Below are 57,671 nucleotides of genomic sequence, written 5' to 3'. Positions count from 1 at the left end.
AGCCTTTCTTAAATTTAGACAGATGTACCTTAACACTATTTCTATGGATTGTGTTGTCTCAGAACTCATTAATCATTACATTAAATATAGTTAAAACGTGCAATTTATAGGGAATAATGAGAAAATTATAACATTAGTTATTATAGGAGGTTTACTATATGAGTCAACAATTAACAAGAGAAGAGCAAGAACGTAAATATCCAAATGATACGTGGGATTTAACAACGATTTTTAAAAGTGATGAAGCTTTTGAAGAAGCATTAAAAGAGGTTGAAGGTTATCTAGGTAAAGAAGAGCAATTTAAAGGGCACTTAGCAGATAGTGCTGATACATTATATGATGCGCTTGCATTAGAAGATGAAATTGGTACTAAACTAGAGAAAGTATATGTCTATGCACATTTAAAACAAGACCAAGATACTTCAAACGATAAATATACAGGATTCGAGTCACGCGCACATCAACTTATAATTAAAATTAGTTCAGCATGGAGTTTCTTAGTACCAGAAATTCTTCAAATTGATGAAGATAAACTTCAATCATTTATCGAAACTAACGACAACTTAAAACGTTATGAATTTGATTTAAAACTTATCAATGAAAAACGACCACACATTTTAGATGCCGAGCAAGAGAAATTACTTACTGAGGCTCAAGATGCCCTATCTACACCAAGTAATGTGTACGGTATGTTTAGTAATGCAGATTTAGAATTTGAAGATGCAGTAGATAAAGATGGTGAAAAACATCCATTAACACAAGGAACTTTTATCAAATATTTAGAATCTGATGATCGCGAGTTACGTCAATCAGCATATAATAATTTATATAAAGCTTACGGTGCTTATAATAATACTCTAGGTTCAACATTAGCAGGGGAAGTTAAGAAGAATGTCTTTAATGCTCGAACACATAACTATAAAACAGCTCGTGAGCGTGCGTTAAGTAATAATCATATACCAGAAGAAGTTTATGATAATTTAGTAAAAACTGTGCATAAATATTTACCGTTATTGCACAGATACACGAAACTAAGAAAAGAATTATTAGACGTTGATGAGCTGAAAATGTACGATTTATATACGCCAATGGTTAAGGACGTTAAATTCGAAATACCTTATGAAGAAGCAAAAGAATGGATGTTAAAAGCGTTAGAACCTATGGGTGAAGAGTACCTTGATGTAGTAAAAGAAGGTTTGAATAATCGATGGGTCGACGTTTATGAAAATAAAGGCAAACGATCAGGCGGTTACTCATCTGGTGCACATTTAACTAACCCATTCATTTTATTAAATTGGTCAGATACTGTATCTGATTTATATACGCTAATTCACGAATTTGGTCATTCAGCACATAGTTATTTCAGTCGTAAACATCAACCATCTAATTCTAGTGATTATTCAATCTTTGTTGCTGAAGTTGCATCAACTTGTAATGAAGCATTACTAAGTGATTATATGGATAAACATTTAGACGATGAACGTCGTTTATTATTATTAAATCAGGAACTTGAAAGATTCAGAGCGACTTTATTCCGTCAGACTATGTTCGCAGAATTCGAACATAAAATTCATCAAATTGAAGAAGCAGGCGAACCATTAACTGCAACACGTATGAATGATGAATATGCTAAATTGAATAAACAATACTTTGGTGATGTTGTTGAAACAGATGACAATATTAGCAAAGAATGGTCAAGAATTCCTCATTTCTATATGAATTACTATGTATATCAATATGCTACCGGATATAGTGCAGCACAAAGTTTAAGTCATCAAATTTTAACTGAGGGTAAACCTGCAGTTGAAAGATATATTAATGAATTCTTGAAAAAAGGAAGTTCTAATTATCCAATTGAGATTCTGAAAAATGCCGGTGTGGATATGACTTCACCAGAACCTATTGAGCAAGCTTGTGAGGTCTTTGAACAAAAATTAGATGCTTTTGAAAAACTTATGAAAGCTTAGAATGACTGTATCCGTTTACAATATGTCAAGTTTGTGACAATTTTGAAATAAGGGATCTTTAATATTGAAATACCTATATTAGCGTGTTATATTATGAACATGAAATTAATCACATAACAAACATACCCCTTTGTTTGAAGTGAAAAATTTCTCCCATCCCCTTTGTTTAGCGTCGTGTAATCAGACACGGCGTTTTTTTATGCTCTTTTTTTTATAACTACCACTATCAATTAATTCCCCATTGTAGATAAATTTTATCATTGTACTTCGACGCCATTACTATACATTGCAATTGATTTATATAACAATAATAGAAACAGAGTCGTTCAACCTTAAATTGATGGGTACACAAAAATAAGCCATCCAATGCATGAATATAATCATCATTGAATGGCTATTGTTAGTTACCCTATATTCTAGGCATTTTTGATTGCCAAAAATCTCCTTCAGGATATTGAAGTTTTTCTACTTTTTGTTGTAACGCCAATTTCTTAAGTTCTTTTGTCATTAACTTTTCAGGCCACTCATATATGGTCAATAGTTCTTCCATAGTAACGAGTTGTTTCTTTTGAATATAATGCGCAATTTTAGGTGGAAGATTTTTTTCAATTGGCGTACCCATTAATTCATTAATAATATATGTGTAAATGTGATATGGATATAATCCTTCTACTTTCAGGCCTTCCTCATGAACATCTTCACTGAAAAATACGAGTGAAGGTGCTTGCTCAATTTCCATTTCTCGAGCAATGTGTAAATCTATTTTTAAACTTTCAGTTAATTTGCTTTTTTGTAAATCTTCTTTGAATTCATTGTAATCTAAACCTGCATTAATGATGCAGTCACAAATCATTTCTTCCGTAATAATATCCTTCTTAGGAATAATTTCATTTTGCATTAAATGGATGAAACGTTCCGCTCTTAAACGACCTTGTAATTCAGCCGCTTTATAAGCTAAGGCGATATTATCAAAATCAGATTTACTTTGTGCTTGGCACTTAGTAAGTACTTTCAATGAAGGGTTTAGAATATGTCTGATACGTATATATTGATTATATTCAATTCTTAATTTAGAAATAATCGCTGATAATTTAAAGCAATCTGTATTAAATGGATCAAAAAATGAATAAATTTCAATTTTATTTACAGGTGACAGATTAGCATCTTCACGACTTCTATTGTCTACAATTTTTAGTTCTTCAGCCATGTTTTACTCACCTTCAATTATATTTAGGAATTTACCATGTGGTTTGCGGTTAGACGTAAACGTTCATATAAATAGTCTCCAACACCAGCTGGAAACTGTGCTTCGGTTATTGCAGTATGCATATTTTCTAACCATGCATCTCTCTCATAAGTTGTAATTTTAAATTCCATATGTCTTTTTTTTAACATCGGATGCCCATGTTCTTTAGTATATAGGTTCGGTCCACCTAGAAATTGAGTGAGAAATTGCTTTTGTTTTCTACTCGTTTCGGCAAAATCCCCAGGGAACAAATGATTGATTCTGTCATCTTTCTCAACTAGAGCATAGAAATGATCAATCATATTATAAAGTGCTGTTTCACCTATAATATCGTATGGCGTTTTAGACATAATATCACCAATTTCCGTTAATATATTACTAATATAACATGAATTTTTACATTTAAAAGTAATTTGACTTTTTACAGCGACGTACTGCTACTTGTCAATTTGATTCTTATAGTCAAAGAAACGTTGAACTTTATTGTTAGGTACGGTGTGCTTAAGATTAAATTCTTCTAATAAACTATGAAATTTTTTCAAACCATTGTTATAGTCAGTAACTTCAAATTCTAACTCATAATCAACTTTGTCGAAATAATCACTTCGATCTAATACTAACAATTCATTTTTATAGTTCGTTTCTAAACGAGCTGTTCTTAATGCGCCTAATATAGTTAATTCATTGTCATTAATACCATATGATTCGACAATTTCTCGTATATCTTCTGGTAGTGAGTTATTGGATATTATATCACCTGTTTCAGGTATATATTTGACCATATGATTATATTCCATCAAACCTACGTCGGCTGGCACTTTTAAGGTCATTTCATATGTGTCGTTTTTAACTCGGATTCGTAATGCAGATTTATGATCTCGCAATATGAAGTTAGGAGTATCAATATAGTAGTTTATTTGAATAAAAGGTTCTTTATGTTCAAAAAAAGTATATTTAAATTTATCGTACACATCTTTACTTAGTAATTGTTTGAATTCTATTTCATTATTTGTCGCCATAATTTGCACCTCTAAATCCATTTATTTTAGTTCATTATGACTGAGTTATATAAATATTTAAAGTAATTATATATGAATAAAAGAGTAAATCTGAGTACATAAGTATAGTTTATAAATTGATTTGTCACAACATAATGAGTTTCGTTCAATAGTGTATAGACGAGTAAGAAGTGCATTTCAAACGTGTGTTATACAGTTAAATTATGTTAAACTAATAAAGAATAATAAGGAGGAACAAGCATGCGTATTTATGTAAATGAAATTAAAATTAAAGATGATGGCATTTATTGCTACTCAGAAGATCCAACTGATGGATTAGTAGAAGTAGGACAAATGCTTGTTGATAGTGATAATTACGGATTTGCCTACTTATTAGATGACGGACAATCATATGATTACTTGATTTTCGTTCAAGAAACATGGTCCATGTTGCATGAGAATAGAGGCAAGAAACTAATAGTAAACGATGACTTGGTTTTAGAACATTTTCAAGAGGAATTAGATTACATACTTGAGAATGTTGAAGGAAATAATAACTATGGTAAGGAGTTTGTTTCAGCTGTTGAAGAAACTTTTGACCTAAAGTGAAGCGGAGTGAAACAATATGAATCAATGGGATCAATTTTTAACACCATATAAACAAGCCGTTGATGAATTAAAGGTAAAATTAAAAGGTTTGCGTAAGCAATATGAAGTTGGAGAAGATGCTTCACCCATTGAATTCGTTACTGGTCGAGTAAAACCAATTACGAGTATTATTGATAAGGCGAATAAAAGGGGGATACCATTTGATAGACTACGTGAAGAGATGTACGACATTGCTGGTCTTAGAATGATGTGTCAATTTGTGGACGATATCGATGTGGTTGTTAATATGCTTAGACAACGACAAGATTTCAAAGTGATTGAGGAACGTGACTACATCAATAACACAAAACAAAGTGGTTATCGTTCATATCATGTGATTATTGAATATCCAATTGAAACATTAAACGGTCAGAAAGCCATTTTAGCGGAAATACAAATACGAACATTAGCAATGAATTTCTGGGCTACAATTGAGCATACATTAAGATATAAATATGACGGGGATTATCCAGCGGAAATTCAGCATCGTCTTGAGCGTGCAGCTGAAGCGGCATATCTTCTAGATGAAGAGATGTCTGAGATTAAAGATGAAATTCAAGAAGCACAGAAATATTATTCTCAAAAACGTGCAAAAAAACATGACTAATGAGGTGTGGGGATGCGTTATACTATCTTGTCTAAAGGTGATTCAAAATCCAATGCTTTAAAGCATAAAATGATAAATCATATGAAAGATTTCCACATGGTAGAAGATTCCGTTAATCCAGAAATTGTTATTTCTGTAGGTGGAGATGGAACTTTATTACAAGCCTTTCATCAATACAGCCACATGCTTTCTCAAGTGGCATTTGTAGGTGTACATACAGGACATTTAGGTTTTTATGCTGATTGGTTACCTCATGAAGTTGAGAAATTAATTATTGAAATTAATAACTCTGAATTTCAAGTCATTGAATATCCATTATTAGAAATTATTGTCAGATACAATGATAATGGTTATGAAACACGTTATTTAGCTTTAAATGAAGCAACAATGAAAACGGAAAATGGTTCAACACTTGTAGTTGATGTGGGCATTCGTGGTAAGCAATTTGAACGTTTTAGAGGTGACGGTTTATGTATATCAACTCCTTCAGGTTCAACTGCTTATAATAAGGCATTAGGTGGAGCACTAATACATCCCTCACTTGAAGCTATGCAGATTGCAGAAATAGCCTCTATCAATAATAGAGTATTTAGAACAGTGGGTTCACCACTTGTTTTGCCAAAGCATCATACATGTTTAATTACACCTGTTAATCATGATACCATTTTAACAACAATTGATCATGTTAGTTTAAAACATAAAAATGTCAATGGTATTCAGTTTAGAGTGGCTAATGAGAAAGTGCGTTTTGCTAGATTTAGACCTTTCCCATTTTGGAAAAGAGTACATGATTCATTCATTGAAAGTGAAGATGGACGATGAAATTTGAATACGTGATACAGCATAATGAAATGCTTAAGTCTTTTTTGCAGCGTCATCAATATTCTAAAAAGACAATTAGCGCCATTAAACATAATGGCGCTTTAATTATTAATAACAGTCATGCAACTGTCAGAAAAATGATGATGCCAGGTGATGAGTTAACTATTGCGTTACCTGATGAAACACCTAGCTCATATTTGATTCCATCACGTAATCCAATTGAAATATTGTATGAAGATGATTATTTAATTATTGTGTCAAAACCAAACTATTTAAATAGCACTCCGTCAAGAGAACATCCGCACGATAGTTTGATAGAACGTGTACTTTATTATTTAAATGTTGGTCAGTTAATCGATACATTGATCGTACCGCATATTGTTACACGTTTAGACCGTAACACTAGAGGGATTGTAATATTTACTAAGCATGGGCATATCCATCATTTAATGACGACGAGTGCAATAGATAAAAGGTATATGTGTGTATGTTATGGTCAAATGCTATTGAATGGTGTTATAGAAGAACCGATTGCTAGAGATAGCCAGAGTATTATTACTAGGAAAGTTGATGCTTCAGGAAAATACGCAAAGACTTCATATGAAACAGTAATGGCCAAACCTGAAGCGAGCTTATGTGAAATTAAATTACATACTGGAAGAACGCATCAAATACGCGTTCATTTTAATTATATAGGACATCCTCTTGTTGGTGATGATTTATATGAAGGAAGTCATCCTGAAATTCATACGCAATCTTTACAATGCTATAAAGTGACATTCATACATCCAATTTATAATAGAGAAATTGAGATAGAAATAGATTATAAATGGCTACAAAACATTTTTGCAGAATTATAATAAGATTTGGAGGTGTTGATGTTGTCATTAGAAACAGAAAATAATGACTATAATACTGACGAAGTGTATAACCAAAATTTGTTAGATGATCTATTAAAACAAGACGATATTGATCGTTTTAGAGAAGAATTTCTAGCAATGCACGAATATGAACAAAGTGAATATTTTGAAGACACTACGAATGAAAATAGACAAAAGATATTTGAATTTTTATCACCTCAAGAAGTAGGGGAATTCTTTGAACAATTAGAAATAGATGATGAAGCATATGAAGACCTTTTTGATACGATGAATGCACATTATGCTAGTAAAGTTTTAGAAGAGATGTCTTCGGATAATGCTGTAGATATATTAAATGAACTTTCGAAACCGAAAGTAGCTAGTTTGCTAACGTTAATGAACCGTGACGATGCTAATGAAATTAAGCATCTATTACATTATGAAGAAGATACAGCTGGCGGTATCATGACGACGGAATATATCTCATTAGATGCCAATACTCCAGTTAAAGAAGCATTAATGTTAGTAAAAGAACAAGCACCAGATGCCGAAACGATTTATGTTATTTTTGCCATTAATACCGATGGACAATTAGTTGGAGTATTATCTTTAAGAGATTTAATTGTAGCTGAAAATGATGCATATATAGAGGATATAATGAGTGAGCGGGTGATTAGCGTTAATGTAGCAGATGACCAAGAAGATGTAGCTCAAAAGATGAGAGACTATGACTTTATTGCAATGCCAGTAATAGATTATCAACAACATTTACTTGGTATTATTACAATTGATGATATTCTAGATGTTATGGATGAAGAGGCAAGTGAAGACTACTCTCGTTTAGCTGGGGTATCTGATATTGACTCAACAAATGATTCTGTTGTGAAGACTGCTACTAAACGATTACCGTGGCTTATCATTCTTACATTTTTAGGAATGATTACCGCTACTATATTAGGTGGTTTTGAGGCAACATTATCACAAGTTGCATTATTAGCTGCATTTATACCTATTATTAGTGGTATGTCCGGAAATTCTGGTACACAATCACTTGCGGTGTCTGTACGTAATATCTCTACTGGGGAAATTGATGAACAAAGTAAATTTAAGGTTGCATTGAGAGAAGCGGGAAGTGGCTTGCTTTCAGGATTAGTTTGTGCCACTGTTTTATTTATTATCATCGTTGTTATATATAGACAACCATTTTTAGCACTAATAGTTGGAGGCAGTCTTACTATTGCAATGACGGTTGGTACGTTAGTTGGTTCTATGATTCCGTTATTTATGAATAAACTGAATATTGATCCAGCCGTAGCCAGCGGACCATTTATTACAACAATTAATGATATTGTAAGTATGTTAATTTACTTTGGTTTAGCAACAACATTCATGTCATATTTAACATAGGGGGACAAAATGGAGTTCTTTTCACTAGTCATTGTAGTTCTAGCAGCATTTTTTACACCAATTATTATAAATAGACTGAACATCAATTTTTTACCAGTGGTTGTAGCCGAAATCATCATGGGTATTATTATTGGACAGTCTTTCTTAAATCTAGTACATAAAGATAGTATGCTTAATATATTATCAACGTTGGGCTTTATCTTTTTAATGTTTTTAAGTGGTTTAGAGATTGACTTTAGCACTTTTAAAAAAGATAAGAGAAATCGACAAGGTACGAACAAACATGAAAAAGATGTACCAAGCCATCTTAATTTAGCGCTAACCGTATTCGCATTTATTATGATTATATCAGTAATATTAGCTTACGCGTTCAAATGGTTAGGACTCGTAAATGATGTGTTATTAATGATAATTATCATATCAACGATATCACTAGGTGTCGTAGTGCCTACTTTAAAAGAAATGAATATAATGCGTACAACTATCGGTCAATTTATATTATTAGTAGCCGTATTGGCTGACCTAGTAACGATGGTACTGTTAACTATTTACGGTGGTATCAATGGTAGTGGTAATGGTTCAGTTTGGCTTTCAGCAATTTTACTTGTATTTACTGCTATTTTCTATATACTAGGCGTTGTATTTAAGCGTATGAAATTTTTACATCGCTTAATTGGTGGTACTACACAAATAGGTATAAGAGCAATCTTTGCATTAATTATTCTATTAGTTGCACTTGCAGAGGGTGTAGGTGCTGAATATATACTAGGCGCATTCTTAGCTGGTGTGGTTGTATCCTTACTGAAACCAGATGAAGAATTAGCGCATACACTCGATTCATTTGGATACGGGTTCTTTATACCAATCTTCTTTATTATGGTTGGAGTTGATTTAAATATTCCGTCATTAATTAAAGAACCATCATTATTATTAATTATTCCAGTGCTCATTCTAGCTTTTATTATTTCAAAATTAATTCCAGTTTTCTTTATTAGACGTTGGTTTGATAATAAGACAACGATAGCATCAGCATTTTTACTTACTTCAACATTATCATTAGTTATAGCATCTGCTAAAATTGCAGAGCAATTAAATACAATATCATCTGAAATGTCAGGCATTTTGATTTTAAGTGCAATCATCACGTGTGTGTTTGTACCGATTATTTTCAAGAAAGTGTTTCCAATTCCGGATGAGGCTAATCGTAAAATTGATATTGCATTAATTGGCAAGAATCAATTGACGATTCCAATTGTGCAAAACTTGTCACCACACTTATATAATGTGACATTATATTATCGCAAAGATTTAGGAGATAAGCGTAATTTATCTGACCATATAACTGTTGTAGAAATAGCGAATTATGAAGAACAACTCCTAGAAAGATTAGGGCTATTCAATCAAGACATCGTAGTTTGTTCTGCTAATGATGATAGTCTTAACCGTGATGTGGCAAAATTAGCCAAAGCACATGATGTTAAACGCGTAATTTGTCGACTTGAAAATAGTAACGAAGATGAAGAAATGAAAGGTGAAGGTATTGAAGTATTCAGTAATTTCATTAGTAATAAAATCTTCCTACAAGGCTTAATTGAAACACCAAATATGTTAAACATTTTAAGCAATGTTGAAACATCATTGTATGAAATTGAAATGTTAAATCATCAATATGAAAATATTCAACTACGTAATTTCCCATTTGGTGGAGATATTATCTTCGTTCGAATTATTCGTAATAATGAATCAATCGTGCCTCATGGTGATACACAACTTAGATACAAAGATAGACTTATCGTAACGGGTTCAAAAGAATACGTAGATGAATTAAAATCAGATCTAGAATTTTATTATTGATTTAGAAAAAATCAATAACAGGCGTCAGGGGTGGGACAGAATTCTTTTTAAATTCATGGTCCCACCCCAACTTGTTTATCTTGTAGAATTTCTTTATAAAAATCTTTCTTGCTAGGGCACCGCTCGAAAGGATGACTATAACTGAGAATACGCAATTTTTTGGCTCTCTCAGTTCAGTCAGCTTCTGCGAATTTGAAAAATAGCATCATTATATTATTTATGGACCAAGCTCTCATGTATGACCAGGTAATAATATTGCTTTATCATTATGAAGCAAAAATGGTAAAATGATAACGTTAGATTAGTCTACATTGTTTGTACAGTGAGATTAAGATATAAAAAACGATGATTAAGGAGTTATTTCGAATGATTAATCTTGAAAATAAAACCTTCGTAATTATGGGTATTGCTAATAAACGTAGTATCGGATTTGGTGTTGCAAAGGTATTAGATCAATTAGGGGCTAAACTTGTTTTCACATATCGTAAAGACCGTAGCCGCAAAGAATTAGAAAAATTATTAGAACAATTAAACCAAGAAGATCCAAAATTATATCAAATCGATGTTCAAAAAGATGAAGATGTAGTAAATGGTTTCGCTAAAATTGGCGAAGAAGTAGGCAATATTGATGGCGTTTATCACTCTATCGCATTTGCAAATATTGAAGACTTACGTGGACGTTTCTCTGAAACATCACGTGAAGGTTTCTTACTTGCGCAAGATATCAGTTCATATTCATTAACAATTGTTGCGCACGAAGCGAAGAAAATAATGCCAAACGGTGGTAGTATTGTTGCAACAACATACCTTGGTGGTGAATTTGCCGTTCAAAACTATAATGTAATGGGTGTAGCTAAAGCAAGTTTAGAAGCTAATGTTAAATATTTAGCTTATGATTTAGGCCCGGACAACATTCGAGTAAATGCTATTTCTGCTGGTCCAATTCGTACATTAAGTGCTAAAGGTGTTGGTGGTTTCAACACAATCCTTAAAGAAATTGAAGAACGTGCACCATTAAGACGAAACGTGGATCAAGAAGAAGTAGGTAAAACAGCTGCTTACTTATTGAGTGATTTCTCAAGTGGCGTAACTGGTGAGAATATCCATGTAGATAGTGGTTTCCACGCAATAAAATAATAAATTAATTCAATTACTTGGTGTGTATAGCACCAAGTTTTTTTGTTTACAAAAAGAAGTGAACTTGAATGCATTGTAAATTCAAGTTCACTCCTGAAACGTTTTTTAAATTTATATTAATCTAGTCTTTAACGTCGCTATTAGCTTTATCAATAATGCGTTGACGATATTTAAAGACATTGCTCGCAATAGTCTTAAGTACTGCATAGAGTGGTACGGCAATTAAAATAAGTGTGAAACCACCTAAATCTCCTGCGGCTAAAATAACAACAATTATTGTAAGTGGGTGAATACTTAAAGATTTACCCATAACATTTGGTGTAATCACATTACCCTCAAGTTGTTGAGCGATTAATGTAACAACACAAACCCAAATAAATGTAGTAGGACTATCTATGATACCGAGCACAGCTGCAGGTGCAAATGATAACCATGGTCCTAAGAAAGGTATTAGGTTAGCTACACCAGCAAATAGTACTAATAAAGGTGTATATGGTAAACCAATAATGGTATAACCAATATATAAAATGACACCTAAAATAACACTTACAGTCACTTGTCCTTGAATGTATGATTTTAATGTGAAGTTTAAATCTTTCATTAAGTCGACTACAAATACTTTACGTTCTCCCTTGAAAAATTTAGCAAGAGCAGGAATAAATTTTTCATGATCTTTTAACATGTAAATTAAGAAGAACGGTACCATGATAAGTAAGAAGACAGTTGAAATAAATGACGTTAAGTATGTAAATGAATTAGCCAAAATTCCAGTCATACTATCACCAATTGATTTTACAGCAGAATTAATTCTATCTGTTACATCGCTTGGAAGTTTATCCATTTGCGTAAGTGAGAAGTTAACAATTTGTTCAGCTTCTTTTTGCAGTGATGGTGTTGCTTTGATTAAACTATTCACGTTAGAGATAATAATTGGTGCTATAAATGCGACTACGATAGCAATAATAGCAATTAAACCAATAAAAATTGTAGTGATACTTGCCCAACGCGGGAAACCCCACTTTTCAAGAATACTTTGGAAAGGTAAGCAGATATAGAATAAAAATCCGCTAATCATAAATGGAAGAAATACAGAACCGATAATGGTTACAATAGGTGCAAAAACACTTTGTACTTCCATAAACAATTTAATTAGCACGAACAAGATAACTAGGGCAATTCCTGTTCGGAACCAAACTTTGTTAAGCATAAGCTTACGTCCTCCTATTTTCATTTGATCATTATTTAATTAGTATATATCAATTAAGACGCGTTAAAAAGGGAAATTTTGACTTCTAGAGAGATACACTGAGATTAATGAAGTTCATATTTAATATTGTAATTAATAAATATAGAGCTACATTTTGAAAAAAGTGTTATAACTATGTATAAATTACCAAATTTCGTGAGTATGAAACATTAGATTTTTATCAGAGATTTAAAAGTCATCATTATCTTGATACAATAAGTATATTCTATTTAGGGGGCGTCAATATTATGTCGAATTTCAAATCAGGCAAAATTAATAAATATATATTACATAGTAATATCTTAGAAAGAGATGTTACATTATCAGTATATTTGCCTGAAGATTACTCTGAATTATTTAAGTATCAAGTCATTATATGTTTTGACGGGCTAGATTTTTTAAGATTTGGAAGATTTCAACGTGAATATGAACGGTTGAGAAGAGAAGATGAAATTCAACGAGCCATTATAGTTGGATTTCATTATGAAGATGTTGATAAACGTAGAGAAGAATTTCATCCACAGGGTACTAGAAGTCATAAAACCGTACAAGCTATTGGTAAAGAATTGCTGCCATTTATTGATAAGACGTTTCCAACTTATAAAGTAGGTAATGCCAGAATTTTAATAGGAGATAGTCTTGCTGGTAGTATAGCACTTTTAACCGCATTGACTTACCCAACTATTTTCAGTCAAGTAGCAATGCTTAGCCCGCATTCAGATGAAACTGTAATAGATAAATTTAATAAGTGTATACAATATAGTGAATTGTCTATTTGGCACGCTATTGGTTTAGAAGAAGAAGATTTTGCTTTGCCAACAACTGGAGAACGTGCAAACTTTTTAACACCAAATAGAGATTTAGCAACAGTCATTAAAGACAAAGAGCTCACATATCATTATTTAGAATTTGAGGGTGGACATAACTGGAAATCTTGGAAACCGCTATTATCAGACATACTTAAATATTATTTAAGCGATGAAGTAATTACACAAGAGTCAAATGAAGTTTAATTACTTGTATTTTTAATTGTATCATCAATGCTAAGATTTAATTGAGATAATTAAATGTACAATACTACGAAATAAAATGTTTAGATAATGTAAACATTTTCAAAAAATTCTGCTAACTAATAACGTAATATATAGAATTTTGCTATAATAGTAATATGTTAAACAAAGGAGGAATTTCAATGAATATAGGATTAGCATTAATTCCGTCAAAATCATTTCAAGATGAAGTGAATGGTTATCGTAAACGTTATGATACTGAGTATGCACGTATCATGCCTCATATTACGATCAAATCACACTTTGAAATCAATGATGATGAATTAGATTCAGTAAAAGAAGAAGTTAAAAAAAGATTAGAAGGTTTTGGATCTGTAGATGTTCATGCTACAAAAGCTTCAAGCTTTAAACCAACTAACAATGTAATTTATTTTAAAGTTGCTAAAACTGATGAATTAGAACAACTTTTCAATTTATTTAATACTGAAGATTTTCATGGTGAAGCTGAGCATCCATTCGTGCCACACTTTACGATTGCTCAAGGTTTAACAAGCCAAGAATTCGAGGATATATTTGGTCAAGTAGAATTAGTAGGGGTAGACCTTAAAGAAAAAATTGAAGAACTATCATTATTACGCTATGACGAAGAAGAGGATAAATGGAAAGTGATTGATTCTTTCAAGTTAGCGTAAAATTAAATAATATGTAAAATAAAAATCTAGCTAATGTACAATGTATGATGTACATTAACTAGATTTTTAGTATTTTATCTACTTTTTATTAGAAACGATTTGCTTTGCCTTGATACTTTACAAAATAAACACCGTAGAATATCGCTAATACTAAAAAGATTGTTGCAGAAAAATAAAATGTATTATTTAAACCATTAGAAAACTGAGCGATTAAGCCTCCAAATAAAGGACCTATCATAGAACCAAATCCTTGAACACTATTAAATACGCCCCAAGTTTCTTCTTGTTCAGCGGGTTCAATTTGCCCTGCCATAAATGTATTCCATGCAGGCAATAATATCCCATACATTAAACCTATAAATATCGCTACAATCCAAACGATAAGGATATTTGTTACTAAAGATAAACCAAAGATAAACGCTGTGAATAGTATAAAACCTGTAAAAATAACTGCATACATAAAGCCGTTACTATTTTTATCAATAATCTTAGATAAAAATAACATTGCAAAGGCACAACCGGCGCCACCTATAGCGATGGCAATGGTGTACTCAATAGTACTTACGCCTACTACCTTTGTAGCATATGTAGGTAGTATAGGTAGCAATGCTGAAATAGAAGCACCTTGTAATAAAATACCAGGGAATAACACTAAGTGACGTTTCATAACATTAACGATTTGTCCTAATTGTTCACTAACAGGTTTAGTATTGTAATTTGTTAATTTAATATCAACAAAATAATACAATACCCATGCAATGACTACAACAAGTGACATCATAAATGCAAATCGAGTAGGATGTAATTTAACTAGAACATTCATAAATGCCCATCCTACGAGTAATCCTAATAACCAAGCAAAGTAAACATAGCCCATTTGTTTACCACGTTGTGCTTCCTCTACATTAGATAACATGATAACCCATATAGGACTAACAGCAATACCCAACATGATAGCACTCAAAATGATAACTATTGGATTAGTTGGGAACCAAATGACTAAGAATAAACTAATAAAAGCTAATAAAAAACCTAAGGTTAATACTAGCTTAGTACCAAATTTTTTCAAAAGAAATCCGATGACAAAATTCGTTGCCGCATCGGATATAAAGTGAATTGATAATGCCGCTGAAGTCACTGCAACAGCAATAGAGGTAACGGTTGGTAAATAATTAACGTAACTTAATACATACATTCCCCGTGCAAACTCCATTAAGAACAAAATAACGAGCATTATCTTGAAGTTCTTACTAATTCCTTTATTACTTAACGAAGAATCTGGCATATAAAGGAACCTTTCCATATATTTCTTGTTGTTGTGATGAACTGTCTAAGATATTTAATAAATCGGTACATAGTCTATAAGTTGAATGGTTAACCTTTTCTTCAGTCATTTTATTAGTCATAGCTTGTAAGCGGTACTCGTGATTTGTTAAATCAGAAACAATATCTATAGCTTCTTCAGGTGTATTCGCGATTTTGCCATATGATTTATCTTGGAAATATAATGCATTTTCAAGCTCTTGACCTGGAGCCGGATTCAAGAAGATCATTGGTAAACTACGTGTTAAACCTTCGGAAATCGTTATGCCACCTGGTTTTGTAATCATAAGTTGACTTGATGCCATCCATTCATTCATATGTTTTGTATATCCTAGAATAAGGACATTGTCATATGATTTAAATTGTATTTCTAAAGTACGTTTTAACCCTTTGCTACGACCACAAACCATTACGATTTGTGATTGTGGACTTTTCTGAAGGATGTTATCAATCATATAGTCAAATCCTTTTGATACACCAAATGCCCCGGCAGACATCAGAATAGTTGGTTTATCAGGATTTAAATTATGTTTCTTCAACCAAGCAACTTTATCGATGTCAGATTCAAATTTATCGGAAATAGGTATTCCAGTCACTTTTATATCAGAAGCAGGGATACCAACATTTACGAAATCACGTTTGGTATCGTCAGTAGCTACATAATATCTATGAGAGTTAGGCGTTATCCAGTTTTTTTGTAGACGGTAATCTGTCATAACAGTTGCGATTGGAATATTTATGTTAAATTGCTCTGTTAGCACTGACATTACTGGAGTAGGGAATGTCAATAAGATTAAGTCTGGTTTTTCTTTAAGTAGTAGATTGATTAATTTATTTAATCCATAATATTTATAAAAACATTTATCTAATTCATCAGGGCGACTATAATAAAAGTTTTTATACATATTTCTAAAATACTTAAAGCTATTGATATACCATTTTTTGCAAATAGAAGTTAAGATTGGGTGTGCTTCCATAAACAAATCATGCTCAATAACTGATAGATGAGACAAGTTCATTTCATTGAGTTGATTAACAACACTTTGTGTCACTTGTAAATGTCCATTTCCAAATGAGCCGGTAATAATCAATATCTTTTTATTTTGAGTAACCATTAATAGTCACCCTCCATTAATTTAAATTTAAAACACGCAATAACGCATTCTGATTTAACTATAGTAGCAATAAACATACGTACATAGTTATCATAATATATATACCCTTTATTGAAAGTATAAAATTCATTTATAGTGCATTATAGCATATTAAGGAATTTAACATCATCTTTATATAACTATCCTAGCATTAATAGATTTAAAAGTATTGAATTAAAGTGATATATATAGGAAATTTTAAAATAATTAACTATTAATTAATAATTCCTTTAATTATATTAATGAAATCTTTAGTTTGAGGTGTAAAACATATCAAGTTCGTATTAAATCTAATCAATATTTTAATGATTATAAATTTATCAACAACTTCAAAACGTGTATAATAAAATTATTGTAAAAAAAGGAGCGATACATTTTGAATGCGAATGAGTTGTTCGAAAAAATACGAGTTAAACAAGTAATAGGTACTTTAGATATAAATGTTACTGATATCACTACAGATTCACGTACCGCTAGTGAAGGGAGTATATTCGTCGCATCAAAAGGCTATACAGTTGATAGCCATAAATTTTGTCAAAATGTTGTTGATCAAGGTGCAAAAGTCATTGTGGTTAACCATCAACAAGACATTAACGGTGACGTGACGCAGGTTATCGTACCAGATACATTAAGAGTTGCTAGCCTGTTAGCACATATTTTATATGATTATCCTAGCCATCAATTAACTACAATAGGTGTAACAGGCACTAATGGCAAAACTTCAATTGCTACTATGATTCATCTTATTTATAGAGGTTTAGGTAAAGGAAGCGCATATTTAGGAACAAATGGTTTCCAAATAAATGAACATAAAACTAAAGGTGCCAATACAACACCAGAAACAGTGTCTTTAACTAAAAAGATTAAGCAAGCGGTTGATGAAAATGCGGAAGCTATGACTATGGAAGTATCTAGTCACGGTTTATCACTAGGGCGATTAAGAGGTGTAGAATTTGATGTTGCGATATTCTCAAATTTAACTCAAGACCATTTAGATTTTCATGGCACAATGGAAGCCTATGGACATGCTAAATCATTGTTATTTAGTCAACTGGGAGAAGACTTATCGAAAGAGAAATATGCTGTTTTAAATAATGATGATGATTTCTCCAAATATTTAGCATCAGTTACACCATATGAAATATTTACATATGGAATAGACCATGACGCTCAATTTATGGCTAAAAATATTCAAGAATCTTTACAAGGTGTTCAATTTGATTTCGATACGCCTATAGGTACATACAGTGTTAAAACACCATATGTAGGTAAATTTAATATTTCAAATATTATGGCTGCCATGATTGCCGTCTGGAGTAAAGGAATATCTATGGAAGATATCGTCAGAGTAGTTGAGAATTTAGAGCCAGTTGAAGGGCGTTTGGAAGTTCTAGATCCTTCGCTACCAATTGATTTAATTATTGACTATGCGCATACTGCTGACGGAATGAATAAACTTATAGATGCAGTAAAACCCTTCGTGAAACAAAAATTAATCTTTTTAATTGGAATGGCTGGAGAACGTGACTTAACTAAAACACCTGAAATGGGCGCAGTAGCTTGTAGAGCAGATTACGTAATATTTACGCCAGATAATCCTGCTAATGATGATCCAAAAATGTTGACTGCTGAACTAGCAAAAGGCGCAACTCATGATCGTTATGTTGAATTTGATGACAGAGCTGAAGGGATCAAACATGCCATTGATATAGCTGTACCGGGCGATACAGTAGTATTAGCTTCTAAAGGAAGAGAACCATATCAAATCATGCCTGGACATATTAAAGTGCCACATAGAGATGATTTAATTGGACTTGAAGCGGCATACAAAAAATTTGGCGGTGGCCCAAGTGAAAATTAAACAATTATCTATAAATGACGAAATTGTTAATGTTTACTTTTATATAATTGAAGATAAAAATCAAATCATGTTGGCTATTCCAGATATATTTTGGTCAATAGAACTTGATTTGAATATGGACAGTAATGAGGTTAAGGAAGAATTGGTAATGCAATTATTTGCTTTTATCGAGGAAAATGAAGCAAACAAAATTGCTTCGAATTTAACAAACTGGATTGTGAATGATTTTAAAGGAGATTAATAGATGAGTTTAAAAGAAGAAGTTGAATCAAGAAAAACGTTTGCCATAATATCTCACCCGGATGCTGGTAAAACGACACTGACTGAGAAGTTATTATATTTTAGTGGTGCAATTAGAGAAGCGGGTACAGTTAAAGGTAAAAAAACAGGTAAATTTGCAACTAGTGACTGGATGAAAGTGGAGCAAGAACGTGGTATTTCAGTAACGAGTTCAGTGATGCAATTTGACTATGATGATTACAAAATTAATATATTAGATACACCAGGACACGAAGATTTCTCAGAAGATACTTATCGTACTTTAATGGCAGTAGATAGTGCAGTGATGGTTATTGACTGTGCTAAAGGTATTGAACCTCAAACTTTAAAGCTATTTAAAGTTTGTAAAATGAGAGGAATTCCAATTTTTACATTCATTAATAAATTGGACCGCGTAGGTAAAGAGCCATTTGAATTATTAGATGAGATTGAAGAAACATTAAACATTGATACTTACCCTATGAACTGGCCAATTGGTATGGGTCAAAATTTCTTTGGTATTATCGATCGTGAGTCTAAATCTATAGAGCCATTTAGAGATGAAGAAAATGTTTTACACTTAGATGATGATTATGAACTACAAGAAGAGCATGCTATTCGTAATGACAGTGCATTTGCTCAAGCTATCGAAGAATTTATGCTTGTAGAAGAAGCGGGTGAAGAGTTTGATAATGATGCGCTATTAAATGGTGAATTAACACCTGTATTCTTTGGTTCTGCATTAGCTAACTTCGGTGTTCAAAACTTCTTGAATGCATATGTTGATCATGCACCGATGCCTAATGCACGTCAGACAAATGAAGAAATTGAAGTAAGCCCATTTGATGATGAATTTTCTGGATTTATTTTCAAAATTCAAGCTAATATGGACCCTAAACATCGTGATAGAATTGCATTTATGCGTGTTGTTAGCGGTGCATTCGAACGTGGTATGGATGTAACATTACAACGTACGAGCAAAAAACAAAAAATTACGCGTTCAACATCATTTATGGCTGACGATAAAGAAACTGTTAACCATGCAGTAGCTGGAGATATCATTGGTTTATATGATACAGGTAATTATCAAATTGGAGATACTTTAGTTGGTGGCAAGCAAAAATATAGTTTCCAAGATTTACCTCAATTCACACCGGAAATATTTATGAAAGTTTCAGCTAAAAACGTAATGAAGCAAAAACATTTCCATAAAGGAATTGAACAGCTTGTTCAAGAGGGAGCAATCCAATATTATAAAACGCTTCACACTAATCAAATTATTTTAGGTGCCGTTGGTCAATTACAATTTGAAGTGTTTGAACATCGAATAAAAAACGAATATAACGTTGATGTTGTTATGGAACCTGTTGGTAGAAAAATTGCGCGTTGGATTGAAAACGAAGATGATATTCAAGATAAAATGAACACGTCTCGTTCAATATTAGTGAAAGATAGATATGATAATTTCGTCTTTTTATTCGAAAATGAATTTGCAACACGCTGGTTCGAAGAAAAATTCTCAGAAATTAAATTGTATAGTCTTTTATAAGATTATGATTGAAAATAATGGGTATTTAAAAATATCTCTTTAAATAGACAATTTGTTAAACGTTAATTGTTTATTTATATTAAGTATAGTGTATAATACACTTAACAAATGAATACCTATGACAATCTGTCAGAGGGGAGTAACTTGAAGACCATTAACTACTTGATGGTTAGCGCTTTATCGTCATTACGAAGTATTATCTTCCGGTAAAGTGGGCATTTATTTGCTAAGTGAGACCTTTGCTATTATTTAGCATAGGTCTCTTTATTTGTATTAAAACAAAAAGGAGCTGTCCACTATGGATCCGAGTTTAATTTTACCTTACCTATGGGTAATTCTCGTTCTTGTATTTTTAGAAGGGCTATTAGCAGCTGATAATGCGGTTGTAATGGCTGTTATGGTAAAACATTTACCACCTGAACAACGTAAAAAAGCGTTATTTTATGGTTTGCTAGGTGCATTTGTATTCCGTTTTCTTGCCTTATTCTTAATTAGTATTATCGCAAATTTCTGGTTTATCCAAGCACTTGGTGCCGCGTATTTAATTTTTATGTCAATAAGAAATCTCTGGCAATTCTTCCACAAAAAACATGAAGATCAACCTGAGGGTGACGACCATCATTTTGACGAGTCTGGCGTAGAGAAAAAAGTCGGACCTATGCAATTTTGGGGCACTGTTTTAAAAGTTGAATTTGCAGATATAGCTTTTGCAATTGACTCAATGTTAGCAGCGATGGCAATTGCTGTAACATTACCTGAAGTTGGCATTCATTTTGGTGGCATGGACCTAGGTCAATTCTCAGTAATGTTTATTGGCGGAATGATCGGTGTTATTCTAATGCGTTTTGCCGCTACATGGTTTGTTGACTTACTAAATAAATATCCTGGATTAGAAGGAGCTGCCTTCGCAATTGTAGGTTGGGTAGGTATTAAATTAGTTGTTATAGTACTTGCTCATGAAGATATAGGTATTTTACCTGAACATTTCCCTCATAGTACATTATGGCAAGCTATCTTCTGGACAGTTATGATTCTTTTAGTCGTAATCGGTTGGTTAACGTCAGTACGTAGCAACAAGAAGAAAGCCAATAAATAGTATTAAATAATTGATTCGAGCCTTTTAGATTTGATGTGTATCATCAAGTTTAAAAGGCTTTATTATTATAAATTGTGCAATTTAGTGATTTGATAAGAAAAATTCAATTTTGAACCTTCAATTCATTGCTAATTGGCGATATTGATATTAAACTTTAGTTAATGAATAAATTAAATAAAGCCACAACCACAAAACATAATTTAACGTTAGCATGATAGATTGTGAGTTAGTCGATAGGAGTGGACACCTTTGGATAATGATAAAAAACACGTAATACCACGTGAACAGTATCGTCGAAAACGACATGAGTATTTCCATAATGAAGAACGCGAAGAACGATTAGAACGTGAGAGAGAACAACGTGAGAGACTTGCCAAAAAAGAGCAAGAACAAGCAAAAGTTAATGAAGAACGTGTTAAAGATAACATGCGAAAAGCAAGAATTGAGAAATTAACACAAGAAGAAATTCACCAGCAACAACATCTAGCTAAATTACGATCTGATAATGAATCTGATCAAGAATTAAATGATACTAACACGCATCATTTAACACTACCTGAAGAGCAACAACTAAAAAATGAACATAAAGAAAATAATGATAAGGTAACTAAACCTACTGACGAAGTGGAAAAACAAGAGAAAGAAGACAATAATTTTACTCCTTCCAAACATGCTGAAATAGAACCCAAATATAGTAGAGTTGAAAAGAATAAAGGAAAACAACAAGTTAATATTAATAAAAGTGAAGTTAATCATCTTGATAAAAGTGAACAAACTAAAAAACAAAAAGAGACTAAAGCATCATCGAAAGACGTTTTAGAAATAAATGAAAGTCGAAAAATTGAACAAAAAGAACAAAAAGCAAGTTCTAATGAAACTTCTAACCAAGAATTAAATTCACATACTAAAGATAAAAGCAATGAAGTTGAAGATAATCAAGACATAAAGAGTGCGTCTAGTCAAAATTTAGCTCATTCTAATAAGTCAGAAGAAAATGAACACTCAGAAGATAAGCCTAAGAGCAATGATACGATGGACAAAGTAAAAGACTTTTTAAAATTGCATTGGCTTAAAATAGTCATAGTAGTTGCAATCATATTAATTGTTATACTAATTAGTGCAATTATCTCAACGATTAATCAAAATAGTAGTATTGAACAAAGTAGTAACAATGATACGAAATACACAACAACAATGAAGAATGCAGAAACAGCTGTTAAATCAGTGGTACCAATTGAGAATGACACACCTAAGAACATAACAACACAAACAATTGATAAAACAAATACAAACTCAAATAATGAAGTTGGTTCAGGTGTCGTCTACAAAGCTGTAGACGATACTTTTTTTATTTTAACCAATACACATATAGTTGGAAGTAATAAAAGAGTAAACATTACATATGATGATGATAAAACAGCTACTGCTACAGTTGTTGGGAGAGATATGTGGTCAGATATTGCAGTGCTTAAAGCAACGATAAAAAATAAAAACGTGCAGCCAATTAAAATAGGTCATTCAAAACATTTAAAGCTAGGTGAATCCATCCTAGTTGTTGGTAATCCACTTGGAAATGATTTTAAAAATACAGTGACGAAAGGTATTGTTTCTGGATTAAATAGGGCAGTACCTGTCGACTTCGATAAAGATAATAAGAATGATGAATTGGTTAATACATTTCAAATTGATGCTTCAGTTAACCCAGGTAATTCAGGAGGTGCTGTCGTCAATAGAGTTGGAGAATTAGTAGGCTTAGTATCGTTAAAAATAAATATGCCTAATATTGAAGGCATGGGCTTTGCAATTCCAATTGATGATGCACGAGAAATTGCTGAGGAATTAGAGAAAAATGGTGAAATTCAATATCCTAATACTGGTATTGGAATTAAAAATGTTTCAGATTTATTACCTTATGAAAGAAATTTATTAAAAGTGCCCGAAGATGTTCAAAACGGAATCGTAGTAGAAATGTTAAAAGAAAATGGTTTAGGTAAAAAATCAGGTTTAAAAATTGGTGATGTAGTTGTAGAATTAGATAGTAAATCAATTCAAAATAATTTACAGTATAGACAAATAATTTTTAATCATAGACAAGACTTAAAAACATTGTCGGCTGAAATTTATAGAGAAGGAAAATCTCAAGATATAAAAATAAAATTGAAATAATGTTGAGGTGACAAATGAGTGTCTATTTTCAGTAAGTTATTTAAAAAATCTAGCCCTCAACAGGGGATAGTTTTATATTATTTGATAGCCATAGTTGTCGCTTTTTTATTATTAAACCTCCCATTTGTGCATAAACATGGTGTTGATGTTAGCCCAATCGATACGCTATTCGTTGCTGTATCAGGAATTAGTGTTACTGGACTATCTCCCGTTAACATAGTAGATACATATTCAACATTTGGCCAAATTATTATATTAATCATACTTAATATAGGCGGTATTGGCGTCATGGCGATTGGTACAGTATTATGGGTTGTGTTAGGGAAACATATAGGTATCCGCGAACGCCAATTAATTATGTTAGATAATAATAAAGATACAATGAGTGGAACCGTTAAGCTGATATTAGAAATCATCAAAACGATATTAACAATAGAATTTATAGGTGCATTGTTATTAGCTTTTTATTTCTATAGAGATAATCCAGATTTAAAAAATGCACTCATGCAAGGTTTATTTGTGTCTGTCTCTGCTACAACTAACGGTGGACTAGATATCACAGGGCAATCATTAATACCTTACGCTAAGGATTATTTTGTTCAAACGATTGTCATGTTTCTAATCGTATTAGGATCAATAGGATTTCCTGTATTACTTGAAATCAGAGCATATGTAAGGAATAGAGTCAGTCATTTTAGATTTTCACTATTTACCAAAATAACTACATGCACATATCTATTTTTATTTGTTTTTGGTGTTGTAGCCATATTAGCATTAGAACATCACCATGCTTTTAAAGGATTAAGTTGGCATCAATCCTTATTTTATTCATTATTTCAATCTGCAACAACACGTAGTGCTGGATTACAAACCATTGATGTAACAAACTTTAGTGATGCAACGAATGTAATTATGAGTATCCTCATGTTTATTGGTTCATCTCCAAGTTCAGTTGGTGGTGGTATACGTACAACTACATTTGCGATACTAATTCTCTTTGTAATTAATTTTAATAATAATGCTGAAAAAACAGCTATAAAAGTATTCAATAGAGAAATACATGTAGTTGATATTCAACGTTCATTCGCCGTATTTACTATGGCGTCAATTCTAACATTCGTAAGTATGATTGTTATTCTCGCTACTGAAAAAACAAATTTAACATTTCTACAAGTATTCTTTGAAGTCATGTCAGCCTTTGGAACATGTGGTCTATCTTTAGGTGTTACAGACAATATTAGTGGACTTACTAAAGTAATACTAATGATATTAATGTTTATAGGTCGTGTTGGTTTAATTTCATTTATTATTATGATAGCTGGACGTAAAGAACCGGATAAATACCATTATCCTAAAGAACGTGTTCAAATTGGTTAAATAGATTAGCATTCACAGAAATTATTAATTCTGAGAATGCTTTTTTGATTAGAAATAAATAGCAACTACAGATTAATAAATGTTAAACTAGCTTTAAATAAGGGGTGTGTAAATTGGAGAAAAATGAACATATAAATATAGATATCTTGGCAACATCCGATATGCATAGTCATTTTATGAATGGAGATTTTGGATCAAATATATATCGTGCTGGTACCTATGTTAAAAATATTAGAGAAAACAATGATAAAGTCATTTTATTAGATAGTGGGGGAAGTGTAGCTGGCTCATTGGCTGCGCATTATTATGCTATTGTCGCACCCTATAAACGTCATCCTATGATTAAATTAATGAATGCTATGCAGTATGATGCTAGTGGTATAAGTCCGGATGATTTTAAATTTGGATTATCATTTTTGACTAAAGCAGTATCACTATCAAGGTTTCAATGGTTATCTGCGAATATAGAATTTGCATTAACAAAGGAACCATACTTCTCAACACCTTATATAATTAAAGAATACGATAATGTTCGAATCGCAATTGTAGGTTTAACTGCAGATGGATTAATGAAAAACGAATTCGCTGAAATGGAGAAAGAGGTTAGTATTGAAAAAGCACTATTATCTGCTAAACGCTGGATTAGATATATACATGAAAGTGAACATCCTGACTTCTTAATTGTAATCTATCATGGAGGACTATATAAAATAAATCAAACGAATACAAGACATAGAAAAGGTTCTCATGAAGCGGAAAAAATAATGAAGGAAATAGGTGTGATCGATTTAATGATAACAGCGCACCAGCATCAAACGATTATAGGTAATGATTTTGAAACAGTGTATGTTCAAGCAGGACAAGATGCTCAAGAGTTAGTACACGTCAAAATTAAATTTAAAAAACGTACGAACTCGTTCGAAAAAGAAGATATTGAATCTACAGTAATTAATTTAAGTGAGTATCCAGAAGATCAGGAATTACTTGAGACAACGTATTATGATCGTAAAGCCTTAGAACATTGGTCAAAGGATATTGTTTCAGAGAATAAAGTCGATTTACAAGTTAATGGCTTGGAAGACTTACTAAGTAGTCCACACCCATTTATACAATTATTACATGATAGTCTACATTTAGCCTATGAGAATAATATTACTTGTATTAACGTGCCTAAAAATGGCGAAAAGGGATTAAAAGGTATAGTGACTAATGAGGGTGTCTATAATGCTTATCCACATCCTGATAAAGCAATAGATATAACACTTAGAGGCCATCAAATTAAAAAGATGCTTGAATATACTTATTCTTATATTCAATTTGAGCAAGATCAATTAAGTATGACTATTATTGATGAAACATTATGTACATTGTGGCAAGGATTTGATTATGAGGTAGATATGTTAGCGCCTCGTTTTGATAGAGTTAATATAAAAAATATTGAGTTAGATGAAAAGTATAGAGTTACAATGACAGATTATTGTTATAGAAATTATCGTCAATACTTGGAAGATGAATCAATACTTCATTCCACATATGATCGACCGATGAGTTCACTTATCGCTGAAAAGCTAAATCAACCTAATTATTATTTAAAGTTGGACTCTAATTTTTCAGTAACGTATTAAAAATAGTACTCATATAAGTAAACGTATTTAAATTGTAACTTACTTCAAAAAAACTTTTCTTAGTTAAAACTAAGAAAAGTTTTTTATCCATGAAATATTAATAATAGTATAATTGCCACAATTTGTCCTAAAGAGGTAGTTACGATGCGACGCGTATATTGATAACTCAATGATAATACTAATTGAGCTACAAAAATAAATGCTACTATCCACCATTTATCTAAATAAATAAATAAAGAACTAGAACATAATGCAGTAATCAAGATGATTAACCAAGTAGGCAATTTAAATTGAGTCAGTTCTTTTTGCAAAACAGTTCTCATGTATAACTCATGACAAGGAATTACAAAAATTAACGTCACTAACATTTGCCATTTGAAATAAACACCTGTTCTTGATAATTCTTTAATAAGTTCTGCATATGTTATTTGTGGTGAAAGTAATGAAAAAATTAATTGTATTATAACCAAGACGATACCTGTAGCGATACCAACTCCGATAGAAGTTAAAAGTCTTTTAGATTCTATGTCCCTTTGGTAAAATACATAACTAATGCCTGCAATTAACATAATACCAGTGTATAGATACCAGTATTCTTGATGCTCTCCCCACATAACAAATAAAATCAAATGGAATACAATGAAACTTGCTATAAACCAAATTAAAGCTTTTGATATATTTTTCATTTTAATGTATACCTTCTTATTCAACGATAGTATATCGTCTATGATTAATAACTGTTTTTTCTGGTAAGTCTAATTCATTGAAGTTATCCATAATTGTTAAGTCTACAATAACTGAATTGTCATTAATTTTCTCAACACGGCCTCTTAAACCGTCATAAAATTCTACGATATTTCCTACTTCTGCAACAGTCATACGGAGTCCTCCTAAATTCATAACTAGGCTATATTGTACTAAAAATTTGCATAATAATAAACAAATATATGCTAAAAATGGCAAATAATATTTTAATTATGAAAATAATGTCAAATTTGAGTAAATAATTGGCAAAATAACTAAATATAAGGCATAACTAAACTAAGGGCATATACGAGAGAGTCAAAGGAGAGATATAGATGAAATTTGTAAGCAATAATAATATTATTGATCCTACAATTAACCTTGCCATGGAAGAGTACGTGTTAAAACATTTACCTTCGGATGACAGTTACTTTCTATTTTATGTAAATGGACCGTCTATCATTGTCGGAAAAAATCAAAATACTATAGAAGAGGTTAATAAACAATATGTAGATGAAAATAACATACATGTTGTACGCCGTATTTCAGGTGGTGGCGCTGTATATCATGACCAAGGAAATCTAAATTTTAGTTTTATTACAGATGATGACGGTAATAGCTTCCATAATTTTAAAAAGTTTACAGAGCCAATTGTACAAGCACTTCAATCAATGGGTGTAGATGCTGAAATGACTGGTCGTAATGATATTCAAGTAGGGCAAGCTAAAATTTCAGGGAATGCCATGGTTAAAGTTAAAGATAGAATGTTTAGTCACGGTACATTAATGTTAAATAGTGACTTGGGAGAAGTACAAAATGCATTGAAAGTTAATCCTAAAAAAATTCAATCTAAAGGTGTTAAGTCAGTGCGTAAGCGTGTAGCAAATATCGATGAATTTTTAGAAGAATCGATTTCAATTGATGACTTTAAACAAATCATTCTAAAAACAATTTTTGGTGAACATGAAGTTGAAGAATATAAGTTAACAGACGAAGATTGGAAGAATATAGAAGCATTAAGTAATGAGAAATACCGTACCTGGGAATGGAACTACGGTCGAAATCCTAAGTATAATTTTGAACGCGATGAAAAATTTGAAAAAGGATTTGTACAAGTCAAATTTGATGTTAAAAAAGGCAAAATTGAACATGCTAGAATATTCGGAGATTTCTTTGGTGAAGGTGATGTAACAGAGTTGGAGAACGCACTTGTAGGTGTGTTGCATGATTACAATCACATTAAAGAAGCAATGGAAGAGTTTGATTTCTATCATTATTTCGGCGCTATTGAAAAAGAAGATATTTTAAAATTGATGTCTTATTAATATAACTAAGCGGCTATATAGGATTTAACCTATAGCCGCTATATTTTTATTTATTTAAATGATCTATAGCATATTGCGCTTCTTCTTGCGTGAACTTTTCACCGTAGCTAGAAGTGAGTTGATCATAAATTGCATCATTAGACATATCTTGTTGATTTGCATAATCCTTAGCTTTTTCTAAAGCATTTTTCTTATAATCAACTTTAAGATTATCAATTGCATATTGAGCAGCATCTTCTGGGAATTTTTCTCCTGCATCAGATGTTAATTGATCATAAATACCTTGTTTAGACATGTGCATAACATCAGAATATGTCTTAGCTTTATTAAGAGCCGATTTTTGTTCTCTAGTAGCATCAGAATCATTTGAACTTTGTTGCTCAGTATTATTAGAATTAAGACTATTATTAGAATTACTAAAAGAAGCAGTACAAGCTGATATTCCTATTATGATAAGGATTAATAAAACTAGGCAACCACCACAACCACCACATCCCCATAACCATCCTTTTTTCTTATTGGACTTATGCTGTTGGTAATCTTGAAATTGTTGCCATTGTCTTTGCGCTTCATTGCTCTCAAAATGTCGATCAGCCATTATTTAACATTCTCCTTTAAAATTTATATTTTATACAAATAAGTATATTATATAAATTAGACATATGGAACGAAATATTTTTAAATTTTAAAGTTTTAATATTTTAAATTAATGTAAGTTTTAACATTAAATTAATGCTAAAGAGTAAATTAATAATTTAATAGATAATTTATTTGAAAATGCAAAAGGAGTAAATTAGATTTTATGAGTGGAAAATAGAAATGTAAAAAACCCTCCAATAAATGGAGGGTTTAAAATGACGGAAACGGAGGGATTCGAACCCTCGCGCCGCTCTCGCGACCTACACCCTTAGCAGGGGCGCCTCTTCAGCCAACTTGAGTACGTTTCCATATGGCTCCGCAGGTAGGATTCGAACCTACGACCGATCGGTTAACAGCCGATAGCTCTACCACTGAGCTACTGCGGAATAATATGTATTTATATAATGTATCTCTATGAGCACAAATATTATTATATCAATAAACTTAAAATTTGCAAGGGATTATATTTAAAAATATACGGAACATTTACACTATATTAATATAAAAGTCCCGTATGATTTAAAATTAAACGTAAAACTATTTATCTTGTAATAGTGAATAATGTGAAAGTGCTTCGAAAATATTTAAAGTCGTTTTTTCATAATCAATTGGCATTTCTGGATTGTTTGACTTCATACGAGATTGTTTATCGACCATGTAATAATAAAAAATGCAGTTAGAGTATTGGTGCCAAATACTGTGGTAGGAAACATTAAGTGTTAATGTTTGATGATTTGCAAAAATAATTTTACATTTTCGATTTTTAAGAGGCTTAATTTCATGTACATAATGCATATTAATCCACATGTTTTCTTCTAAACGGTCTGAATGCGTAGGGAAAAAATAAGTGGGGAAGAGAGGAGTCAATAAAATAGGTGGTTTACTAGTAATGCCGGCAATTCGTTGTGTTTCGGATTTCTTACTAATATAGCTATTACCATAAAATTTACATGAGCGTTCGACGATTTTTTGAGTTTTGAATGGGCTTGAAACTATTGTAGAATCATATTTCCATATTTCAGATCCTTTTGTTTGCTCATAATCATCAATGACGGGTTTGATTATCATATCTCCTTTTCGAATAATATATACAGTATTTTGGCTTTGAGAAATATTTGTCATCTCTTAACCTCCTTAAATTTATATCATTATTAAGCGCTAAAAACTCAACGATTAATAATATAAATTTATTATATAAAATTTTTATATGTTGTCAAGGTAATCATTACATATAAAATTACACTTATTTTTTGCGAAAAGTCAGAATATTCTATTGATTTAAAAAATATAAGCTTGTATACTATCCTTATACAAAAAAAAGAAAGGCAGTGATTACAATGAATCACAAAACGAATGTCAAAAATACGACACTAGAAGATTTTGTAACGACAGTTAATGATTTAGGCGTTGAGCTAGTCATTGAAGAGGCGCTTCGTCAAGGACGAAAGAAACAGTTAATGAAATTGATTGATGATGCGTTGATTAATAAGAACCAGGAAGATTTTATTAACTTTACTAATGAATATAAAAATCTGGAGGCATTTCTCAATGAGTAAATTAGGATCCTGTAACTCATTATAAAAGGTCTATTCACTACTTAAATCAAAGTTAGCGAATAGACCTTTTTATATTTTATTTTTGACCACCGTTTGATTTTCCCTCAATTTTATTACGAATCCATTTTACTAAATATCCTGTTATAACAATTCTAAGTACGCGTTTGATAATATTCATACTAGCTTACTCCTTTTTTTATGTTTATTTGAGTTTACCCGTTCTACACATTATTAAAGATAATTTCTAAAATTACTGATTAAATTTTTGGATGGCGGTTATTTGGTATAAATATATAGCCATTTTCATCAGCTTTAGTTGTAAAGATTATGATAATACCATGGATAATTGAAATAATGGTTGGAATAGTAGTCCAAAAGAACACTAAATGAAGCACGCCTTGCCACACTTTGTCTGCGTAAAATTTATGAATGCCGACACCACCCAAAAATAAAGAACATAATACATATAATGTTTTATTAACTCTCATAACTATGTTACCTCCTTAATCTCATATTTTAAGCATTTCAAAAATTAAATCAAATATTACTGAGGTGATTGAAAAAAATGATTATAATTACAATTAAAATGTTTTAATTTGCTGCAATTAATTTATTAATATTTGTAAATTTTATATAATAAAGTTAACAAATTTATGGAGAGGAGAATGGTAAATTGATCAGAAAAGCACGTCCGAGCGACAGTAAGCAAATAGCGGAATTATGTTATATCATTTGGCATGATATGGAACTAGATATTGTACAAGAAATCACTAAAGAACGTGTTATTCATGCAATTGAAGAAAGTATAGTCAATATTAATTATAGAACGAATTATAATAACATTTGGGTATATGAGCAAGACAATCATGTTGCAGGATGCATCATAGCATATAAGGGTGATAAAGAATTAGAGTTAGAAGCAGCATGGAATAAATTGCCGTTGGAAGAGGACATAAAAGCAATAGGTACGCCATTACCTTTGAAAGAATCTAAAGATGATGAATGGTACATTGAGGCTGTTGCAACATTCTCGGAATATAGAGGACAGGGTATTGCAACTAAATTATTTAATTATCTAATATCTACATACCCGGATAGAAAGTGGAGCTTAAGTTGTGACTACGATAATCCAAGAGCTAAGAAATTATACGAACGTTTAGGTTTTAAATGGACTGAGGATATAGAGTTGTATGGCCATCAATATTTACATATGGTCTATTCATCATAGGCAAAAAATAAAACGGAGGAGACAGAAACTATAATTAGTTTCATTGACTCACTCCGTATCATCTTACAATGAAATATTTTAAATTTATCTGAGGATATATTAAATGCCACCTAATAGGGCACTAATATAAATACCTAAAGCGTATAATACACCAAAAATTGTGTTTGTTTTTCCAGTTGCAGCCATAGCAGGCATCATACTTGCAGGTGTATCATTCTTTTTGAAACGACGAATGGCTTTAACTGGCATAGGGAATGATAACAAGACAAGTAGATAAAATAGTGAACCACCATCTACAAATAATGCAGTATAGACAACGAAAACGTATGCAATGATATACATAACTGTCATAAATGTAATTGAGGCGCGTTTACCTAATAAAATAGGTAGAGTTTTACGTCCACTCGCTTGGTCTTTGACTCTGTCGCGTATATTATTAGCCATGTTAATTAGACCAATTGTAATTACTATTGGAATACTAATCCAAACCACAAAGCTATTGATATTGCCAGTTTGTATGAAGAACGCTAATAAAATAATAATCATACCCATGAATAAACCAGAAAACAGTTCACCAAAAGGCGTCCAAGAAATTGGCATTGGACCACCTGTATATAAATAGCCAATTGCCATACAGACGATTCCTACTGGAATGATCCAAAATGAACTATTCGCTGCTAAAAAGATACCAAGCAATGCAGCAACGATATAAAAAGCAATTGCTAGATTCATGACAAGTTTTGGACTCATACCATTTCTTACGATAGCACCACCGATACCAACGGAAGTGTGATCATCTAAACCTTTTTTAAAGTCATAGTATTCATTAAACATGTTTGTTGCAGCTTGGATAAGTAAACAAGCGATTAACATTGCAATAAATAACATGAATTTGATGTTATCTTGACTACCTAATAAAAAAAGTTTTGCAGTTGAAGTACCAACTAAAACTGGTACAACAGCAGCAGTTAAAGTATGAGGTCGCATCAAATGCCAATATTTTCTAACAGTAGAATATTGTTGATATTGATTTGCCATAATTTAATCTACCTCTTATTGTATTTTTTTAACATATGTATTTTAAAGGAATAGTAAATAAAGGTCAATCAAGGTAAAATATTTCTCTAGAAGATTAAGCAATTATGCCACCATAAATAGTTAAAAATGATACAATATTGTAATGAGAAAAAATAGATAATGAAAGAAGTGAAATGAATGGCTGCGAATATAAAGGAAGATGACATTATTGAGTCAATATATGAAAGTAACAAAAGCTGGGTATCTGTTGAAGTGAAAATTGATAGAGAACTTACACCTGATGAATTATTCAATTTAACAGAATCTCAGGCAGGAGATCGCTTTTATTTTCGCTTAAATGATAATACGTCTTCATTTTTCGGCTATCATGCTGTTCAAAGATTCAAAAATAACTTTGATAATAAGCAATCGATCTTTCGTGAGTGGGAAAAATTTAAAAAAGATATTGAATTGGTACACCCGGATATAGAAAAGCATCATTTGAAAGTCATTGGTGGATTTCAATTTTCTAGCCATAAATCTGATGATGAATGGCGTGAATTTGGCATTAATCATTTTGTGATACCTCAAGTTTTAATATCAAATATCGGACAAACTACTTATCTGACATATACAGTTGAAAGAGCCCAATTTGATATTGAACAGTTTAAAGAAGTAGTAAATTACTTTGAAGAAACTCAAATTGCTAAAGCTGAACCTGTTGAAACAATGGGGAATATCTTACGAATGGAAGATATCTATGTTGATGAGTGGAAAGAACTCGTTAGGGATGCGATTGCTCAGCTTGATGAAACTAAAAAAATCGTTCTTGCAAGACGTCGTATGATTAAATTTGATAAACCAATTAATATACCTTATGTGCTTAATCGAGCATTACAAAGTGAAAGAAACAGCTATTTATTCATTTTAGAATCCAATCAATCTGTATTCTTTTCACAAACGCCAGAACAACTTTTAAAAGTAGAAGACGGTGTTCTATCTACAAAAGCTGTAGCTGGTACAATTAAGCGATCTAACGACATAGACGAAGATGAAAGAAATATACAAGCATTTCTAAAAGATAAAAAGAATTTAGGTGAACATGATTTTGTAGTTAAAAGTATTCTAGATGACATAACGCCTTATGTTGATAATATTGAATATAATCATTCACCTAATATTTTAAAAAACGACCATCTATATCATTTATATACTCAAATTCAAGGTCAGTTAAAAAACAATTCCTTTATAGGATTAATTGATGAAATGCATCCTACACCAGCTTTAGGTGGCTACCCTAAAAATGAAGCACTTAAATTTATTGAAGAAAATGAATTTGGAACACGAGGCTTATATGGCGCACCAGTTGGTTATATCGACATGAATGATGATTGTGAATTTATTGTAGCAATACGCTCAATGTTAATAAAACAAAATCAAACCACGTTATTTGCAGGGTGTGGTATCGTAAAAGATTCTGACCCTGATAGTGAGTTAGCTGAAACTGCAGTTAAATTTTCACCGATGATGAATGCTTTAGGAGTAGTGGATAAGAATGAATCATAATGACGCACTAACAAAACAAGTATATACATTTGCTTCGGAGTTATATGCCTATGGCGTACGTGAAGTTGTAATTAGTCCCGGCTCAAGATCAACGCCATTGGCCATTGCTTTTGAAGCACATCCTAATATTAAGACATGGATACATCCTGATGAACGTAGTGCAGCGTTTTTTGCTTTAGGCTTAATAAAAGGTAGCGAACGCCCTGTAGCTATTTTATGTACCTCTGGCACTGCGGCGGCAAATTATACACCAGCAATTGCAGAGAGCCAAATCAGTCGTATACCTTTAATTGTATTAACAAGTGATCGTCCACATGAATTAAGAAGTGTGGGGGCACCACAAGCAATTAATCAAGTTAATATGTTCGCAAATTATGTTAATTTTCAATTTGATATGCCTGTAGCAGATGGTACTGATTACGTGCTAGACGCAATTTATTATCAAATGCAAATTGCAAGTCAGTATCTATATGGTCCACATAGAGGTCCTATTCATTTTAATTTACCATTTAGAGAACCATTAACACCTAACTTAGAAAGACAAGAGTGGCTAACATCTTATTCTAAAAAGCTGCCGCATTATCAAAAAAATATTAATGTTCAAGACATCAGACATATATTAAAAGAGAAAAAAGGGTTAATAATAGTTGGTGATATGCAACATCAAGCTATCGATCAAATACTTACTTATGCGACCGTGCATGACATACCTATACTTGCAGATCCATTAAGTCAATTACGTAAGTATAATCATCCAAATGTGATTACGACATATGATTTATACTATCGTGCAGGTCTCGACTTAGATGTTGATTTCGTAATAAGAGTTGGTAAACCTGTTATCTCAAAAAAATTAAATCAATGGCTTAAGCGCACAAATGCATATCAAATTTTAGTGCAGAATAATGACAAGATAGATGTATTTCCAACGCCACCGAGTATTTCATATGAAATATCTGCAAATGATTTCTTTAGAAATCTTATCGAAGAAACAGCTGTCGATCGAAAAGACTGGATAGACATGTGGCGAACACTTGAATCACAGGCTAGAAATACAATCGATAAACATATGACAAATGCAACAGATGAAGCGGCATTTGTAAAAATATTAATTGATAAATTAACTAAAGACGATGCTATTTTTGTAAGTAACAGTATGCCAGTTCGTGATGTCGATAATCTACTTTATAATAGTGAAGTTGAAGTATATGCTAATCGCGGTGCAAATGGTATCGATGGAGTTGTATCAACTGCTATTGGAATGGCTGTACACAAGAAAATCACTTTGATAATCGGCGATTTAGCATTCTACCATGACATGAATGGTCTTTTAATGGCTAAAATTAATAATATTAATTTAAATATTGTTTTACTTAATAATGATGGTGGCGGTATATTCTCATATCTTCCACAAAAAGCATCTGCTGAAGCATATTTTGAACGTTTGTTTGGAACGCCGACTGGATTGAATTTTGAGTATACAGCCTTGCTTTATGATTTTACATTCAAACGATTTAATAATGTGGCAGATTTCACTCAAGAAAAGCTATCACATATGAATTCACATATTTACGAAATGGTAACAAATCGAGATGACAATATGTCACAACATCAAATTCTATATAAGAAATTGAGTGGTATTCTAAATGTTACACTATAACTTCTATCAATCACAAAATAATTCAAATCAGTTATTAGTACTTTTACATGGCTTTATTAGTGATAGTCGTACGTTTAATGATGATGTTCAATATTTTTCACAAGAGGCTAATGTTCTTACAATCGATTTACCAGGGCATGGACAAGATCAATCACCAATTGATGTAACTTGGGACTTTCCATACATTACGACACAATTAGATGAGTTATTAGATATATACAAATCTTATGATATTACTTTACTCGGATATTCAATGGGTGGCAGAGTGGCATTGTATTATGCGTTGTACGGGAAATGCTCTTTGTCAAAATTGATAATTGAAAGTAGTTCTCCAGGAATTAAAGATGAAAATAATCGACATGAGCGTCAACAAATAGATGCAGCAAGAGCAAAAGTATTAGATATTGCTGGGTTAGAGGTATTCGTTAATGATTGGGAAAAATTACCATTATTTTATACGCAATATGAACTAGATAAAGATAAAAAGTCGGCTATAAGAGAAATGCGATTATCCCAAGATCCACATAAATTAGCAAAAGCTTTGCGTGATTATGGCACTGGTCAAATGCCTAATTTATGGGAACAAATTGGTAATATTCAAATACCTTGCTTTATTTTAACTGGTGAATTAGACCAAAAATTTGTGAAAACTGGACAAGCTATGAATAAGGATATGAAATACAGTCAAATCCATACTTTTTCAAATGTAGGTCATACAATTCATGTGGAAGATAAAGCGGAATTTGATACAATAGTATTAGGTTTTTTAAAGGAGGAGCAAAATGACTAGACAGTGGGAAACACTTAGAGAATATGATGAAATAAAATATGAATTCTACGAAGGAATTGCTAAAGTAACGATTAATAGACCTGAGGTAAGAAATGCATTTACACCTAAAACAGTAGCTGAGATGATTGATGCATTTAGTCGTGCACGTGATGATCAAAACATTTCTGTAATCATCTTAACGGGTGAAGGTGACAAAGCATTTTGTTCTGGCGGTGACCAAAAGAAACGTGGACATGGTGGCTATGTAGGCGAAGACCAAATCCCACGTTTAAATGTATTAGATTTACAACGTTTAATCCGTGTCATTCCTAAACCAGTTATCGCAATGGTTAGAGGTTATGCCATCGGTGGTGGTAACGTATTAAACGTAGTATGTGACCTAACAATCGCTGCTGATAATGCTATTTTCGGACAAACAGGTCCTAAAGTAGGTTCATTCGATGCTGGTTATGGTTCTGGTTACTTAGCAAGAATCGTTGGTCATAAAAAAGCACGTGAAATTTGGTACTTATGTCGTCAATATAATGCACAAGAAGCTTTAGACATGGGCTTAGTTAATACAGTGGTACCATTAGATCAAATCGAAGATGAAACAGTTCAATGGTGTAAAGAAATTATGAAACACTCTCCAACAGCTTTACGTTTCTTAAAAGCTGCTATGAATGCGGATACTGATGGCTTGGCTGGATTACAACAAATGGCTGGAGATGCTACATTACTTTACTACACTACTGATGAAGCTAAAGAAGGTCGTGACGCGTTTAAAGAAAAACGTGATCCAGACTTTGATCAATTTCCTAAATTCCCATAAATCAGTAACGGTAATATAAAAAAGTATAATTTTAGGACACTTATATAGTGATAAACTGATTGACAGTTAACCACTATTTTAAGTGTCCTTTTTTAATTAAAGTTATATACTGTAATTTGCTTTTAAGAATCTTTCTAATCGACGCATACCCTCTTTTAAAACATCCATGTCATATGCATAAGAGATACGAATATAACCTTTACCCATATCGGTGAATGATGATCCGGGAACCATTGCTACGTGTGCTTCTTCAAGCACTTTGACGCAGAAATCGAAATCATCAGAAGTATAGTTACGAATACTTGGGAATATATAAAAAGCGCCTTCTGGTTGAGCATCCAATTCGAAACCCAATTCTTTTAATTTACTTACTAAATAGTTACGACGCTCTATATAAGCTCGGTTCATATATTGAGGCGCATCTAATCCTTCATTAAGTGCAGCAATACATGCGATTTGTGACGGTACATTTGCACATATACAATTATATGCATGCATAAATGTTAACTTTTCAATTAGGTACTCAGGACCTAGTAAGAAGCCTATACGAATACCGGTAGCGGAGTGAGACTTACTTAACCCACCAATAAGTAATAGTTGATCACGAATTTTCTCAAATTCTGCAAATGAGACATGATTACCTTTGAAAGTATTTTCTGCATAAATTTCATCGCTAATAATAAAAATTTCTTTTTGTTTCAAATAATTTACAATGTCTTTTACTTCATCACGTTCTAATATCACACCAGTTGGATTCGTAGGATAATTAAGCAAAATTGCTTTTGTTTTATCAGTGTAATGTTGCGCAATTAATTCTGGAGTGATTTTAAATTCTGTATTTGTAGTATCTATATAAATAGGCTTACCACCTAATGTTTCAACTAAAGGAATGTAGCCTGCATAAATAGGTCCTGGAATTAATATCTCATCTCCAGGTTCGATAATACTTCGCAATGACGTGTCAAGTGCTTCACTCGCACCATTCGTAATAATGATTTCCTCTTCACTATAATAAAAACCGTACTTATTTTTGAAATAATTACTTATTGCCTGTCGAGTTTCCGGCAATCCCTTATTGTGTGAGTAACTAGTTTTATCTTCTTTAATCGCATTGATGTATGCCTCTTTTACCATATCTGGCATAGGAAAGTCGGGTTGACCAATCGTTAAATTCACACAATCATCAATGTGCTTCATACGATTAGAGAACTGACGTATACTTGGTGCTCTTAAAAATTTGGAATTCGTATTTAAAGATAGTTTCATTTTTTACACCTCAAAAAACCAAATTATAGTAACTTTAAATGTTACTACAAAATTTTAGAATAATCTTATAATAACATATTTTTTAGTCACCATAATTTGGTAAGTCCTTTTGTATTTAACTTTTCATTATCCTCTAAAAGAAGAAGGTTTCTTTAAATTAATCAAAGGATTCGTCCATTTACAAACAAGGTTCGTCGATAGTAAATATACAATTAATACTGAAATGAGAATTAAATAACCGTAAGTGAATACTGATATATGATCTTTAAAAGGATATATTTCCAATCCTCTAACTATACCTATAACTAAACCATGTAATAAATAGACGTACATTGTGCGATTTCCTATATAAGTATAAACACGTTTATGATTACTCATTAAATTGAGGAATGAGAACATAGCTACAAAGATAACGAAGTATAGCAATAGTCTTTTCAATGGGCTGTACACATTTTCATTATTATTTTCAAGTGAAGTATAGGGACTACTACCTAAAAGCCAATCTGAATTGATTGGGTGTATATAGTAGACGATGAAAAATATAATAAGTACAATGATTGAAATTAGCCTTAATTTTTTATTTCTCAATAATTGAGTATGAGCTCGCGTTGTTAAATAACCAACATAAAAAATCGGGAAAAATACGATTGTTCTTGAAATACTCATATAACCATTGATATCATCAGAAAAACCTGCAAGTATTGAAATAATCAAAGCGACAGGTAATACATAATATGCTTTATAGCGACGTACTATGACAAGGATGACATGGAAACAAAATAATGTAAGTAAGAACCACAAAGCAAATACAGGATTAAAAGGGTCCATTTGAATTGCATCACTTTTACCAGTTACAAAATAATAGATAGAAAAGAATGCATAAAATATAGCGTAAGGTGCAATTAACTTTTTAGCTACATTCTCTAGGTAATGTGGTTTATCTAAATGTTTCGCAAAGTATCCAGAGATAAATAAAAACGATGGCATATGGAAACTATAAATTAACAAATATAATGCAGATAAGTATTTACTTTCAGAAGTATAAGGTTGAATCATATGACCGAATACGACTAAAAAGATAAGGATGGCGCGCGCGTTATCGAAAAAGTAATCTCTTTTTGTATCCATCGACATACGATTGTCTCCTTTTTTAATTAATAACTGTATTTAATTTAGTATATATTAACATTGAAATGCAACAATTTAGGATGAAATGTTGGGTAATAACTATTATTTGTATGTAAATTCTATTTGATTTTAAAAAAATAGATTTAAATATGAATAGTATTTGCATAATAGGAAGAGCAAGTTATCACATTAAAGGAGTGGATTAATATTAACACGTTAAAAGACATCATTAAGCTGATACATCCAATGGTAGGTGGGAGTATCATCGGTCGAATCATAGCAAAGGAATCACAACAGGACTACAAAATTTTAGAAAACCACCATTTTCTCCACCTACAAAAACATTTCCGATTGTATGGCCAATATTATATTTATTAATGGGCGTTTCTTATTTAATCACTACTAAAAATAAAAAAAGACAACTCGAATTAAAGTGACACATTATACGCAGTTAACTTTAAACTATTTGTGGTCGATACTTTATTTTAAAAAGAAAGTAAGAGGTATTGCATTAATTGAAAGTATCATGTTGTTTATCTCAGTAGTTGCTAATGCAGTATCAATGTTTAAAATACATCGAGTGACTGGATTATTACAGATTCCATATGTACTTTGGTCTGCATTTGCAAGTTATTTAAATGCAGGTAATTATTACCTTAATAAGGACAATCCAAACTATAAATAGCAATGGAATATATCAATGATTCATAGTTTAAATATATATTCAGCGAGATGCTTTAAAACTTAATGAAATTAAAATTGAATTATTTAGAATTGTATTGTGACAAAATATTGAAAGTACATGACATATAAAAAAATCATAGTATAATAGTATTATCAATTATAAATGTGGAGTAGAACAACAATGTATAATCAACTAGAAAAACTTATTACACTAACTAATAATGACCTTAATTTGGTTAATAGACGTTTTGGACAGCGTACAGATATTACAAATGATCAATTAGAACTATTGAGAATTTTATATAGTTATGATCGATTGTCGCAATATGATTTAACGATGAAGATTAGTAGAGAGCAATCCATTGTATCTAGATGGATTAAGAAATTAGTGCAAAAAGGATATATAACTAGTCAACAGTCTCATGAAGATTTACGTTGCAAAGACTTATGCCTAACAGAAGAAGCTCGTAATTTGATTCAACAAATCAATACGGCAAGATGTGAGTTAATAGAAGCGCGTTGTCAGTGTCTAAGTAAGGAAGAAATACAAAGTTTAAATCAACTATTAGATAAGCTAAATAGTCGTCACATATATATTTAAATAAATGAGTCCTATTGTCTTAATGAATTTAGCCAAATGATCATTATAGCGATAGGGCTTTTTTAGTACAGTTAAATGGGCACAAGAATATAATTTTTAATTGAATATTTAAAATTGTACGAACTAGCAACATATATATAATAAAATAATTATAAAAAGACAATTTCTATAGTGTATCAATAGAAATTGTCTTTTTAATTTGTCCAAGAACTTAATGTCCTAGAATCTTGGTTATTCAAATGAGAATTTTATGTCTCATTCATTTTATTAGTAAATATAGTTATTTATTTGCTATAGCTTGAGATATCAAAATATTTACCAACAGCTTTAATTTCATTATAAAGTTGTTTTAAATATTGAGCGTTAGAATTAGCCCAATTAATATCAGTTGCATATTGGTGTGTAGCAGGGTGGTCTGGATTCCAACGCATTTTATATAGCGTATTTTGGCCTGCTTTAATATAGTCTTTACCTATAAATTTAGCACCACCAATAATCGCTTTAGATACTGAATTCCAACCAGCTTGCTTAGCATAATTAATACCTTTATATAGTGGATTAGCATCAAAAGCGGCTATACCAAATACATTATGATATTTTGTAGCACTATTAGTAGTAACATAGTTATTTACGATGTTTGCACCTTTAGCTAATTGAGATTGACCATTACCAGTTTCAATTAATGCATGTGCAATTAAGTAAATTTCATTGATACCTGAAGTAGCAGCAGCTTGACTGAATGCTTGACCTTGATTTTCAAGAACACCTTTACCTTTAAGTAATTGATTCAAACTTGCTACAGAAAGATTTTGCGGGCGATCTAAGCGTAAGAATTGGTATTTAAGCGTATCATCTTTAGCTAATTTTTCTGTGTTCATAGCGTTTTTAATTTCACTATAAGTTGCGTTTGACCAACCATAACCATTTCTTTGAACTTGTGGTGGAGCCCCGTACGCATTTTGTTGAAGTGATACAGCTTGATTTAATGTTCTATATGATTTTGAATATTTAACTAATTCTTTTTTCAAATCAGTATCTTTAATCCATACATATTTGCCATTACTTAATTTACCATAATACCAAGTTTTACCATTAACGACTTTACGAATTGTTACTTGGAAAATTTGTTCATTAAAAGCTTTTAATGAAGTTGCTTTAGCTGTACTAGGGTCATCATAGTAATAACCATTAGTTGTGTTGATAATAAATTCATATTGATATTTTTCACCATTATCTGATGAAGTATTTGATGAAGTTAAGTCATTCTTAGCAATCCAACCAGTTTTACCGTTAACAGTACCGTATAGATAAGTTGTGTTTCCAATAACAACTGATTTAGATACTTTAATTGATTTATTAGCTAAATCTTTATTATCTAAACGTTGTTGGTTTGTACCCCACGCAATTGAGTATAGACCATTATTTTTGTTGTTAATTTTATAAGTACCTGATGTTTTTTGTTCAGAACTAGAGTTTTGAACTTTCAAGTCTTTGACATTGAACCAACCTAAAGGTGTATTTGTCGTAGTATTTTGAAGTAACACATAAGTATTACCATCAATTGTTTTTTCTTTAGAAACGTTGAAAGTACGATTAGCATACTTAGTTGCATTTTTACCTGTTTTATCATAAACAGTTGCACGTGCACCGCTGTTGTTCGCATTAACTTGAGCTACTTTTGACACAGTTTGAGTTGATGCAGTAGATGGTTTAGTAGCTTTAGTGTTTACAGCAAATTTAGCATTTACTTTAGGTGTTTGTTTAACATCAGTTGATTTAATCCAACCCCAAACATTGTTGATTACACCGTGTAAGTACGTTTCGTTACCAACTTTAAGGTTATCAATTGATTTTAACTGTTTACCACTTGAAGGTACTGTAGCTTTAACTTGTTTAGCTGTTCCCCAAGGTGTGTCGTAAATATTTGCATTTCCATTAATATCGTAATAAGTGGCATTAGTTTTGTTAGGTGTTGTAGTTTTAACAGAAATTTCTGAAACAGGTACCCAACCACGTGAAGTATTACCATTATAATCAGAAATTAAGTAATAATCTTTATTGTTCAACGTAGCTTTCTTAGTTATGTTGTACGTTTTTCCACCAATAGTTGCGTTAGCTTTCACATTTTTATCATAAACAGTTGTATACGTTCCTTTATTCTTAGTAGAAACCTGACCTAATGTATTCTTAAGATTCGATACTTTTAAAGTATTATCTACAGTAGGTGTTTTACTTTCAGAAGATGGTTTAGTTATATTAGATAGAAATGCTTTGCTAACCCATCCATTTTTACCATTTAAAGAGCCATATAAATAAGTGGCTGTGCCAACTTGTTGAGACTTTGTTGCTTTAAATGGTGCTGTATTAGATTTTAAAACAGTTCCAGCTACTTGATTATAGTTACCCCATGGCACTGTATATAGCGTAGCACCTGATTTTATATTATATGATTGGTTTATTTTTACAGGAGATTTTACTGTATTATAAACGGTTTCTCCTTGCTTAACCCAACCGTACACTTTACCACTATTGTAGTCAGATAATAGATAATACTTATCTTTACCAAGTGTGGCAGATTTAGTTACAGATAAAGTGTTATGAACTTGGTTGGTAGCTTTACCTTTATCATCATAAACTGTTGTGTAAACACCACTATTATCAGTTTTAATTTGAGCTAAGCCACTATTTGACTTAACAGTTAATTTTGGTGATGTAGTAGTGGAACCATTATTACTTGAACCACCTTTATTGGTATTAGATGAGCTACTACTTGAAGTAGTACCCCAAGGTGCTACTTGGCCTGTTTTAATTAAATATTTTTCATTAATTAAATCGTATAATTCATTATAAGTATAATTATGGCTTTGTAGGTAAGCGTGTGGGTCAGAATGGTCTGTACCACCTAGGAATCGACTAATTGCATAGTGAGTCCAAACTGTACCTTGACCATCATTTTCAGCACTATTAGGTGTTAATCCATAATATTGTAATTGTGTTGCAGCATAATCTGCATAGTTATTCATTGATTTAGCGAATGAAGCATAGTCATGTGTATGAACAATTTCAACATTTATAAAACGACCATTAGCATTTGGACCCGCACCCCATGATAAGTAGTCAGTAGGGGCAGTTTCTATAATACGGTTACCGTCTACAAATGCATGAACGAAAGCTGAGTTGTAATTGTTTTTCATGTAATTAATTTCACCATCAATAGTTGAGTTATCATTAGCCGTTTCATGAACTACAATACCTTCAGGTTTACCTACACCATTACGATATCCATATTTAGGGAAATAAGATGAATAATTTTCTTCGATTTTAGATGCTTGTAAGTTATTCGAACGAATATAATTGTTGATTGATGAACTTACTTGTGGTTTATATTTCGGTAAAGATGATGTAGTTGCTTTAGCTGCATAACGTTTAACTGTTTTTACTGAAGTTGCTGGACCACCTTTGCCACCAACAGATCTAAATTCAGAATAACCTGATTGAGTACTGTTAGATGTAGATGTTTGAGTTGTTTTTGATGCTGATGCATTCTTAGTATTAGCTTCTTGTGATGTTTTAGCTTGATCTACGTTTACTTGAGTTGCATTATTATCATTATTACTATAAGTACTAACTTTCTTATCACTGCTTTGCTTAGACTCTATTTGGTTGTTAGACTGAGTCACTTGATTAGATTGTGATGGAGTAACAGATGATGAATTCAATTGATTTTTATTTGATGAAGTTAAACTATTCTCTTGTTGTGAGTTAGAACTACTTTCATCAATTTGATTATTAACATATTGTGTAGTGTTTTGATTAATATTAACAGATGTATCATCATTTGACTGAACTTGAGATGATGGTAAAGTGTTTTTAGAAGCTTGCAATGTTTTCTTATTAGCATCAGTATTACTTTGTGTGTTATTGATATTAGTATTTTGATCAGATTTATTTGAAGATGAAACTTCTTGCTTGCTATCTTTAACCTTAGCTAGCTCACTATTTGAATTAGTAGCGTTTGTGTTAGCAGTACTTTGATTTTGCGTACTTTGTTGATCTTGTGAAGTCTGTTTTGTTGTAGTTAAATTATCTAATTTAGCATCATACGTTTTGCTTTCTGTAGCAACAGATGCTTTAACATCAGAAGGATTTTGATACGTTTGTACCCCTGATACACTTTGAGCTGAATTAGTTACTTCTTTTTTAGCTTGCTCAGCATTTTCTATATTCTGTTGATCATCAATAACATTATTTGTATTATTCGAATTTTGATTCACTTCAGCTGCATGTGCATGTTGTGAAGTAAATGCAGCACCAAATAATGTGATCGCAATCATCGAAGGAAATTTTAAATTAAACTTTTTGGTCATTTTGTTACTCCTCGTTATTATTAATATTACAAATTCATTATAGTATTTAAATTAAGGCTATGATTAGATTTAACTTATTTGTAAACTAACTTTAATACTTTCTTACATATAGTAAACAAATTATGATTTTACTAAGGAATACATTACGAAGCACAGATAATTTAAAATACATTAGTTTAAGCTACTATTAAAAAAATGAGATAGTCTATTTAATTAATTACAAGTACTCTATGAATTTAGAATATAAATAGTTTAAATATTCTTATACATTTTTATATGATCGATATTTTCCTCAATAAAAACTGGGCCCGTTTGAATATAATCTAGTTTCTCATAAAAGCCTTGAGCTTGTACTTGAGCATTTAAAACTAATTGATTGTATCCCTTATCTTTTGCAAAACGTTCAATAGCGTGCATCATTGTTTTGCCATACCCATCTTTTCTATAAGGTTTTAAAATAGCAACTCTTTCTACTTTTGCTGCGTTGTTATAAGGTCTAAATCTCGCACATGCAAAAGGTACATGATTTTTGTCGTAGCCAATAATATGTGTAGATTCTTCCTCAAATGAATCTAATTCATTTTCCAAGGGAACACCTTGTTCTTTCACAAATACTTCTCTTCTAATAAAAAAACATTCTGATAACATATCTTTGTTTTTTACTATTTCAAACATCTTAATTCCCCCATATATATGTAATTATTAAAAGTTACAAAAATTAAATTTATAAAAGTATAAAGTTATTCTATATGATTTAAAGATATAAAAAACTCCTTTTTACAACAAATTTGTAAAAAGGAGTGGAAATTGTTTTATTATAAGGCTTCTTGGCGAACAATCGCACTGTACTGCCAAAATATTCTCATTTGAGCAATATTCCAATTATTCATGCCCATTGTAAAACCTGAAGGCTTGAATAATGTTACATCAGTAACTTCTAATGCTGCCGCAATAAGATATTGAAGAGGAACGCTAATACTTTGCATTGTCTCAGTAATACCATTTTCATCATAAACCCATGAGAACGGTAAATCCGATTCAAAAACATCTACTTTATTGAAGATTTCTGGTAAAGCAAGAATGTAGCACGCACCACTTACAATTGGATTAACAGAATTTTCACCATAGTAGACTAATAATGCTTCAAAATTTTCACGATGTTCATGATTAACGTAAAAGAATTCACTTCTAAATAATGCCATGTCTTTGCTATGAATAATTTGTTGCTCTAAAACATTAAACATACCATTAATGTTAGCAGCTTTTTCATATGTTTTACGTGACATAGTTTGTACTCCTCTCAATTAGTAAATTTGATTCATTTGATCTTGATTGTTATTGAATGAATCAGAACTATTTGTCTGATTGTAGTTATCATTTTGAGTACTACCTTGACTACTTTGGTCAATACCTTCATTTGAGTTTGAACTATTTTCTTCAGATGATTGTATATTATTATTGTTATCTGAATTTGTTGAATCATCGATGTTATCATCAGAAGAAGATGAATCTTTTTGATTATTTTTCAATAAAGACTGATCAAGAGGTGTAAGTGGTACAAGTGTACCGTAATGTTTAATAACGCGTTGATCTAAGAATTCATCCTTATTTGTTATTTTAGATAGTCCTAAATCAGAACGCAATATATTTGAATATTTCATAATACTACTAACGCTCGGATTATAATAGTAAATATTTTGTAAGTAATCATCTTTACCCTTGAGTTGAGACTTTTTAAATTCAATGTCATCAGATAAGTACATAGATGCTAGAGATTTGATTTCAGAAGAAGTTAAATTATGTTTCGCATTTTTCCCAACTATTTGTACTAAATCATCTAATTTATCATATGAATCAAGGCTCTTAGCTTTTTGGAATAATAATTTAATTAAATCCATTTGTCTTTCGCCACGTTTTAAATCAGAATCGTGATGTCGTGTTCTTGCAACGGCTAGCGCTTCATCACCATTAAGTTTTTGATAGCCTTTTTTAATTTTAATTCTACCGCTATCGTCTGTATTAGGCTCATTTAAGTCGTAAGGAACGTCATAATAAATACCACCAAGTTCATCAACTGCCTCAACGAAGGCATCCATATTTACTCGTACATAATAATCAACAGGAACGTTTAATGTCGCCTCGACAGAATCCATAGCAGCTACAGGTCCTCCGTATGCATGTGCGTGAGTTATCTTGTCGTAATAACCAACTTTTGGTATATAACTAATCGTATCACGTGGGATACTAAGTAATCGTATTTGACGCTTTTCAGGACTGAAGGTAGAAAGAATCATAGAATCCGTTCTTGAATGTTCTGTAGTTTGGCCATTTTTACGACGACCTTCATTATCATCAATTCCTAAAAATAAGATTGAAACTGCATCTTTAGAAGGGTTTACTTTTCCTTCACGTATGTTTGATTGACGCTTCGAATCAGATTTATCATATGAGGCTTGCATTGCACTTTCAGAAGTTTTATACAAATTGATGATAAAAATTACAGGAACAACGATTAGTACTAGTGTAAGTAGCATCATAAAATATTTTAAAAATCGGTTCATAGCATTTGCTCCTATACATATTATCTTTTATAAGAGATTTTATGATTTGAAAAATAAAAATTGTTACATTTTTATTTAACATGAAGTATAAAATCAAAAATAAATTTATATTTTTTGCTTGTATTCAAAGTTGTAAGGATGGTGTAATTATATATAATGTATACTCTCATAGCCTTAAATTGTATTACTTTTTGGAGAGAATTACAACTTTAAGTTTAATACAAAATTTACATTATTAAAATAGAATTTACAAAAGATGGTTAAGCAATATTAGATAATACTTTATCATACTAAAGTACGATGTAATAAAAAATTATAACTGTATGATTAAAGAAAGATGAATTCAATGGTGTTGTGTTATATAATATAAAATATTAAACGAATAAAAAATGATTTAGATAGAATAGGTTTTAATTTAGATATACTTCTATATTAGACGTAAGAGGGACTCCATGAAAAATAACAAATTAAAAATTATAGCTTTTATTTTAGTATTAATTGTTTTAATACTTCTCATTATATTATTCGTCATTAAAATTACTAACTATAGTATTAAGGACAGTGAATATAACAATGTTAATGATAACAAGGCTTATATAGAACATCGTGATAAAAACTATAAAACAGTTGATAAGCTCAAAACGGTTCAAGCAAAAGATGATAATATTGAACAAATTAATACGTATTTAAAAAATGTTCATTTCAATGGATCAATTACAGTTTTAAAAGATGGAAAATTAATGCTTGATAAAGGGTATGGTTATCAAAATATTAGCAGTAAGAAAAAAAGCAATGCAAATACGATGTATTTAATTGGATCAGCTCAAAAATTCACTACTGGCTTAGTACTCAAGCACTTAGAATTATCAAACAAAATTAATATTAATGACCCTGTTACTAAGTATTTGCCGTGGTTTAAGACAAATAAAACAATTACATTGAAAGATTTAATGTTACATAGAAGTGGTTTATATAAATTTAATGCTAATCCTAATACAAAGAGTTTAGATGGGGCAGTTCATGATATTCAAAGAAGAGGGATTAATAGTAAATATTATCATAAGCATTTATATAACGATGCTAACTATCTAGTTCTTGCGCAAGTTATAGAAGCAGTAACACATCATTCTTATGTGGAAAATTATTATAAATTACTAGCAGAACCCTATCATTTAGAGCATAGTGCTTTCTTTAATGAAAAGCCTTATAAAAAGGATATGGCCACTGGATACAAAGTAAAAAATAATAAACTAAAAACGATGAATCCGAATGTATTAGGTCAATATTATGGTGCAGGAAATTTATTTATGTCTACACATGATATGGCTAGATTAGTTAATGATTTACAGCAAAATAATATTTTCAATCAAGCAGTTACAACATCATTACTTCAAGAAATTGGGAGCACTAAATATCCAGAATCTTATAGATATGGATTCTATTCGACTCCTCAAGTCAATCGAATTAATGGTGTGTTTTTCGGTCAAATATTTACGGTATATTTTAATGAAGATTATATTATTGTACTGGCTACGAATAAAGTTGATTATTCTAAAGTGTCAAATGAGTCAATTATTTCTCATATTTATTATCAATTACTTGGTCAAAATATTTATGAAACCAAATAAAGAGAGCTATAACGAAATGTAATAAAGATGCATTTTGTTATAGCTTTTTTTAATTAAAATGAATTATTTAATTGTGTCTTTAAATATTGAGCAGTAGTTCTTATTTAGACTTGAAGTAACAATTTTACAATTTGGATAGGGGGAGTCGTAATCAACAACTGTAGCTCCCTTGGTCAATGTGCCATGTAATTCAATTCGTACACTAGCTAGTATCGTTTCATAGCTTTCAGGATCAAGTAAATATAATACTGTGAAGACATCATATAATTTTAACCCTTTAGCGAAGTCTTTCTCTCTATAATGTTGAAAGATTTGATAGAGCATTGAACTTGTTCTACTCATATGTTCAAATGACGCTAAATAGTCATGAGTTAACAGCGATTGTCGTGCTAAATCAAGTCCAATCATAGTGATGGGAAGGTTACTCTCAAATACAATATGCGCTGCTTCAGGATCACTATAGATATTAAACTCTGCAAGTGGCGTTACATTACCTCGTCCTGAACTTCCTCCCATTAAGACAATTTCTTTAATATGATCTTTAACTTCAGGAAACGTACTTATCAATAGAGCAATATTCGTAAGTGGACCTAACGCTATAAGCGTAATAGGGGTGTTTGAATGTAAAAGTATCTCCTTCATTGCAGTTATTGAGTTAGTAGAAGCTAATTGGTCATTTGATATAGATGGGAAGTCGTATCCATCCATACCACTTTCACCATGAACTTGGCTTGCATCTATTGCTTTATTAATTAACGGTTTTGCAGAACCTCTGTGAACAGGTACGTCACTATTGAAGAAAGCTTTCAATTTCAGAGCATTAGCAGTCGTTTTTTCTATATTGACATTTCCATTGACTGTGGAAATCATTTTTACATCGAAGAATGGATGTAATAGGGCAACACTCAATGCAGCAGCATCATCAATTCCTGGATCAGTATCTATGATTATAGGTAAAGTCATTATTCAAATGCATCTCCTTCACAATAAATGATTTAAATTAAAGATAACTTAAATCAGGTATGAAATGAAAGCATAAAGAAAGAACCTGTTTGAAACTTTGACGAGTTTCATAACAGGTTCTTTGTGTGAGATAAATATTAAATTATAAGTGGTGAGAATGTCCACCTTGCATAACCCAATACGTACCAATAACAGTCACTAATGTGATGATAATCGCAAAGATAACTTTGAACGATTGTACTTGACCATCTTTACCTTCAGTTAAGTGCATGAACATTAATAATTGAACTGCAGCTTGAATAAATGCAAAGCCAAAGATGATTGTTGTTTTAGCATGGAATGTCATGTTTGTGTATAGAGTTACGAAAACTGCTAATAACGTCAAGACGATTGAGGCAATAAAGCCGACTGTATGTTTTACGATTGTATTCATCCGCTATACACCATCCCTATCATATATACGGCAGTGAAGATGAAGATCCAAACAACATCTAAGAAGTGCCAGTATAAACTTACAATGAATAATTTAGGAGCATTAAATTTATTAAGACCACGTGTAGCCACTTGAATTAATAAACAAATGATCCAACCAATACCTAATGATACGTGAGCACCGTGTGTACCTAATAGGATGAAGAAACTAGACCAATAAGATCCAATTTGTGGTGTTACACCTTCAGAAACATAGTGAGCAAATTCGTAAATTTCGAATCCAACGAACACTAGACCTAAAAGGACAGTAAGAATCATCCAGAACATCATTAAGTTTTGTTTTTCTTTACGCATGTAATAAATTGAAATACCACATGTGTAAGAACTAATTAATAAGGCAAACGTCATAATTAATACAAGCGGTAACTCGAATAATTCTGTTGTCATTTTGCCAGCATAATCGCCACCATGTTGCAACGTTAATAACGTTGCGAACAAAGTACCGAATAATGAGAATTCGGCTGTAAGGAAAATCCAGAAGCCAAGTTTATTTAATTGACCTTCGTGCGTACGTGAATCAACAGTATTTGTATCATGACTCATGACCTACAGCCTCCCTTTCTTTAATACGAGCTTCTCTTAAACGAGCTTCATTTTCAGCAACTTCAGAAGCAGGGATATGATAACCATGATCTTGTACGAAACTTTGGTAAACTAATGAACCAAGAATACCTACTAAGCAGATTGCAGCAGGGATTACAGTTTCGAAGATTAAGAAGAAACCACCTAATAACATGAATATACCCATAATTACACCTGTATGTGTATTGTTTGGCATATGAATGTCTTTATAATTATGGTTATCTAAATAATGACGACCATGTTCTTTCATATCAACAAATGTATCATAGTCATTCCAATCTGGAGTGATAGCAAAGTTGTATTTAGGTGGAATTGCAGAAGCAGTAGACCACTCTAAAGTACGTCCAAGACCATCCCAGTTATCTCCAGTAGCTTCACGTGGAGCTTTGATATGACTGTATACAATGCTTACTACTAAGAATAGGAAACCAACAGCCATTAATAATGCACCAATAGTAGAGATTAGGTTTAATAACCACCAACCATCAGAAGGCATATAAGTGTATAAACGACGAGGCATTCCGTCTAATCCAAGAATGAATTGTGGTAAGAAACATACGTTAAATCCAATCATGAATAACCAGAAACACCATGCATTTAGTTTTTCGTTTAATTTGTAACCCATCATCTTAGGATACCAGAAGATTAAACCAGCTAGGCAGGCAAATACAACACCAGTAACCAATGTATAGTGGAAGTGAGCTACTAAGAAATAAGTATTATGGTATTGATAGTCAGCTGATGCCATCGCTAACATTACACCTGTAACCCCACCTAATAAGAAGTTAGGGATGAAGGCTAATGAGAATAGCATAGGTGACTCGAACGTAATACGTCCTTTATATAATGTTAATAACCAGTTAAATAATTTAACCCCGGTTGGTACACCGATTAACATTGTTGAAATTGAGAAGAATGAGTTGATTAAAGCACCATTACCCATTGTGAAGAAATGGTGAACCCAAACTAAGAAACTTAAGAATGCGATACCAGCAGTTGCCCACACCATACTTTGGTGTCCGAATAAACGTTTACGAGCAAATGTTGGAATAATTTCTGAATAAATACCAAATGCAGGCAAGATAACGATATAAACCTCAGGGTGCCCCCATACCCAGAAGAAGTTTGCCCATAACATTGGCATACCGCCATCGGCAACTGTAAAGAATGCAGTTCCAAATACACGGTCAGTAGTCATTAATGCAAGTACAACTGTGAATACTGGGAACGCAAGAATTACGATTAAAGTCGTAATAAATGTTGTTACAGTAAACATAGGCATTTGCATGAATTTCATTGTTGGTGTTTTACATCTAAGTATTGTTACGAAGAAGTTAATACCAGTCATTAAAGTACCAATACCTGAAATTTGAATTGCGACTAGGTAATAGTTAACACCTGGGCCTGGACTAAATTCACCAGCTAATGGTGCGTAGTTTGTCCAACCAGCCGCTGGTGAACCACCAATAATGAATGAAAGGTTGAATAATATCATACCAACGAAGAATAACCAGAAACTAATGTTATTCATAACTGGGAACGCCACATCACGAGCCCCAACTTGTAGTGGAACGACTAAGTTCCATAAACCAAATACGAATGGCATAGCCATAAAGATAATCATGATAACGCCGTGCGTACTGAAGATTTCATTATAGTGATTTGATTCCAAGAAAGTATTATCTGGAATTGTTAATTGAGTACGTAATAGTAATGCATCAATACCACCACGAACGAACATAAGTACGGCACAAATTAAGTACATTAAACCGATTTTTTTATGGTCTACGGATGTGAACCATTCTTTGTAAAGATATTTCCATAACTTGAAGTAAGTAATTACTGCGATTAAACCAATAACTAGGAATGGCGCACCAATTTGTGCCATTGTAATCATCCAGTTACCTTTAACGAGCAATTGATCCCATGGAAAATTCATTAATGTCCACCTCCATGATCATTGTCTGCTTTGCTACCAAATTTAGACGCATTTTCGTCTTTTGCACTTTTACTGATTTTTTCCATTTCCTTAGAGTTATGATCTTCTTCTTTCTTGAATTCATTATCATAAGGATCATTGTTACCAAGAATCATAGGTTTCATACCATGACGCTTATAGTTAGCGTTAGTGATTTGAACCTTACGAGCTGGTTTTTGTGGTTTATCAGTAACATCTTTGTACAAGTCTTTCTCAGCTACAAAGTTAGGATCTTTTTGAACATAATTGTAACGTTTGTAAGCGTAGAAGATGTACTCTGGATCAGCTGCAGGGTCAACGAATGCCATATGCGTACCACTGAATGTCAATTCTTTATTAGGTGTACTTGGTAAGAGTTGTTTATCAAACTCATCTTGGCTAAGTGTTTTCTTGCTCTTAGCATCTTTAACCCAAGAATCGAATTCACTTTGGTCTACAGAGTGTACTTTAAACGTTTGGCGAGAGAAACCTTCACCATTGAAGTTTGAGTTACGACCTCTGAAAGTACCTGTTTGATCAGCTTGTAAAGTCCAATCCATTGTCATGCCAGTCATGGCATATTTTTGACCACCTAGTTGAGGAATCCAGAAACTTGTCATCGTATCCATAGATTGTAATTTGAATACTACAGGACGGTTTTTAGGAATAGTTAAAGTATTAACCGTTTCAACTTTTTGTTCTGGATAAGCGAAGAACCATTTATATCCAGCACTTACTGCGTATACAACCACTGGATCTTCCTTACTTTCTGGTGGTTTCTCATAATCGTATAAAGTTTTAACTGTTGGAATAGATAAAGCAATTACGATAATGATAGGTACCACAAACCAAATTGTTTCAATTAAAGAATTGTGGTGCATCTTACCAGTTTCGCTGTTTTTATTGTAGCTATACTTGAAAATAAAAATAGCGAACATAGTAAGTACAACAGCAACAATAACAAGCATGAAGATGATTGAATAGATAATCAAGAACTTCTGACTACTTGCTACTGGCCCTTTTGCATTAAATACTTCAACATTCGAACAACCACTAAGTAAAATTAGCGTGCCGAACATTAGAAGTAAAGACTTAAATTTTGACACTTTTTTGACCTCCTAATACTACAAATGTAGGGCTTATCATTAATTTTAGTTTATTACGCAATATTTACAAGTACTTATCCGAAAAAAATTATAATTATATATAGGAAACAACTAGAAACAATAGGAATGACGGGGAATGTAAGATTTGTTAAAATTATGTGTCTATTATGTGAAAAATGACAAATTTAAGTGATATACGCATATAGTTGAGAAATGTTATCATTTTCAATGTTTTCAAGTGTTTTTGACACAAAAAAAGATGAGATTATTCATCTCATCTCAAAAATTTGTCATATTATTTAACTTCTATGTATCGAGTTGAAGTTTCTTCTGCACCATCTGAATCAATGACATTATATTTCACTTTATATTTGCCTACTTTAGAAGTATCAACATGACCATCTACAGTGATCTTATGTGTTAAATCACCATCTTCTTTATCATAAGCACTAATTCCATTTAGTAGATTATAATTTTGGCCTTTTTCGATTACGATATCATTCACACCTCTAAGCTCAGGGGAGTGATTAGTTGTTGCTTCTGCACTTAAGTTGGGGGTAACTAGAGTTGCGGAGACGCCTAGCGCTGAAAGTGACTGGATTAGTTTATTCATTAAGTTAACCTCCGTTAAAAAAATAAAGTCATTGACTAATTTAATTAAACTATACAATATATTCTGAAAATAAACATCATACTATAGTCCTAATATATCGTATTATTTTAAGAATTTAAATAATAAGAGGAAAAATATATATTAAGATTATGTAAAATGAACAATTTGTGAATTTAATTACAATTGATTTAAAAATTTTGCAAATTGGAATAGAATGAATTTGGAAAGGTTTGAAATATTTAACTAAATGGGAGTGACTTTCATGTTAAATGAAAAAGAAAAAGGCATTATCAAAGAAACGGTACCAGTATTACAAGAGAAAGGCACTGAAATAACCTCATATTTTTACAATAGAATGTTCAATCAACATCCAGAATTAAAAAATATGTTTAACCAAACGAACCAACAAAAAGGATTTCAATCAACTGCATTAGCGCAAAGTGTTTTAGCGGCAGCTGTTAATATTGATAATTTAGGCAACATCATGCCTGTAGTTAAAGAAATCGCTTATAAACATTGTGCATTAGAAGTTCCGCCAGCAGGTTATGACATTGTTGGAGAAAATTTAATAGAAGCAATAAAGGCAGTAGTAGGACTAGAAGATGATCATCCAATCATACAAACTTGGAAGAAAGCTTATCAAGAAATCGCAGATGTGTTTATTCAAGTTGAAAAAGATATCTATGCTAGTATGCTTTGGGAAGGTTTCCAACCTTTTGAAATTGAAAAAATCGAACAATTATCTTCAGATATCAAAGCTTTCACAGTTAAATCTACTGACTATGATTTAAGTCAATTTACACCTGGTGAATACATCACTGTGGATGTAAGTAGTGAAAAAATGCCATATCGCGCAAAAAGACATTATTCAATTGTATCTGGAGAAAACGAGCGTTTAACATTTGCTGTTAAACGTGATGTGACAACTGACCATGAAGGTGAAGTTTCAACTATATTGCATGATGAATTAAAAGAAGGAGACAAAATTAATTTATCAGCACCTGTAGGTCCATTTGCGGTTGCAAATCCTGAAAAGCCTCAATTATTTATTGGTGCGGGTATCGGTGTTACACCATTAGTTTCAATGTTTAATGAAGTGGTTGTTAAAGATAGTAATGCTCAATTTATTCAAGTAACTGGAGATGTCAACGATACACCATTCACTTCATATTTAGAAAATATTAGTCAAAAATCAGACAAAGCAAAATATGAACTTTATGATCGTGAAAAAAATGGCTATTTAACTAAAGAATACTTAGAAAAATATATAAGTGAAAATACAGAGGTTTACGTTTGTGGTGGTGCTAAATTTATTCAATCTGTTATTGAAGTATTAAAAGCATTAGATGTTGATCAAAGTCATATTCATTATGAAACATTTGTACCAAAATTAAGTGTTGCAGTTTAATATTGAAATAGATATTTATTAATAAGATTTTGTATAAATTATGGCTCTACGTCAAATCGGACTGATGAGTCCAATT

Annotated in this window: 53 protein-coding genes, 2 tRNA genes and 1 pseudogene (1 of these 56 running past the window's edge); 29 read left to right on the top strand and 27 right to left on the bottom strand. The window is 31.7% G+C overall.

Features of this window, described 5'->3' with window-relative positions; genetic code table 11:
* Together HMPREF3134_RS05390 and pepF are read left to right on the top strand one after the other, a co-directional pair.
* Nucleotides 1–94, top strand: the end of a protein-coding gene (locus HMPREF3134_RS05390; RefSeq protein ID WP_070441362.1) for a competence protein CoiA. Its footprint begins 866 nt before the window's first position; only the last 94 of its 960 coding nucleotides appear in the window; its start codon lies off the left edge, out of view; the stop codon is at nt 92–94.
* Nucleotides 95–158: 64 nt separating this feature from the next.
* Nucleotides 159–1,967, top strand: coding sequence for an oligoendopeptidase F (gene pepF / locus HMPREF3134_RS05385; RefSeq protein ID WP_070441359.1), 1,809 nt, complete (start codon nt 159–161; stop codon nt 1,965–1,967).
* 409 nt (nt 1,968–2,376) lie between these two features.
* On the opposite strand, the gene yjbH is transcribed toward pepF, so the two are convergent.
* The 3 genes from yjbH to HMPREF3134_RS05370 all read right to left on the bottom strand — a co-directional run bounded on the left by yjbH (nt 2,377) and on the right by HMPREF3134_RS05370 (nt 4,232).
* A complete protein-coding gene (gene yjbH / locus HMPREF3134_RS05380; protein ID WP_070441355.1) occupies nt 2,377–3,174 on the bottom strand; it encodes a protease adaptor protein YjbH in 798 nt (265 codons plus the stop codon).
* 23 nt (nt 3,175–3,197) lie between these two features.
* Nucleotides 3,198–3,563, bottom strand: coding sequence for a truncated hemoglobin YjbI (locus HMPREF3134_RS05375; protein WP_070441354.1), 366 nt, complete (start codon nt 3,561–3,563; stop codon nt 3,198–3,200).
* A gap of 87 nt (nt 3,564–3,650) precedes the next feature.
* Nucleotides 3,651–4,232 carry a CYTH domain-containing protein gene (locus HMPREF3134_RS05370; protein ID WP_070441353.1) on the bottom strand — a complete coding sequence of 194 codons (582 nt, stop codon included), beginning with the start codon at nt 4,230–4,232 and terminating at the stop codon, nt 3,651–3,653.
* A gap of 240 nt (nt 4,233–4,472) precedes the next feature.
* Between HMPREF3134_RS05370 and HMPREF3134_RS05365 the strand changes: the two genes are divergently transcribed.
* The 7 genes from HMPREF3134_RS05365 to fabI all read left to right on the top strand — a co-directional run bounded on the left by HMPREF3134_RS05365 (nt 4,473) and on the right by fabI (nt 11,546).
* On the top strand, nt 4,473–4,820 hold the full coding sequence (locus HMPREF3134_RS05365) for a UPF0738 family protein (protein ID WP_011276223.1): 348 nt from the start codon (nt 4,473–4,475) through the stop codon (nt 4,818–4,820).
* A 16-nt stretch (nt 4,821–4,836) separates the two neighbouring features.
* Nucleotides 4,837–5,466 carry a GTP diphosphokinase gene (locus HMPREF3134_RS05360; protein WP_011276222.1) on the top strand — a complete coding sequence of 210 codons (630 nt, stop codon included), beginning with the start codon at nt 4,837–4,839 and terminating at the stop codon, nt 5,464–5,466.
* Between the two features lie 12 nt (nt 5,467–5,478).
* Nucleotides 5,479–6,288, top strand: coding sequence for an NAD kinase (locus tag HMPREF3134_RS05355; protein ID WP_070441351.1), 810 nt, complete (start codon nt 5,479–5,481; stop codon nt 6,286–6,288).
* A complete protein-coding gene (locus tag HMPREF3134_RS05350; RefSeq protein ID WP_070441348.1) occupies nt 6,285–7,148 on the top strand; it encodes an RluA family pseudouridine synthase in 864 nt (287 codons plus the stop codon). Before HMPREF3134_RS05355 ends, HMPREF3134_RS05350 begins: the two co-directional genes overlap by 4 nt.
* 21 nt (nt 7,149–7,169) lie before the next feature.
* Complete coding sequence (gene mgtE / locus HMPREF3134_RS05345) at nt 7,170–8,555, top strand: magnesium transporter (protein ID WP_070441431.1); 1,386 nt, start codon at nt 7,170–7,172, stop codon at nt 8,553–8,555.
* Between the two features lie 9 nt (nt 8,556–8,564).
* Entirely contained in the window at nt 8,565–10,409 is a 1,845-nt protein-coding gene (locus HMPREF3134_RS05340) for a monovalent cation:proton antiporter family protein (RefSeq protein ID WP_070441345.1), read from the top strand.
* Between the two features lie 366 nt (nt 10,410–10,775).
* The gene (fabI, locus tag HMPREF3134_RS05335) at nt 10,776–11,546 is read left to right on the top strand and encodes an enoyl-ACP reductase FabI (RefSeq protein ID WP_037535483.1); all 771 of its coding nucleotides are present in this window, start codon (nt 10,776–10,778) and stop codon (nt 11,544–11,546) included.
* Between the two features lie 121 nt (nt 11,547–11,667).
* Here the strand turns inward: fabI and cozEa are convergent, their stop codons facing one another.
* On the bottom strand, nt 11,668–12,753 hold the full coding sequence (gene cozEa, locus HMPREF3134_RS05330; RefSeq protein ID WP_070441342.1) for a lipoteichoic acid biosynthesis protein CozEa: 1,086 nt from the start codon (nt 12,751–12,753) through the stop codon (nt 11,668–11,670).
* A 287-nt stretch (nt 12,754–13,040) separates the two neighbouring features.
* Here cozEa and HMPREF3134_RS05325 point away from each other — a divergent pair, with 287 nt between their 5' ends.
* Entirely contained in the window at nt 13,041–13,805 is a 765-nt protein-coding gene (locus HMPREF3134_RS05325; protein ID WP_070441338.1) for an esterase family protein, read from the top strand.
* Nucleotides 13,806–13,984: 179 nt separating this feature from the next.
* Complete coding sequence (locus HMPREF3134_RS05320; protein WP_070441331.1) at nt 13,985–14,494, top strand: YjcG family protein; 510 nt, start codon at nt 13,985–13,987, stop codon at nt 14,492–14,494.
* 88 nt (nt 14,495–14,582) lie between these two features.
* On the opposite strand, the gene ltaA is transcribed toward HMPREF3134_RS05320, so the two are convergent.
* Both ltaA and HMPREF3134_RS05310 read right to left on the bottom strand, forming a co-directional pair.
* Nucleotides 14,583–15,779 (bottom strand): lipoteichoic acid biosynthesis MFS flippase LtaA, encoded by a 1,197-nt coding sequence (gene ltaA, locus HMPREF3134_RS05315; protein ID WP_070441327.1) that lies wholly within the window; start codon nt 15,777–15,779, stop codon nt 14,583–14,585.
* On the bottom strand, nt 15,757–16,932 hold the full coding sequence (locus tag HMPREF3134_RS05310) for a diglucosyl diacylglycerol synthase (protein ID WP_070441428.1): 1,176 nt from the start codon (nt 16,930–16,932) through the stop codon (nt 15,757–15,759). The genes ltaA and HMPREF3134_RS05310 overlap by 23 nt, the downstream gene beginning before the upstream one ends.
* Nucleotides 16,933–17,347: 415 nt before the next feature.
* Here HMPREF3134_RS05310 and HMPREF3134_RS05305 point away from each other — a divergent pair, with 415 nt between their 5' ends.
* The 7 genes from HMPREF3134_RS05305 (at nt 17,348) to HMPREF3134_RS05275 (ending at nt 26,903) form a co-directional block, all read left to right on the top strand.
* Nucleotides 17,348–18,832 carry a UDP-N-acetylmuramoyl-L-alanyl-D-glutamate--L-lysine ligase gene (locus HMPREF3134_RS05305; RefSeq protein WP_070441324.1) on the top strand — a complete coding sequence of 495 codons (1,485 nt, stop codon included), beginning with the start codon at nt 17,348–17,350 and terminating at the stop codon, nt 18,830–18,832.
* Nucleotides 18,822–19,073, top strand: coding sequence for a YueH family protein (locus tag HMPREF3134_RS05300; RefSeq protein ID WP_070441321.1), 252 nt, complete (start codon nt 18,822–18,824; stop codon nt 19,071–19,073). The genes HMPREF3134_RS05305 and HMPREF3134_RS05300 overlap by 11 nt, the downstream gene beginning before the upstream one ends.
* Nucleotides 19,074–19,076: 3 nt before the next feature.
* A complete protein-coding gene (locus HMPREF3134_RS05295) occupies nt 19,077–20,639 on the top strand; it encodes a peptide chain release factor 3 (RefSeq protein ID WP_070441318.1) in 1,563 nt (520 codons plus the stop codon).
* Nucleotides 20,640–20,937: 298 nt separating this feature from the next.
* Entirely contained in the window at nt 20,938–21,735 is a 798-nt protein-coding gene (locus HMPREF3134_RS05290; RefSeq protein ID WP_070441315.1) for a TerC family protein, read from the top strand.
* A gap of 249 nt (nt 21,736–21,984) precedes the next feature.
* Complete coding sequence (locus tag HMPREF3134_RS05285) at nt 21,985–23,901, top strand: S1C family serine protease (RefSeq protein ID WP_070441312.1); 1,917 nt, start codon at nt 21,985–21,987, stop codon at nt 23,899–23,901.
* An 18-nt stretch (nt 23,902–23,919) separates the two neighbouring features.
* Nucleotides 23,920–25,278 (top strand): TrkH family potassium uptake protein, encoded by a 1,359-nt coding sequence (locus tag HMPREF3134_RS05280; protein WP_070441309.1) that lies wholly within the window; start codon nt 23,920–23,922, stop codon nt 25,276–25,278.
* 113 nt (nt 25,279–25,391) lie between these two features.
* A complete protein-coding gene (locus HMPREF3134_RS05275; protein ID WP_070441306.1) occupies nt 25,392–26,903 on the top strand; it encodes a bifunctional metallophosphatase/5'-nucleotidase in 1,512 nt (503 codons plus the stop codon).
* 83 nt (nt 26,904–26,986) lie between these two features.
* On the opposite strand, the gene HMPREF3134_RS05270 is transcribed toward HMPREF3134_RS05275, so the two are convergent.
* Together HMPREF3134_RS05270 and HMPREF3134_RS05265 are read right to left on the bottom strand one after the other, a co-directional pair.
* Nucleotides 26,987–27,589, bottom strand: a complete 603-nt coding sequence (locus tag HMPREF3134_RS05270) for a CPBP family glutamic-type intramembrane protease (protein WP_011276203.1) — start codon at nt 27,587–27,589, stop codon at nt 26,987–26,989.
* A 16-nt stretch (nt 27,590–27,605) separates the two neighbouring features.
* Nucleotides 27,606–27,782 (bottom strand): YkvS family protein, encoded by a 177-nt coding sequence (locus HMPREF3134_RS05265; protein ID WP_070441302.1) that lies wholly within the window; start codon nt 27,780–27,782, stop codon nt 27,606–27,608.
* A 200-nt stretch (nt 27,783–27,982) separates the two neighbouring features.
* On the opposite strand from HMPREF3134_RS05265, the gene HMPREF3134_RS05260 reads away from it, so the two are divergent.
* Complete coding sequence (locus HMPREF3134_RS05260) at nt 27,983–28,972, top strand: lipoate--protein ligase (protein WP_070441299.1); 990 nt, start codon at nt 27,983–27,985, stop codon at nt 28,970–28,972.
* Nucleotides 28,973–29,018: 46 nt separating this feature from the next.
* On the opposite strand, the gene HMPREF3134_RS05255 is transcribed toward HMPREF3134_RS05260, so the two are convergent.
* The 4 genes from HMPREF3134_RS05255 to HMPREF3134_RS05240 form a co-directional block, all read right to left on the bottom strand.
* Complete coding sequence (locus tag HMPREF3134_RS05255; RefSeq protein ID WP_070441296.1) at nt 29,019–29,570, bottom strand: Ltp family lipoprotein; 552 nt, start codon at nt 29,568–29,570, stop codon at nt 29,019–29,021.
* Between the two features lie 260 nt (nt 29,571–29,830).
* Nucleotides 29,831–29,919 (bottom strand) — tRNA-Ser (locus tag HMPREF3134_RS05250).
* A 3-nt stretch (nt 29,920–29,922) separates the two neighbouring features.
* A tRNA-Asn gene (locus tag HMPREF3134_RS05245) sits at nt 29,923–29,997 on the bottom strand.
* A 151-nt stretch (nt 29,998–30,148) separates the two neighbouring features.
* Nucleotides 30,149–30,733, bottom strand: a complete 585-nt coding sequence (locus HMPREF3134_RS05240; RefSeq protein ID WP_011276196.1) for a competence protein ComK — start codon at nt 30,731–30,733, stop codon at nt 30,149–30,151.
* A 215-nt stretch (nt 30,734–30,948) separates the two neighbouring features.
* Between HMPREF3134_RS05240 and HMPREF3134_RS05235 the strand changes: the two genes are divergently transcribed.
* Nucleotides 30,949–31,167: an IDEAL domain-containing protein gene (locus HMPREF3134_RS05235; protein ID WP_070441293.1), complete on the top strand. Its 219-nt coding sequence runs from the start codon at nt 30,949–30,951 to the stop codon at nt 31,165–31,167.
* 76 nt (nt 31,168–31,243) lie between these two features.
* On the opposite strand, the gene HMPREF3134_RS12455 is transcribed toward HMPREF3134_RS05235, so the two are convergent.
* Both HMPREF3134_RS12455 and HMPREF3134_RS05230 read right to left on the bottom strand, forming a co-directional pair.
* Nucleotides 31,244–31,345 carry an SAR1012 family small protein gene (locus HMPREF3134_RS12455; protein ID WP_011276194.1) on the bottom strand — a complete coding sequence of 34 codons (102 nt, stop codon included), beginning with the start codon at nt 31,343–31,345 and terminating at the stop codon, nt 31,244–31,246.
* 79 nt (nt 31,346–31,424) lie between these two features.
* Nucleotides 31,425–31,655, bottom strand: coding sequence for an NINE protein (locus tag HMPREF3134_RS05230; protein ID WP_070441290.1), 231 nt, complete (start codon nt 31,653–31,655; stop codon nt 31,425–31,427).
* Between the two features lie 185 nt (nt 31,656–31,840).
* On the opposite strand from HMPREF3134_RS05230, the gene HMPREF3134_RS05225 reads away from it, so the two are divergent.
* A complete protein-coding gene (locus tag HMPREF3134_RS05225) occupies nt 31,841–32,395 on the top strand; it encodes a GNAT family N-acetyltransferase (protein ID WP_070441287.1) in 555 nt (184 codons plus the stop codon).
* 99 nt (nt 32,396–32,494) lie between these two features.
* Here HMPREF3134_RS05225 and HMPREF3134_RS05220 read toward each other — a convergent pair whose 3' ends face one another.
* Complete coding sequence (locus HMPREF3134_RS05220) at nt 32,495–33,433, bottom strand: 1,4-dihydroxy-2-naphthoate polyprenyltransferase (RefSeq protein ID WP_070441284.1); 939 nt, start codon at nt 33,431–33,433, stop codon at nt 32,495–32,497.
* A 177-nt stretch (nt 33,434–33,610) separates the two neighbouring features.
* Here HMPREF3134_RS05220 and HMPREF3134_RS05215 point away from each other — a divergent pair, with 177 nt between their 5' ends.
* The 4 genes from HMPREF3134_RS05215 to menB are packed head-to-tail and all read left to right on the top strand — an operon-like array spanning nt 33,611 to nt 38,239.
* Nucleotides 33,611–34,978 (top strand): isochorismate synthase, encoded by a 1,368-nt coding sequence (locus tag HMPREF3134_RS05215; protein ID WP_070441282.1) that lies wholly within the window; start codon nt 33,611–33,613, stop codon nt 34,976–34,978.
* Nucleotides 34,968–36,638, top strand: a complete 1,671-nt coding sequence (gene menD / locus HMPREF3134_RS05210) for a 2-succinyl-5-enolpyruvyl-6-hydroxy-3-cyclohexene-1-carboxylic-acid synthase (protein ID WP_070441279.1) — start codon at nt 34,968–34,970, stop codon at nt 36,636–36,638. Before HMPREF3134_RS05215 ends, menD begins: the two co-directional genes overlap by 11 nt.
* Nucleotides 36,625–37,428, top strand: coding sequence for a 2-succinyl-6-hydroxy-2,4-cyclohexadiene-1-carboxylate synthase (gene menH, locus HMPREF3134_RS05205; protein WP_070441276.1), 804 nt, complete (start codon nt 36,625–36,627; stop codon nt 37,426–37,428). Before menD ends, menH begins: the two co-directional genes overlap by 14 nt.
* A complete protein-coding gene (gene menB / locus HMPREF3134_RS05200; RefSeq protein WP_011276187.1) occupies nt 37,421–38,239 on the top strand; it encodes a 1,4-dihydroxy-2-naphthoyl-CoA synthase in 819 nt (272 codons plus the stop codon). The genes menH and menB overlap by 8 nt, the downstream gene beginning before the upstream one ends.
* Nucleotides 38,240–38,341: 102 nt before the next feature.
* Here menB and HMPREF3134_RS05195 read toward each other — a convergent pair whose 3' ends face one another.
* The gene (locus tag HMPREF3134_RS05195; RefSeq protein WP_070441273.1) at nt 38,342–39,505 is read right to left on the bottom strand and encodes an aminotransferase class I/II-fold pyridoxal phosphate-dependent enzyme; all 1,164 of its coding nucleotides are present in this window, start codon (nt 39,503–39,505) and stop codon (nt 38,342–38,344) included.
* 126 nt (nt 39,506–39,631) lie between these two features.
* The gene (locus HMPREF3134_RS05190; RefSeq protein ID WP_070441270.1) at nt 39,632–40,639 is read right to left on the bottom strand and encodes an acyltransferase family protein; all 1,008 of its coding nucleotides are present in this window, start codon (nt 40,637–40,639) and stop codon (nt 39,632–39,634) included.
* Between the two features lie 240 nt (nt 40,640–40,879).
* On the opposite strand from HMPREF3134_RS05190, the pseudogene HMPREF3134_RS05185 reads away from it, so the two are divergent.
* A pseudogene (locus HMPREF3134_RS05185) lies at nt 40,880–41,318 on the top strand (TspO/MBR family protein).
* A 180-nt stretch (nt 41,319–41,498) separates the two neighbouring features.
* A complete protein-coding gene (locus HMPREF3134_RS05180) occupies nt 41,499–41,918 on the top strand; it encodes a MarR family transcriptional regulator (protein WP_037535525.1) in 420 nt (139 codons plus the stop codon).
* Between the two features lie 284 nt (nt 41,919–42,202).
* On the opposite strand, the gene HMPREF3134_RS05175 is transcribed toward HMPREF3134_RS05180, so the two are convergent.
* The 4 genes from HMPREF3134_RS05175 to HMPREF3134_RS05160 form a co-directional block, all read right to left on the bottom strand.
* Nucleotides 42,203–46,285 carry a glucosaminidase domain-containing protein gene (locus HMPREF3134_RS05175; protein ID WP_070441267.1) on the bottom strand — a complete coding sequence of 1,361 codons (4,083 nt, stop codon included), beginning with the start codon at nt 46,283–46,285 and terminating at the stop codon, nt 42,203–42,205.
* Between the two features lie 252 nt (nt 46,286–46,537).
* The gene (locus tag HMPREF3134_RS05170) at nt 46,538–46,960 is read right to left on the bottom strand and encodes a GNAT family N-acetyltransferase (RefSeq protein WP_070441264.1); all 423 of its coding nucleotides are present in this window, start codon (nt 46,958–46,960) and stop codon (nt 46,538–46,540) included.
* Nucleotides 46,961–47,100: 140 nt separating this feature from the next.
* Nucleotides 47,101–47,571 (bottom strand): DUF2538 family protein, encoded by a 471-nt coding sequence (locus HMPREF3134_RS05165; RefSeq protein ID WP_070441261.1) that lies wholly within the window; start codon nt 47,569–47,571, stop codon nt 47,101–47,103.
* Between the two features lie 18 nt (nt 47,572–47,589).
* On the bottom strand, nt 47,590–48,846 hold the full coding sequence (locus tag HMPREF3134_RS05160) for an LCP family protein (RefSeq protein WP_070441258.1): 1,257 nt from the start codon (nt 48,844–48,846) through the stop codon (nt 47,590–47,592).
* Nucleotides 48,847–49,298: 452 nt separating this feature from the next.
* Here HMPREF3134_RS05160 and HMPREF3134_RS05155 point away from each other — a divergent pair, with 452 nt between their 5' ends.
* Nucleotides 49,299–50,474, top strand: coding sequence for a serine hydrolase domain-containing protein (locus HMPREF3134_RS05155; RefSeq protein ID WP_070441255.1), 1,176 nt, complete (start codon nt 49,299–49,301; stop codon nt 50,472–50,474).
* Nucleotides 50,475–50,537: 63 nt separating this feature from the next.
* On the opposite strand, the gene rihC is transcribed toward HMPREF3134_RS05155, so the two are convergent.
* The 6 genes from rihC to HMPREF3134_RS05125 form a co-directional block, all read right to left on the bottom strand.
* Nucleotides 50,538–51,437, bottom strand: coding sequence for a ribonucleoside hydrolase RihC (rihC, locus tag HMPREF3134_RS05150; protein WP_070441252.1), 900 nt, complete (start codon nt 51,435–51,437; stop codon nt 50,538–50,540).
* 142 nt (nt 51,438–51,579) lie between these two features.
* A complete protein-coding gene (gene qoxD, locus HMPREF3134_RS05145; RefSeq protein ID WP_011276176.1) occupies nt 51,580–51,870 on the bottom strand; it encodes a cytochrome aa3 quinol oxidase subunit IV in 291 nt (96 codons plus the stop codon).
* Nucleotides 51,867–52,472 carry a cytochrome aa3 quinol oxidase subunit III gene (qoxC, locus tag HMPREF3134_RS05140; protein WP_037535537.1) on the bottom strand — a complete coding sequence of 202 codons (606 nt, stop codon included), beginning with the start codon at nt 52,470–52,472 and terminating at the stop codon, nt 51,867–51,869. Before qoxC ends, qoxD begins: the two co-directional genes overlap by 4 nt.
* Nucleotides 52,462–54,450 carry a cytochrome aa3 quinol oxidase subunit I gene (qoxB, locus tag HMPREF3134_RS05135; protein ID WP_070441250.1) on the bottom strand — a complete coding sequence of 663 codons (1,989 nt, stop codon included), beginning with the start codon at nt 54,448–54,450 and terminating at the stop codon, nt 52,462–52,464. Before qoxB ends, qoxC begins: the two co-directional genes overlap by 11 nt.
* A complete protein-coding gene (gene qoxA, locus HMPREF3134_RS05130) occupies nt 54,450–55,574 on the bottom strand; it encodes a cytochrome aa3 quinol oxidase subunit II (protein ID WP_070441247.1) in 1,125 nt (374 codons plus the stop codon). Before qoxA ends, qoxB begins: the two co-directional genes overlap by 1 nt.
* Before the next feature lie 295 nt (nt 55,575–55,869).
* Entirely contained in the window at nt 55,870–56,187 is a 318-nt protein-coding gene (locus HMPREF3134_RS05125) for a DUF5011 domain-containing protein (RefSeq protein ID WP_011276172.1), read from the bottom strand.
* Nucleotides 56,188–56,449: 262 nt separating this feature from the next.
* Between HMPREF3134_RS05125 and HMPREF3134_RS05120 the strand changes: the two genes are divergently transcribed.
* Entirely contained in the window at nt 56,450–57,595 is a 1,146-nt protein-coding gene (locus HMPREF3134_RS05120; RefSeq protein WP_070441244.1) for a globin domain-containing protein, read from the top strand.
* The last annotated feature ends 76 nt before the right edge of the window (nt 57,596–57,671 follow it).

The sequence above is a fragment of the Staphylococcus sp. HMSC14D10 genome, from assembly GCF_001808125.1.
Taxonomy (GTDB): domain Bacteria; phylum Bacillota; class Bacilli; order Staphylococcales; family Staphylococcaceae; genus Staphylococcus; species Staphylococcus haemolyticus.
The sequence above is the reverse complement of the archived record's forward strand: the minus strand, read 5'-3'. Positions and strand labels throughout refer to the sequence as shown.

What these genes read in the sequence shown, in the direction of transcription:
- HMPREF3134_RS05175 (WP_070441267.1), bottom strand. Translation starts at nt 46,285, where the DNA reads ATGACCAAAAAGTTTAATTTAAAATTTCCTTCGATGATTGCGATCACA.
- cozEa (WP_070441342.1), bottom strand. Translation starts at nt 12,753, where the DNA reads ATGCTTAACAAAGTTTGGTTCCGAACAGGAATTGCCCTAGTTATCTTG.
- qoxB (WP_070441250.1), bottom strand. Translation starts at nt 54,450, where the DNA reads ATGAATTTTCCATGGGATCAATTGCTCGTTAAAGGTAACTGGATGATT.
- HMPREF3134_RS05160 (WP_070441258.1), bottom strand. Translation starts at nt 48,846, where the DNA reads ATGAACCGATTTTTAAAATATTTTATGATGCTACTTACACTAGTACTA.
- ltaA (WP_070441327.1), bottom strand. Translation starts at nt 15,779, where the DNA reads ATGCCAGATTCTTCGTTAAGTAATAAAGGAATTAGTAAGAACTTCAAG.
- HMPREF3134_RS05355 (WP_070441351.1), top strand. Translation starts at nt 5,479, where the DNA reads ATGCGTTATACTATCTTGTCTAAAGGTGATTCAAAATCCAATGCTTTA.
- HMPREF3134_RS05215 (WP_070441282.1), top strand. Translation starts at nt 33,611, where the DNA reads ATGGCTGCGAATATAAAGGAAGATGACATTATTGAGTCAATATATGAA.
- HMPREF3134_RS05165 (WP_070441261.1), bottom strand. Translation starts at nt 47,571, where the DNA reads ATGTCACGTAAAACATATGAAAAAGCTGCTAACATTAATGGTATGTTT.
- HMPREF3134_RS05180 (WP_037535525.1), top strand. Translation starts at nt 41,499, where the DNA reads ATGTATAATCAACTAGAAAAACTTATTACACTAACTAATAATGACCTT.
- menB (WP_011276187.1), top strand. Translation starts at nt 37,421, where the DNA reads ATGACTAGACAGTGGGAAACACTTAGAGAATATGATGAAATAAAATAT.
- HMPREF3134_RS05340 (WP_070441345.1), top strand. Translation starts at nt 8,565, where the DNA reads ATGGAGTTCTTTTCACTAGTCATTGTAGTTCTAGCAGCATTTTTTACA.
- HMPREF3134_RS05270 (WP_011276203.1), bottom strand. Translation starts at nt 27,589, where the DNA reads ATGAAAAATATATCAAAAGCTTTAATTTGGTTTATAGCAAGTTTCATT.
- HMPREF3134_RS05220 (WP_070441284.1), bottom strand. Translation starts at nt 33,433, where the DNA reads ATGGCAAATCAATATCAACAATATTCTACTGTTAGAAAATATTGGCAT.
- HMPREF3134_RS05295 (WP_070441318.1), top strand. Translation starts at nt 19,077, where the DNA reads ATGAGTTTAAAAGAAGAAGTTGAATCAAGAAAAACGTTTGCCATAATA.
- qoxC (WP_037535537.1), bottom strand. Translation starts at nt 52,472, where the DNA reads ATGAGTCATGATACAAATACTGTTGATTCACGTACGCACGAAGGTCAA.
- HMPREF3134_RS05195 (WP_070441273.1), bottom strand. Translation starts at nt 39,505, where the DNA reads ATGAAACTATCTTTAAATACGAATTCCAAATTTTTAAGAGCACCAAGT.
- HMPREF3134_RS05360 (WP_011276222.1), top strand. Translation starts at nt 4,837, where the DNA reads ATGAATCAATGGGATCAATTTTTAACACCATATAAACAAGCCGTTGAT.
- menH (WP_070441276.1), top strand. Translation starts at nt 36,625, where the DNA reads ATGTTACACTATAACTTCTATCAATCACAAAATAATTCAAATCAGTTA.
- yjbH (WP_070441355.1), bottom strand. Translation starts at nt 3,174, where the DNA reads ATGGCTGAAGAACTAAAAATTGTAGACAATAGAAGTCGTGAAGATGCT.
- HMPREF3134_RS05260 (WP_070441299.1), top strand. Translation starts at nt 27,983, where the DNA reads ATGAAATTTGTAAGCAATAATAATATTATTGATCCTACAATTAACCTT.
- HMPREF3134_RS05375 (WP_070441354.1), bottom strand. Translation starts at nt 3,563, where the DNA reads ATGTCTAAAACGCCATACGATATTATAGGTGAAACAGCACTTTATAAT.
- HMPREF3134_RS05170 (WP_070441264.1), bottom strand. Translation starts at nt 46,960, where the DNA reads ATGTTTGAAATAGTAAAAAACAAAGATATGTTATCAGAATGTTTTTTT.
- pepF (WP_070441359.1), top strand. Translation starts at nt 159, where the DNA reads ATGAGTCAACAATTAACAAGAGAAGAGCAAGAACGTAAATATCCAAAT.
- HMPREF3134_RS05125 (WP_011276172.1), bottom strand. Translation starts at nt 56,187, where the DNA reads ATGAATAAACTAATCCAGTCACTTTCAGCGCTAGGCGTCTCCGCAACT.
- HMPREF3134_RS05320 (WP_070441331.1), top strand. Translation starts at nt 13,985, where the DNA reads ATGAATATAGGATTAGCATTAATTCCGTCAAAATCATTTCAAGATGAA.
- HMPREF3134_RS05190 (WP_070441270.1), bottom strand. Translation starts at nt 40,639, where the DNA reads ATGTCGATGGATACAAAAAGAGATTACTTTTTCGATAACGCGCGCGCC.
- HMPREF3134_RS05370 (WP_070441353.1), bottom strand. Translation starts at nt 4,232, where the DNA reads ATGGCGACAAATAATGAAATAGAATTCAAACAATTACTAAGTAAAGAT.
- HMPREF3134_RS05350 (WP_070441348.1), top strand. Translation starts at nt 6,285, where the DNA reads ATGAAATTTGAATACGTGATACAGCATAATGAAATGCTTAAGTCTTTT.
- HMPREF3134_RS12455 (WP_011276194.1), bottom strand. Translation starts at nt 31,345, where the DNA reads ATGAATATTATCAAACGCGTACTTAGAATTGTTATAACAGGATATTTA.
- HMPREF3134_RS05120 (WP_070441244.1), top strand. Translation starts at nt 56,450, where the DNA reads ATGTTAAATGAAAAAGAAAAAGGCATTATCAAAGAAACGGTACCAGTA.
- HMPREF3134_RS05290 (WP_070441315.1), top strand. Translation starts at nt 20,938, where the DNA reads ATGGATCCGAGTTTAATTTTACCTTACCTATGGGTAATTCTCGTTCTT.
- HMPREF3134_RS05325 (WP_070441338.1), top strand. Translation starts at nt 13,041, where the DNA reads ATGTCGAATTTCAAATCAGGCAAAATTAATAAATATATATTACATAGT.
- HMPREF3134_RS05240 (WP_011276196.1), bottom strand. Translation starts at nt 30,733, where the DNA reads ATGACAAATATTTCTCAAAGCCAAAATACTGTATATATTATTCGAAAA.
- rihC (WP_070441252.1), bottom strand. Translation starts at nt 51,437, where the DNA reads ATGACTTTACCTATAATCATAGATACTGATCCAGGAATTGATGATGCT.
- fabI (WP_037535483.1), top strand. Translation starts at nt 10,776, where the DNA reads ATGATTAATCTTGAAAATAAAACCTTCGTAATTATGGGTATTGCTAAT.
- HMPREF3134_RS05365 (WP_011276223.1), top strand. Translation starts at nt 4,473, where the DNA reads ATGCGTATTTATGTAAATGAAATTAAAATTAAAGATGATGGCATTTAT.
- menD (WP_070441279.1), top strand. Translation starts at nt 34,968, where the DNA reads ATGAATCATAATGACGCACTAACAAAACAAGTATATACATTTGCTTCG.
- HMPREF3134_RS05310 (WP_070441428.1), bottom strand. Translation starts at nt 16,932, where the DNA reads ATGGTTACTCAAAATAAAAAGATATTGATTATTACCGGCTCATTTGGA.
- HMPREF3134_RS05230 (WP_070441290.1), bottom strand. Translation starts at nt 31,655, where the DNA reads ATGAGAGTTAATAAAACATTATATGTATTATGTTCTTTATTTTTGGGT.
- HMPREF3134_RS05235 (WP_070441293.1), top strand. Translation starts at nt 30,949, where the DNA reads ATGAATCACAAAACGAATGTCAAAAATACGACACTAGAAGATTTTGTA.
- HMPREF3134_RS05255 (WP_070441296.1), bottom strand. Translation starts at nt 29,570, where the DNA reads ATGGCTGATCGACATTTTGAGAGCAATGAAGCGCAAAGACAATGGCAA.
- HMPREF3134_RS05265 (WP_070441302.1), bottom strand. Translation starts at nt 27,782, where the DNA reads ATGACTGTTGCAGAAGTAGGAAATATCGTAGAATTTTATGACGGTTTA.
- qoxD (WP_011276176.1), bottom strand. Translation starts at nt 51,870, where the DNA reads ATGAATACAATCGTAAAACATACAGTCGGCTTTATTGCCTCAATCGTC.
- HMPREF3134_RS05155 (WP_070441255.1), top strand. Translation starts at nt 49,299, where the DNA reads ATGAAAAATAACAAATTAAAAATTATAGCTTTTATTTTAGTATTAATT.